General features: G+C 55.5%; 70 protein-coding genes (2 of these 70 only partly in view). 16 read left to right on the top strand and 54 right to left on the bottom strand.

The genetic code is table 11. The annotated features are described in order from the left end of the window. From ACUXV1_RS15890 to ACUXV1_RS15840, 11 genes are all read right to left on the bottom strand, one after another. A protein-coding gene (locus ACUXV1_RS15890) for a hypothetical protein (RefSeq protein ID WP_446015805.1) crosses the window boundary here: on the bottom strand, positions 1-139 show its 5' portion. Its footprint begins 83 nt before the window's first position; only the first 139 of its 222 coding nucleotides appear in the window; its start codon is at positions 137-139; the stop codon falls past the left edge of the window. Next, positions 136-636 carry a DUF6378 domain-containing protein gene (locus tag ACUXV1_RS15885; RefSeq protein WP_446015807.1) on the bottom strand — a complete coding sequence of 167 codons (501 nt, stop codon included), beginning with the start codon at positions 634-636 and terminating at the stop codon, positions 136-138. Before ACUXV1_RS15885 ends, ACUXV1_RS15890 begins: the two co-directional genes overlap by 4 nt. 5 nt (positions 637-641) lie before the next feature. Beyond that, positions 642-887: a hypothetical protein gene (locus tag ACUXV1_RS15880; RefSeq protein WP_446015808.1), complete on the bottom strand. Its 246-nt coding sequence runs from the start codon at positions 885-887 to the stop codon at positions 642-644. Next, a complete protein-coding gene (locus tag ACUXV1_RS15875; protein WP_446015809.1) occupies positions 887-1,771 on the bottom strand; it encodes an ATP-dependent DNA ligase in 885 nt (294 codons plus the stop codon). Before ACUXV1_RS15875 ends, ACUXV1_RS15880 begins: the two co-directional genes overlap by 1 nt. Before the next feature lie 18 nt (positions 1,772-1,789). Next, positions 1,790-2,059, bottom strand: coding sequence for a hypothetical protein (locus tag ACUXV1_RS15870; protein ID WP_446015810.1), 270 nt, complete (start codon positions 2,057-2,059; stop codon positions 1,790-1,792). Then, on the bottom strand, positions 2,049-2,237 hold the full coding sequence (locus ACUXV1_RS15865; RefSeq protein WP_446015811.1) for a hypothetical protein: 189 nt from the start codon (positions 2,235-2,237) through the stop codon (positions 2,049-2,051). Before ACUXV1_RS15865 ends, ACUXV1_RS15870 begins: the two co-directional genes overlap by 11 nt. Before the next feature lie 78 nt (positions 2,238-2,315). Continuing rightward, positions 2,316-4,913: a DNA-directed RNA polymerase gene (locus tag ACUXV1_RS15860; protein ID WP_446015812.1), complete on the bottom strand. Its 2,598-nt coding sequence runs from the start codon at positions 4,911-4,913 to the stop codon at positions 2,316-2,318. Positions 4,914-5,138: 225 nt separating this feature from the next. After that, positions 5,139-5,903, bottom strand: a complete 765-nt coding sequence (locus tag ACUXV1_RS15855; RefSeq protein WP_446015813.1) for a Rha family transcriptional regulator — start codon at positions 5,901-5,903, stop codon at positions 5,139-5,141. A 489-nt stretch (positions 5,904-6,392) separates the two neighbouring features. After that, positions 6,393-6,827 carry an H-NS histone family protein gene (locus ACUXV1_RS15850; RefSeq protein WP_446015814.1) on the bottom strand — a complete coding sequence of 145 codons (435 nt, stop codon included), beginning with the start codon at positions 6,825-6,827 and terminating at the stop codon, positions 6,393-6,395. A gap of 172 nt (positions 6,828-6,999) precedes the next feature. Next, positions 7,000-7,170 carry a hypothetical protein gene (locus ACUXV1_RS15845; RefSeq protein ID WP_446015815.1) on the bottom strand — a complete coding sequence of 57 codons (171 nt, stop codon included), beginning with the start codon at positions 7,168-7,170 and terminating at the stop codon, positions 7,000-7,002. 11 nt (positions 7,171-7,181) lie between these two features. Continuing rightward, positions 7,182-7,679: an antirestriction protein ArdA gene (locus ACUXV1_RS15840; RefSeq protein ID WP_446015816.1), complete on the bottom strand. Its 498-nt coding sequence runs from the start codon at positions 7,677-7,679 to the stop codon at positions 7,182-7,184. A 220-nt stretch (positions 7,680-7,899) separates the two neighbouring features. Between ACUXV1_RS15840 and ACUXV1_RS15835 the strand changes: the two genes are divergently transcribed. Next, complete coding sequence (locus tag ACUXV1_RS15835) at positions 7,900-8,649, top strand: DUF2971 domain-containing protein (protein WP_446015817.1); 750 nt, start codon at positions 7,900-7,902, stop codon at positions 8,647-8,649. A gap of 78 nt (positions 8,650-8,727) precedes the next feature. On the opposite strand, the gene ACUXV1_RS15830 is transcribed toward ACUXV1_RS15835, so the two are convergent. The 6 genes from ACUXV1_RS15830 to ACUXV1_RS15805 all read right to left on the bottom strand — a co-directional run bounded on the left by ACUXV1_RS15830 (position 8,728) and on the right by ACUXV1_RS15805 (position 12,540). Further along, positions 8,728-8,949 (bottom strand): hypothetical protein, encoded by a 222-nt coding sequence (locus ACUXV1_RS15830; RefSeq protein WP_446015818.1) that lies wholly within the window; start codon positions 8,947-8,949, stop codon positions 8,728-8,730. Positions 8,950-8,981: 32 nt separating this feature from the next. Next, complete coding sequence (locus ACUXV1_RS15825; RefSeq protein ID WP_446015819.1) at positions 8,982-9,185, bottom strand: hypothetical protein; 204 nt, start codon at positions 9,183-9,185, stop codon at positions 8,982-8,984. 54 nt (positions 9,186-9,239) lie between these two features. Further along, positions 9,240-10,634 carry a tyrosine-type recombinase/integrase gene (locus ACUXV1_RS15820; protein ID WP_446015820.1) on the bottom strand — a complete coding sequence of 465 codons (1,395 nt, stop codon included), beginning with the start codon at positions 10,632-10,634 and terminating at the stop codon, positions 9,240-9,242. A gap of 202 nt (positions 10,635-10,836) precedes the next feature. Continuing rightward, positions 10,837-11,127 carry a hypothetical protein gene (locus tag ACUXV1_RS15815; RefSeq protein ID WP_446015821.1) on the bottom strand — a complete coding sequence of 97 codons (291 nt, stop codon included), beginning with the start codon at positions 11,125-11,127 and terminating at the stop codon, positions 10,837-10,839. A 209-nt stretch (positions 11,128-11,336) separates the two neighbouring features. Continuing rightward, positions 11,337-11,573 (bottom strand): hypothetical protein, encoded by a 237-nt coding sequence (locus ACUXV1_RS15810; RefSeq protein ID WP_196783775.1) that lies wholly within the window; start codon positions 11,571-11,573, stop codon positions 11,337-11,339. Between the two features lie 649 nt (positions 11,574-12,222). Then, on the bottom strand, positions 12,223-12,540 hold the full coding sequence (locus tag ACUXV1_RS15805; protein ID WP_156038873.1) for a hypothetical protein: 318 nt from the start codon (positions 12,538-12,540) through the stop codon (positions 12,223-12,225). A gap of 1,366 nt (positions 12,541-13,906) precedes the next feature. On the opposite strand from ACUXV1_RS15805, the gene ACUXV1_RS15800 reads away from it, so the two are divergent. The 7 genes from ACUXV1_RS15800 (at position 13,907) to ACUXV1_RS15770 (ending at position 19,551) form a co-directional block, all read left to right on the top strand. Beyond that, on the top strand, positions 13,907-15,211 hold the full coding sequence (locus tag ACUXV1_RS15800) for an alpha/beta hydrolase (RefSeq protein WP_446015823.1): 1,305 nt from the start codon (positions 13,907-13,909) through the stop codon (positions 15,209-15,211). Between the two features lie 138 nt (positions 15,212-15,349). Continuing rightward, complete coding sequence (locus ACUXV1_RS15795) at positions 15,350-15,652, top strand: hypothetical protein (RefSeq protein ID WP_446015824.1); 303 nt, start codon at positions 15,350-15,352, stop codon at positions 15,650-15,652. Then, positions 15,643-16,134: a tyrosine-type recombinase/integrase gene (locus ACUXV1_RS15790; RefSeq protein ID WP_446015826.1), complete on the top strand. Its 492-nt coding sequence runs from the start codon at positions 15,643-15,645 to the stop codon at positions 16,132-16,134. The genes ACUXV1_RS15795 and ACUXV1_RS15790 overlap by 10 nt, the downstream gene beginning before the upstream one ends. A 275-nt stretch (positions 16,135-16,409) precedes the next feature. Next, a complete protein-coding gene (locus ACUXV1_RS15785) occupies positions 16,410-17,027 on the top strand; it encodes an AAA family ATPase (RefSeq protein ID WP_446015827.1) in 618 nt (205 codons plus the stop codon). Beyond that, positions 17,024-17,269 carry a hypothetical protein gene (locus ACUXV1_RS15780; RefSeq protein WP_446015828.1) on the top strand — a complete coding sequence of 82 codons (246 nt, stop codon included), beginning with the start codon at positions 17,024-17,026 and terminating at the stop codon, positions 17,267-17,269. The genes ACUXV1_RS15785 and ACUXV1_RS15780 overlap by 4 nt, the downstream gene beginning before the upstream one ends. 600 nt (positions 17,270-17,869) lie before the next feature. Next, entirely contained in the window at positions 17,870-18,295 is a 426-nt protein-coding gene (locus tag ACUXV1_RS15775) for a LexA family protein (protein WP_446015829.1), read from the top strand. Then, positions 18,295-19,551: a Y-family DNA polymerase gene (locus tag ACUXV1_RS15770; RefSeq protein WP_446015831.1), complete on the top strand. Its 1,257-nt coding sequence runs from the start codon at positions 18,295-18,297 to the stop codon at positions 19,549-19,551. Before ACUXV1_RS15775 ends, ACUXV1_RS15770 begins: the two co-directional genes overlap by 1 nt. Here ACUXV1_RS15770 and ACUXV1_RS15765 read toward each other — a convergent pair. Then, a complete protein-coding gene (locus ACUXV1_RS15765) occupies positions 19,534-20,187 on the bottom strand; it encodes an SOS response-associated peptidase (protein ID WP_446015832.1) in 654 nt (217 codons plus the stop codon). The two genes, ACUXV1_RS15770 and ACUXV1_RS15765, sit on opposite strands and share 18 nt — an antisense overlap. 113 nt (positions 20,188-20,300) lie before the next feature. On the opposite strand from ACUXV1_RS15765, the gene ACUXV1_RS15760 reads away from it, so the two are divergent. Genes ACUXV1_RS15760 through ACUXV1_RS15750 form a run of 3 tightly spaced genes read left to right on the top strand, consistent with a single transcriptional unit; the run spans position 20,301 to position 22,203 of the window. After that, on the top strand, positions 20,301-20,759 hold the full coding sequence (locus ACUXV1_RS15760; RefSeq protein ID WP_446015833.1) for a hypothetical protein: 459 nt from the start codon (positions 20,301-20,303) through the stop codon (positions 20,757-20,759). Positions 20,760-20,788: 29 nt separating this feature from the next. Next, positions 20,789-21,208 carry a hypothetical protein gene (locus ACUXV1_RS15755; RefSeq protein WP_446015835.1) on the top strand — a complete coding sequence of 140 codons (420 nt, stop codon included), beginning with the start codon at positions 20,789-20,791 and terminating at the stop codon, positions 21,206-21,208. Then, positions 21,205-22,203 carry a hypothetical protein gene (locus ACUXV1_RS15750; protein ID WP_446015836.1) on the top strand — a complete coding sequence of 333 codons (999 nt, stop codon included), beginning with the start codon at positions 21,205-21,207 and terminating at the stop codon, positions 22,201-22,203. Before ACUXV1_RS15755 ends, ACUXV1_RS15750 begins: the two co-directional genes overlap by 4 nt. On the opposite strand, the gene ACUXV1_RS15745 is transcribed toward ACUXV1_RS15750, so the two are convergent. Genes ACUXV1_RS15745 through ACUXV1_RS15695 form a run of 11 tightly spaced genes read right to left on the bottom strand, consistent with a single transcriptional unit; the run spans position 22,181 to position 30,556 of the window. Further along, positions 22,181-22,681 (bottom strand): hypothetical protein, encoded by a 501-nt coding sequence (locus ACUXV1_RS15745; RefSeq protein ID WP_446015837.1) that lies wholly within the window; start codon positions 22,679-22,681, stop codon positions 22,181-22,183. The two genes, ACUXV1_RS15750 and ACUXV1_RS15745, sit on opposite strands and share 23 nt — an antisense overlap. 2 nt (positions 22,682-22,683) lie before the next feature. Continuing rightward, positions 22,684-22,926, bottom strand: coding sequence for a hypothetical protein (locus tag ACUXV1_RS15740; RefSeq protein ID WP_446015838.1), 243 nt, complete (start codon positions 22,924-22,926; stop codon positions 22,684-22,686). A gap of 1 nt (position 22,927) precedes the next feature. Continuing rightward, entirely contained in the window at positions 22,928-23,542 is a 615-nt protein-coding gene (locus tag ACUXV1_RS15735; protein WP_446015839.1) for a hypothetical protein, read from the bottom strand. After that, complete coding sequence (locus ACUXV1_RS15730) at positions 23,527-23,817, bottom strand: hypothetical protein (RefSeq protein ID WP_446015840.1); 291 nt, start codon at positions 23,815-23,817, stop codon at positions 23,527-23,529. The genes ACUXV1_RS15735 and ACUXV1_RS15730 overlap by 16 nt, the downstream gene beginning before the upstream one ends. A gap of 17 nt (positions 23,818-23,834) precedes the next feature. Continuing rightward, positions 23,835-24,125, bottom strand: coding sequence for a DUF5658 family protein (locus ACUXV1_RS15725; RefSeq protein WP_446015841.1), 291 nt, complete (start codon positions 24,123-24,125; stop codon positions 23,835-23,837). Next, on the bottom strand, positions 24,122-24,952 hold the full coding sequence (locus tag ACUXV1_RS15720) for a tail fiber domain-containing protein (protein WP_446015842.1): 831 nt from the start codon (positions 24,950-24,952) through the stop codon (positions 24,122-24,124). Before ACUXV1_RS15720 ends, ACUXV1_RS15725 begins: the two co-directional genes overlap by 4 nt. Continuing rightward, on the bottom strand, positions 24,942-25,181 hold the full coding sequence (locus ACUXV1_RS15715; RefSeq protein WP_446015844.1) for a hypothetical protein: 240 nt from the start codon (positions 25,179-25,181) through the stop codon (positions 24,942-24,944). The genes ACUXV1_RS15720 and ACUXV1_RS15715 overlap by 11 nt, the downstream gene beginning before the upstream one ends. After that, positions 25,178-25,540 (bottom strand): hypothetical protein, encoded by a 363-nt coding sequence (locus ACUXV1_RS15710; protein WP_446015845.1) that lies wholly within the window; start codon positions 25,538-25,540, stop codon positions 25,178-25,180. Before ACUXV1_RS15710 ends, ACUXV1_RS15715 begins: the two co-directional genes overlap by 4 nt. Before the next feature lie 13 nt (positions 25,541-25,553). Next, positions 25,554-29,213 carry a host specificity protein J gene (locus tag ACUXV1_RS15705; protein WP_446015846.1) on the bottom strand — a complete coding sequence of 1,220 codons (3,660 nt, stop codon included), beginning with the start codon at positions 29,211-29,213 and terminating at the stop codon, positions 25,554-25,556. A 34-nt stretch (positions 29,214-29,247) separates the two neighbouring features. Further along, positions 29,248-29,880, bottom strand: a complete 633-nt coding sequence (locus ACUXV1_RS15700) for a hypothetical protein (RefSeq protein WP_446015847.1) — start codon at positions 29,878-29,880, stop codon at positions 29,248-29,250. Next, positions 29,873-30,556, bottom strand: a complete 684-nt coding sequence (locus ACUXV1_RS15695) for a C40 family peptidase (protein ID WP_446015848.1) — start codon at positions 30,554-30,556, stop codon at positions 29,873-29,875. Before ACUXV1_RS15695 ends, ACUXV1_RS15700 begins: the two co-directional genes overlap by 8 nt. Before the next feature lie 118 nt (positions 30,557-30,674). Here ACUXV1_RS15695 and ACUXV1_RS15690 point away from each other — a divergent pair, with 118 nt between their 5' ends. Then, positions 30,675-30,929, top strand: coding sequence for a hypothetical protein (locus tag ACUXV1_RS15690; protein ID WP_446015849.1), 255 nt, complete (start codon positions 30,675-30,677; stop codon positions 30,927-30,929). Here the strand turns inward: ACUXV1_RS15690 and ACUXV1_RS15685 are convergent. The 23 genes from ACUXV1_RS15685 to ACUXV1_RS15575 form a co-directional block, all read right to left on the bottom strand. Beyond that, a complete protein-coding gene (locus ACUXV1_RS15685; protein WP_446015850.1) occupies positions 30,908-31,195 on the bottom strand; it encodes a hypothetical protein in 288 nt (95 codons plus the stop codon). The two genes, ACUXV1_RS15690 and ACUXV1_RS15685, sit on opposite strands and share 22 nt — an antisense overlap. Before the next feature lie 56 nt (positions 31,196-31,251). Beyond that, the gene (locus tag ACUXV1_RS15680; protein WP_446015851.1) at positions 31,252-31,950 is read right to left on the bottom strand and encodes a phage minor tail protein L; all 699 of its coding nucleotides are present in this window, start codon (positions 31,948-31,950) and stop codon (positions 31,252-31,254) included. 1 nt (position 31,951) lies between these two features. Beyond that, positions 31,952-32,296 (bottom strand): phage tail protein, encoded by a 345-nt coding sequence (locus ACUXV1_RS15675; RefSeq protein WP_446015852.1) that lies wholly within the window; start codon positions 32,294-32,296, stop codon positions 31,952-31,954. 14 nt (positions 32,297-32,310) lie between these two features. After that, on the bottom strand, positions 32,311-36,036 hold the full coding sequence (locus tag ACUXV1_RS15670) for a tape measure protein (protein ID WP_446015854.1): 3,726 nt from the start codon (positions 36,034-36,036) through the stop codon (positions 32,311-32,313). A 65-nt stretch (positions 36,037-36,101) separates the two neighbouring features. Next, entirely contained in the window at positions 36,102-36,419 is a 318-nt protein-coding gene (locus tag ACUXV1_RS15665; protein ID WP_446015856.1) for a hypothetical protein, read from the bottom strand. Between the two features lie 221 nt (positions 36,420-36,640). Further along, a complete protein-coding gene (locus ACUXV1_RS15660; protein WP_446015858.1) occupies positions 36,641-37,099 on the bottom strand; it encodes a hypothetical protein in 459 nt (152 codons plus the stop codon). Positions 37,100-37,187: 88 nt separating this feature from the next. After that, positions 37,188-37,355: a hypothetical protein gene (locus tag ACUXV1_RS15655; RefSeq protein ID WP_446015860.1), complete on the bottom strand. Its 168-nt coding sequence runs from the start codon at positions 37,353-37,355 to the stop codon at positions 37,188-37,190. 435 nt (positions 37,356-37,790) lie between these two features. Further along, complete coding sequence (locus tag ACUXV1_RS15650) at positions 37,791-38,135, bottom strand: hypothetical protein (protein ID WP_446015862.1); 345 nt, start codon at positions 38,133-38,135, stop codon at positions 37,791-37,793. Next, positions 38,125-38,910: a hypothetical protein gene (locus ACUXV1_RS15645; RefSeq protein ID WP_446015864.1), complete on the bottom strand. Its 786-nt coding sequence runs from the start codon at positions 38,908-38,910 to the stop codon at positions 38,125-38,127. The genes ACUXV1_RS15650 and ACUXV1_RS15645 overlap by 11 nt, the downstream gene beginning before the upstream one ends. A gap of 58 nt (positions 38,911-38,968) precedes the next feature. Continuing rightward, positions 38,969-39,259, bottom strand: a complete 291-nt coding sequence (locus tag ACUXV1_RS15640; RefSeq protein ID WP_446019663.1) for a phage tail assembly chaperone — start codon at positions 39,257-39,259, stop codon at positions 38,969-38,971. A gap of 47 nt (positions 39,260-39,306) precedes the next feature. Continuing rightward, entirely contained in the window at positions 39,307-39,774 is a 468-nt protein-coding gene (locus ACUXV1_RS15635) for a hypothetical protein (RefSeq protein WP_446015866.1), read from the bottom strand. Between the two features lie 9 nt (positions 39,775-39,783). Further along, complete coding sequence (locus ACUXV1_RS15630) at positions 39,784-40,197, bottom strand: phage tail tube protein (protein ID WP_081542540.1); 414 nt, start codon at positions 40,195-40,197, stop codon at positions 39,784-39,786. 38 nt (positions 40,198-40,235) lie between these two features. Next, a complete protein-coding gene (locus ACUXV1_RS15625; RefSeq protein ID WP_446015868.1) occupies positions 40,236-40,625 on the bottom strand; it encodes a phage tail terminator-like protein in 390 nt (129 codons plus the stop codon). 2 nt (positions 40,626-40,627) lie between these two features. Then, positions 40,628-41,008: a hypothetical protein gene (locus tag ACUXV1_RS15620; protein ID WP_446015870.1), complete on the bottom strand. Its 381-nt coding sequence runs from the start codon at positions 41,006-41,008 to the stop codon at positions 40,628-40,630. Continuing rightward, positions 41,008-41,364, bottom strand: a complete 357-nt coding sequence (locus ACUXV1_RS15615) for a hypothetical protein (RefSeq protein ID WP_446015872.1) — start codon at positions 41,362-41,364, stop codon at positions 41,008-41,010. Before ACUXV1_RS15615 ends, ACUXV1_RS15620 begins: the two co-directional genes overlap by 1 nt. Continuing rightward, complete coding sequence (locus ACUXV1_RS15610) at positions 41,364-41,816, bottom strand: DnaT-like ssDNA-binding protein (RefSeq protein WP_446015874.1); 453 nt, start codon at positions 41,814-41,816, stop codon at positions 41,364-41,366. The genes ACUXV1_RS15615 and ACUXV1_RS15610 overlap by 1 nt, the downstream gene beginning before the upstream one ends. A gap of 18 nt (positions 41,817-41,834) precedes the next feature. Continuing rightward, entirely contained in the window at positions 41,835-42,143 is a 309-nt protein-coding gene (locus ACUXV1_RS15605) for a hypothetical protein (protein WP_446015876.1), read from the bottom strand. 32 nt (positions 42,144-42,175) lie between these two features. After that, positions 42,176-43,138 carry a major capsid protein gene (locus ACUXV1_RS15600; RefSeq protein WP_446015878.1) on the bottom strand — a complete coding sequence of 321 codons (963 nt, stop codon included), beginning with the start codon at positions 43,136-43,138 and terminating at the stop codon, positions 42,176-42,178. A 9-nt stretch (positions 43,139-43,147) separates the two neighbouring features. Next, a complete protein-coding gene (locus tag ACUXV1_RS15595) occupies positions 43,148-43,888 on the bottom strand; it encodes a DUF6651 domain-containing protein (protein WP_446015880.1) in 741 nt (246 codons plus the stop codon). Between the two features lie 438 nt (positions 43,889-44,326). Beyond that, positions 44,327-45,400, bottom strand: a complete 1,074-nt coding sequence (locus ACUXV1_RS15590; protein ID WP_446015882.1) for a minor capsid protein — start codon at positions 45,398-45,400, stop codon at positions 44,327-44,329. Further along, the gene (locus tag ACUXV1_RS15585) at positions 45,400-46,776 is read right to left on the bottom strand and encodes a DUF4055 domain-containing protein (protein ID WP_446015883.1); all 1,377 of its coding nucleotides are present in this window, start codon (positions 46,774-46,776) and stop codon (positions 45,400-45,402) included. Before ACUXV1_RS15585 ends, ACUXV1_RS15590 begins: the two co-directional genes overlap by 1 nt. Before the next feature lie 40 nt (positions 46,777-46,816). Next, entirely contained in the window at positions 46,817-48,094 is a 1,278-nt protein-coding gene (locus tag ACUXV1_RS15580) for a terminase large subunit domain-containing protein (protein ID WP_446015884.1), read from the bottom strand. Beyond that, complete coding sequence (locus ACUXV1_RS15575; RefSeq protein ID WP_446015886.1) at positions 48,078-48,860, bottom strand: terminase small subunit; 783 nt, start codon at positions 48,858-48,860, stop codon at positions 48,078-48,080. Before ACUXV1_RS15575 ends, ACUXV1_RS15580 begins: the two co-directional genes overlap by 17 nt. Before the next feature lie 62 nt (positions 48,861-48,922). Between ACUXV1_RS15575 and ACUXV1_RS15570 the strand changes: the two genes are divergently transcribed. Continuing rightward, positions 48,923-49,393: a hypothetical protein gene (locus ACUXV1_RS15570; RefSeq protein WP_446015888.1), complete on the top strand. Its 471-nt coding sequence runs from the start codon at positions 48,923-48,925 to the stop codon at positions 49,391-49,393. Here the strand turns inward: ACUXV1_RS15570 and ACUXV1_RS15565 are convergent. Further along, positions 49,383-49,757, bottom strand: a complete 375-nt coding sequence (locus ACUXV1_RS15565) for a Gp49 family protein (protein ID WP_446015890.1) — start codon at positions 49,755-49,757, stop codon at positions 49,383-49,385. The two genes, ACUXV1_RS15570 and ACUXV1_RS15565, sit on opposite strands and share 11 nt — an antisense overlap. A gap of 354 nt (positions 49,758-50,111) precedes the next feature. Here ACUXV1_RS15565 and ACUXV1_RS15560 point away from each other — a divergent pair, with 354 nt between their 5' ends. Together ACUXV1_RS15560 and ACUXV1_RS15555 are read left to right on the top strand one after the other, a co-directional pair. Next, on the top strand, positions 50,112-50,354 hold the full coding sequence (locus tag ACUXV1_RS15560; protein ID WP_446015892.1) for a hypothetical protein: 243 nt from the start codon (positions 50,112-50,114) through the stop codon (positions 50,352-50,354). 154 nt (positions 50,355-50,508) lie between these two features. Next, complete coding sequence (locus ACUXV1_RS15555) at positions 50,509-51,342, top strand: DUF2971 domain-containing protein (protein ID WP_446015893.1); 834 nt, start codon at positions 50,509-50,511, stop codon at positions 51,340-51,342. Here the strand turns inward: ACUXV1_RS15555 and ACUXV1_RS15550 are convergent. Continuing rightward, entirely contained in the window at positions 51,329-51,583 is a 255-nt protein-coding gene (locus tag ACUXV1_RS15550) for a hypothetical protein (protein WP_446015894.1), read from the bottom strand. The two genes, ACUXV1_RS15555 and ACUXV1_RS15550, sit on opposite strands and share 14 nt — an antisense overlap. A 437-nt stretch (positions 51,584-52,020) precedes the next feature. On the opposite strand from ACUXV1_RS15550, the gene ACUXV1_RS15545 reads away from it, so the two are divergent. Then, positions 52,021-52,520: the 5' portion of a hypothetical protein gene (locus ACUXV1_RS15545; RefSeq protein WP_446015896.1), read on the top strand. It continues 73 nt past the right edge of the window; only the first 500 of its 573 coding nucleotides appear in the window; the start codon lies at positions 52,021-52,023; its stop codon lies off the right edge, out of view.

Here is a 52,520-nt window from a genome sequence, read left to right as displayed (position 1 = left end):
CCATTTCCGAAGGCATGAATTGCTGGACTAGCAGTACTTTGCCACCAATCATTACAGTCATTGAATACGCAACGCTATTACGAATGCCGCGAAATGAATCCGGCTTAGCTTCCGCTTTGAACTCAAGAACTTTCATCATTGCTTAGCCTCCTTTGCAGCCGCTTCACCCGCCAAAGCGAAGTAAGCAGCGCCGTCAATATAATCATCAAGATGAAATTCGCCTTTACGGCTTCGGGAAGCCTTCAGCAGCGCCATAAATAGCCAGCCCTCTTCCTCGTCCATTTCAAGCCCGGTAAGCGCGTTGAAGGCTTCAATAGCCTTTTGCATGGAGCGCTCGCCACCAGCGCTATCACGGAGCTTTGCGCGGTCCTTCATGGCCTTCATGCCTTCTTCAAGCACTTGAATGGCTGTTTGCGGTTTACTTTTGCTAACCTCCGCAACGCAAAGAATACTTTCATCGAAGCAATAAGACTGGCCGTACTTACTCTGAATACCCACGCCACCCCACGCGCCAATATAAGTTACTTCATGGGTTCCGAATGGATCGCACCCAAGTTCAGCAATACACTTGATCGTCTTGTTGCTTATTACCGCATGATTAAAACGGACCATACTTCCAACAACGAATTTGCTCATTGTGTTTACTCCTCGAAGTGAATTGCAGAGTTAATCAGATGCAGCGGGATTGCTACGATCTTTTCGCTTGTGTCTTGATGCTGTTGATGAATTACTAAAGCACCGCCCGCTATTGTTACCCTCAAGCCATCAATAACTTTTCCGCACGGCCCCATTCCCAGCATCCAATGTCGCTTAATGTCTTCTAAGCCTTCATGCGGCTTTTGGTAGAAGCTAACACTAGAAACAGGGATAAATTTAGTCATGTCCATTACAGCTTTTCTCCTTTTGCATAATCAAAATCGCGGAAACACTTGAAGATAGGTTGACGCGGCACACCGCTTTCGTAGCGCTCTTTGCATTCAAGCTCCACACAGCGGCCTAAGTAGTCGTCAGGATTCGCCCAAATGGCGTTGCGCAGGCCATCATCAAATCCACTTCCGGCCTTGCAAACAATGCCGCTTTCAAGCTGGACCACGATTGCGCCTAACGTACCCTTGAGTTTCTTTTCACCCTCTTCAAAGCCGATAATCCGGCCATCGATGGTTTCAAGAGGGACTTTGCGCCACCACCCAACTTTTTTACCGTTCCTATAAGTGCCGCCTGCTTCTTTAATTACAGCGCCTTCAAAACCTGTATCTAGGAATATTGAATAGAACTTATCAATCTCATCCAGGCTAAATGCTGTGAAGCGTGGCGGGTGAAGGAATTTAGTACCCTGAATCAAAAGAGCCAATGAGCGGGAATCTACATTGCTGAACTCCTTATCGCCTGTCATTTCAAGCGTTGCTAACGGGACACACGCAAACGGGTGAAAGTAGGATTTATCCCAATGCGCCAAATCAAGCGGCTCATGCCGTCTTGCGTGTCCGTTCATTTCTTGAAAGCTGATACCGTAAGTCTTGAATTCAGCTTCAACGACAAAGCCATCAGGAATCTCAACATCATTGAAAGCGTGTTCTGCAAAAGATTGAAGGGCGATGAATGGAATCCCCTCACGACTCAAGATGTGGAGCTTTCCGGCTTCTCTGAAGATCAGGCAGCGGACGCCATCAATCTTTGCTTGCACGAATACATAGCCATCGCGATCAATGGCCTTTTGAATTTGCTTGGGATTGAAGGTAAGACAGCGCTGGGGGCTTACAAGGCGGCGCATTGATTTCCTTTGTATAGATTAGTTGCCGGTAAAGATGGCTTTAAAGGCTTTCAGAGCGGACTTGATGCGCTCCTTGATGCTTTCCGGTTTTTGGATCAAGGTGACTTCAACATCGTCTCGGATAAGGTCTTTAAGCGTGTTGACTTCCTTTTCGCTTTCAATGTGCAAAATGACATGATCGTCAATAGCAACATTGACGTTCCATTTGCCGCCTTTGTAGTGCGGACCTTTCTTGTGGAACGGCTTCTTGTAGCGCGGCAGCTTTTGGGATTTGTGTTTAACGGTCATGGTTGTTTACTCCTTTCGCTCGCTTGAGCTTGGTTAATGGGTCGGTTTTGAGGGTGACAATCGCCGGCCAGATTCGGCCATGATTGGGAGATGCAGCCGGAACCTTGCGGGCTTCCTTCAGATAGTCGGGTTCGCTTCCGAAGTCCGAAGACGGGAAGCGGCGCGGATGGTTGGTCATGTGGTTTGTCTTCCTTGCTACTGTGTGTTAATTGAATGGCATGAAGCGAAGAAGGCCCCGAAGGGCCTAAAGAGGGGATTAGGTAAACGCGAATTCACTATCTAGAATGCCGCGTAGGTCCAGACTCCCCGGCTGTGGTAGTGCGGGGATTTCAGCAGCCAGCTTTTCCGGCAGCGTTGCCTTGATGCGCTCCACAAACTCAACAAGCGGGTTGCTGTTCTCGTACATATCAACCATCGCCGCACGCACGCCCTTGAACATCAAGACTGCGTTGTCCGCGGACGTGCCAAAGCTGTCATGGATCATCCCGAAGTTGCGGATACCGGCGTCAAAGCATTGATTGACGGTCATGCGCATGTGGGAAGCGTCCAGGGAGTGAATAAAATTTGGAGCGATTCCGCTTCTTTGCTTTCTCGGGTCGATTTCTTCGGTGCCAGTTGCGATGCTGAATAGACGCCGCTGGCCTGCTATGAGGAACTGGACACGCTTTGAGGCCGTTTTGTAATAGAACTGCTGGACAGGCATTCCGTCTGGCGTATACCAACTAACAGGATGGCCGGACTTTGAAATGATCGCCGCGAGCTTTTGAAGGAAGGCCATAGCTTCAACAGCCTTTACCACAGTTGATTGAACGGATTCCCAAATCAGCTTAGCCATGAAGGCGGCGGCTTGGCGTGGAGCAGAAAAGGTTGCATCTCCTTTAGCGATTGCTGGATAAATGGTGTCTTCTTCAACCTGCTCACGGAATCCGTACTCTTTTGACCCGTAAGCTAGAGTCATCACAGAGCGCTTTACCGTGCTTCGCCCTACTCCAAATAACGTCCATTGCTGTGCGAGGGTTCGCGTTCCTAGCTTTAGATGCTCTCGCGTTTCTCCTTCATCGGTCTTAATTTCGACTATTTCATCCCCCTCCCCTTCTTTAAGGTAATGTTCGATTGCTCCATTTACTTTATCGGCAACGAGTTGATAAATGTCCCTACGTGGAAGACCCGCCACAAGGTTCACAGCTTCGCCGCCAACTTCATCGCGCAGCAATGCGCTAAAGTGTTGAATACCGGAACAAGAGCCGTCAAAGGCCAGAACAATACGAGACTTGAAGGAAAGGCCCTCTTCAATGTAACCAGCGTAGTCAAAGCAGAAAGCTAGAAAGCAGAATGGGGAGTCCACAGAATCGCTGGCCCAAAAGCTAACAGCGGCAAGCGGGTCTTTCGCTACTTCAAGAATTTCGGCGGAGTATTCATCAACCCATTTCACTTTCTCTTCAATTGTCCATTTGTCGTGTCCGTAGCAGTTCGCGCCATGAACCTTGAAGAGTGTTAGATTTTCCTCAGTCCCTATTGGACCCGCATCAGCGAATTGAAGAAGACCTTTAGTGAGGTCGTCACCTTGGGGAGAGAATGAAGGGATTGGGTAGATGCGTCCGCGATAATCAAAGTTGTGTGGAAAGTATATCCTTTCGTGATCTTTGAACTTCTCTGCTATTGCTATTGAGCCGGTAACTCTTAATGCTTGCGATACTCTTCTCTTGTTCGCTAGATGCGCCAGAGTCTTCTTCTTTCTAATCTCCTTTATTTCATCTTCGCTTGCTCCTTCGGGTGCATCGGGCGGGATTGGGATTTCTTCATAGTGTGGAAGCCCTGCCATGCCGCTGTAGGCTGAAGAAAAGACCGACTTCGCAACTTTCAGAACCTTGCCATTAACCTGCCATGCTGTGTTCTGCATTGCCTCAACGGCTTTGATTACTCTAGAAAGCTCAACGTCTTCAAGATGCGCATAAAAGTTCTTCTTTACTGCTGGAGCGGTTTGCGAAGGGATTCGAAAAAGTGAGCAACTGGCGTGTTCAGAGTAATAGCCTCCGTCCCTTAAATCGCCCCATCCTCTTGGCGGGATGATTGTTGGCAGATGCAAATGGGACTGCTGCATCAGCTTGTCAGAGTAAGCCCCAATAGCCTGCCGCATCGCACCGGAGGGAATGACGAATGTTTCCATTGTCACGCTTCCTCCTCTATAGGTTTCCCGCGTTTCCAGCTCCACCACGCCAGACGCTACCAGAACATCTAGAATGACTTCCCCAACTCTAGCGCGGGCTTGCGCATCCCATTCAATCCATTCAATGCCGCGATGGCGCTCGATGGCCTTCAGATATGCGCGCTTATAGGATTCCTCCACACGCTGCGCAACGCCCATTCTGATAGCAGAAGCCATCCCAGCCGGTAAAGCAGCCAGAAGGTTAGTAAACCGGACCTCCTCTTCGATTGTCTTTCCAATCTGGAACATCAGAGAAATGGGCGATGCTGTTGTTCGCGCCATAATTGCGGATAGCGTCCGCTTTAAGCCCGCATACGCCAACTTTTCGTACCGTGTTTCTTTGGTCTTCTCGTTGATTTCTGGAAGCTGCCGGAAATACTTTACAGCAGAGTGGTTCTTTCCTTTGCCTGAAGCCTTCGCCATCCACTCAGCAAGGCGCGTGGCAATACCCGGAATTAGGCGGGACATTAGAACACTCCCCACCATCGTAGAATCAAAGTTGCCTTCTTCGGCGCACTTCACAAGGATTTCTTTTGCTCGTTCTTCAGCTAATCCTTTAGCCTCTACTTCAAGCGCGATTTGAGCATCTACCAGTTCAGAGCCGAACAGTTCTTTAAAGGATTCGAGTTCTTTAGATTCTACGGGCATGACTTTCCCCTGCCGTATTTCAGGCATACAAAAAAATTGGAAGGATTTAGAAGGTGAAGCGGATTAGCTTAGATAGAAGCGCTTGGCGCTTTGGACTCTCTTTGGCTTTTGTTCTTTGCGGAACTCTTTAAAGGATTCTTGTTGCTTTGTGCGGATGGTTTTAACGCGGGATTGATTGCCTTGCATTGTTCTTTGGTCCTTTTTTTAATGATGGAAACTTGCCTATCAGACGATGTTCATTGCCCTTGCGTGGCTAATAACATCCCGAAGGTCCGGTAGGGTTTTGTTTACGTACATCAGTTGGGGGAAGGTGTGGCCTGTCCTTGTGGATTTCCGATACACCACTTTAAAGAAGCCGCTTGCCGCTCCTTTCTTTGTCAGCTTTGCGGGCCCTGAACGGCGGTCAAACAGTCCCAACGTCTTCAGAATCAGATTCAACACGATGGCGCTATCAATCCCGCACCGCTGGGCGGCCTCTGTCGCGGTCGAGTAACCATCTGTAGATAGGAACTCCTCGAATGCCTCCACCTTCGGCGCATCCTCTACAAGCTTTGCCTCAAGCTGTTTGCGCTGCTTCATTTCCTGTCCGGCCAAGATCAAGGCATCTTCGAATGTCTGCGGAAGCTGGAAGGCCGGCGCGGCGTGCTGTCTAACCTGCTCCTCAAGCTCTTGCCAGCGGTCTACAAGCCGTGCTGTGAATTCCGGGCAGAGCTGCGCGACAACAATGTAAGAGTCACGCTTGCCAACGTGGTAAACGGTTTCGTAGTAGGTGCGTCCATTCGCTACCTTTGCGGGCATATCCCCCATTGAGGGACGTGCTATAACGCCACGATCAGCAAGGCGCTCAATAGACTGCTTAACCTTGTCGTGGCGGCTCTCTACAAGCTCTGCAATCTCGCGGCTGCTCATGGTCAGCGTCCCCGCTTCGCTGCTGGTCATGGGCTGGGTTTGGTTAGCGGCGGATACGGTCAGAGCGTTGATATAGGACATGGTGAAATCTCCATATAAAAGGAATAAATAAAGGCTTTACTTATAGAGTCTTAAAATAGTCTTTAAGATTTCTTTAAGGTGTGAGCGTGGATAGCGCGGAGTGTGATTTCCTTGCTACTGTGTGTTAATTGAATGTCATGCCAGTCCGAAAGCTCGAAAAGTGCTGACGGTGGGCAGAGGCGCTGAAAGCGTTCTCTTGCTACTGTGTGTTAATTGGATGTCATCAACTGAAAAATTGAGATTGTCCCCGCGTCTGTTAAACGAATGTTTAAAAACGTAGGAACTTTATTACGCAATCTGTACAAATGCCACACGCAATGCAATGGCGATACTGTATAAAAATTAGGCTTTGCTAATATATTGGAATGGAGAGGGGTTGTGAGGCGATGAAGACAGGGTATCTTCATGCATATAAAATAAAAGGGCGGACCTTTTCAGGCCAGCCCTCAATGCTTCTTAACGTCTACAAACAATTCTGTTACAAGAAACTCAGCCCTTAATCGGCTGCTTCAAGTGCGCGTGCGCGTTGTTGTCGCCCTCTTTAATCCGTATGTCATCCAGCTTCCCGCCATTGTCAAGGTAGGTTTGCACCCATACCGGCTTTCTTCCTAGCCCTGTCCACGTCTCTGCATAGTTTGCTGGATTCCGGTAACGTGCCGGGTGTTTCATGCCCTTTAGCGAGCTTCCGCCAGCGCTGGACGGAGCTTTAGCTCTGATAGGCTGTTGTAGGCCGTCCGCGCCCGTCAACGTGAACTGTAGGCCGTGCTTTGCCGCCAGTTCTTTGATAAGTGCCATGTCCTTTTTCTCTTCTTCCTTGCGCAGTGCCTTAAGCTGCTCTCCTGTCTCTTGGTTTAGGCCGTCAAGCTGTGTAAGCGACAGGCTAGCCAAATCTAGGCCCAGAGCTTCAGCAGTCGGAAATTTCATTCTCGTTGTCCTTTGGTTAATTACAGCTACGCTGCGAAATGAGTCTAACTCTACTGTGTTCTGTATAGCAAACAGGCGAACACTCAAGGCTTGAATGTACGGCTGTTTGCTATCTTACATCGTGTTTGAAGCATACTAATTGTTAAAGAGCGGGTAGACAACAGCCATTGCTTTACAGTTGCGCGCCTCTTTTGGCTGCGCTGTTAAGCTCTTGAAGGTATTGAAGGATTGGGATTGCTTCGTACTTCTCTTTGTTTATCTTGTCTGCCAGCTCTTTGTTAAAGGTTTCGTAAAGACCGGAGGTGCTGCCCTTCTTTCGGATAACCCAGCTTGCTGTTCGCATGTCCTGCTCCTTTAGCGGCTTGGGGTCGCATAAACTTCATACTCAACTTCGGTCAGCTCGCCGTTTAACTCTATGTCTTTGGCGTAGGCTTCAAAGTCAAAGTAACGCGCAACCTCTTCAGAGATACCATCTAACAGGCAGCTCTCTTCAACCATCTGAATGCCTACTTGCTGAAGGTTTCCGCGATAGATTCGGACATCTTCATAGTGTTCCATCGCGTATTCGAAAGAGTTGTTTTCGTGGCCGATGATGTGCTGGACAGCAACCTTTTCATCTTCAGTCAGGTAGGAGTATTCTTCAGCGGCTTCAAAATACTCTTCAATGTTTGCCTGATTGACATTCATTAGGTTAAAGACTGTTACATCGTCATCATTGCCATCAATTAGCTGAATTTCGTATTCTTCAACAGGCTGGCGAGCGTCGAATTGTGCTTGATACTCTTCAAGGCTGGTGAAGTAAAAGCCGCGAGCGTTAAAGTCGTAAGGCTGAGCAAAGAGGCGGATAGTCATGGCGCGTTCCCTTTCGTGTTGCTGTTACGTGTTTCGATGTCGCACATTGTGCATATGTATTTTGTGCACGTCAACACGTTTCCGCAAAAAAACCTCATGGCATGAAGGCGCAGCGCCCAGCAAGACAGGGTCACAACTGGCAAATATGTTATTATCATGTGAGGCTAGTTCAAAGAGATACTCATGCAGCCTAATCAACATCAACCCGAGGGAATGACAAATGCATCCAGATTTTGATCCTGATGATACTCTATTCAAGTACTACCCATTCAACGAATACTCTGAAAAAGTGCTAACTGACAAAGAAATATTTTTCGCTAACAGAGAGAGATTCAATGATGTATATGAGAACCATTTCGGCATAGAAACAGCGGGGGTTGAGCTGCCCCCTGCAACCATTAACCAATTAGCCCGCCAACTGTTTGACTCCCCTGACCTTGTTGCAACTTTTTGCCTATCGCGTAAATGCAATGAATCGCTAATGTGGGCACACTACGCGGAAAATCACACCGGTTTCTGCCTCGCCCTTTCAAAAAAAGCGATTAAAAATGCCACTTATTTCAGACGCAAAGACAGCGAGGATAAACAGGACATAACCGGCAGGCTAATTAGTGGCGATGTTGAATATCAGGAGACACCGCCCCTAATACAATTAGAAGATGTTAGAAAACGGGCACTGAAATCTAAAAAGGGCGAGTGGGGAGAAGAGCTGATAAGTAAGATTTTATATACAAAATCTACTCACTGGACATACGAGGATGAATTTAGATTTGTTTTAACCACCGGAGAAAAACACAATGGCGTATTAGTCGGCATTCCAGAAGAGGCGATTAAAGGCGTTATATTTGGAGCGAGAACAGAAGAGTATCACCAGAGGAAAATTTCCTACAGCCATCGAAGTCTAAAACTCTACAAAGCAGTGCAGTCCCAAGAACAATATAATTTAATCATCCATAACATTCGTGATTAGATACATTTAAACCAAAATAACAACTAAGCCACTTTAGGTTAATAAAGTGGCTTAGCGTCGTACAAACATAAAGTACGGTTAAGAAGACATAAAGCGTTTATTCAAGAAAAGCTCCCACGCCATCGCGGGCATTTGCCTATACCGCGTACTTTCCGGCTGTGACTCCCAAGTCGTCCAGGCGCTTAGTGTGGTGTAGAGAAGTTCCGCCGCCTGCTGTTGTGTCAGCCCTGCCTCAGCCCTAGCGGCCTTGATCTCTTCGACGGTCGGCAGATGTCCACCAGTCACAATAAATTCATCCATCATGCTATCTTACGCTATTTAGTTGTGTCATGTTACCACATGGTGCCCAGGGCCGCGCCTACCAGCCCAACGCCCATCAGAACGCCAACAACCACCAGCGCGGCCTTAAATGCGTATGCTACCTTTTCGCCATTCTCCCTAGCCACCACAACAAAGATTAGGAGCCAGACTAGAAAGACACCGGACCACGCGATAACAAAGCTTTTCATGCAAATCCCCTCAATCAAAAGGGGCATGGTACCAATCCATGGAGCTGGCAGCGGTCGGACTTAACAAATCCTCAAACTTTCTTACAATAAGTTACTCCATACGCCAACGTCCCGCAGTGTTGTGAACACTTCATCGTCCGGATAGTCTTCGGCGTATGTCCCCGCTGTCATATCATTTGCTAATGAGTGGCCCATTACTCTTTTTTCCATTCTTAGGGGCATTCTAGCTTTCAAACAGCGATCATTAAAAGCGTGCCTAAATGCGTGATTCGGCCTTTCTTTCTTCGATATCTCACCCTCTAGCACCTCAAATATCTTTTTAGTTCTCCATCCCGCGCTAGCTGAATATCCCCGCGTTTCGTCCCGTTTTAGGCCGCTGAACACTAATTCAGAGTCTTGAGAGTCCATCCAGGCGATGAAGGCATCAATCACCCTTTCCGGCCATCCGAGATAAACAGTGCGCTTCGCCGCCTCAGACTTCAATTTCTTAGTGCCTTCATCGTCTTCCGTGATATCACAAGTAACAGCAAAATATCTAGCACCATCCGCGCAATGCTTCAGTACACAATCCTTTTTATGGAGCTGGGCAGCTTCATCAATTCTTAAGCCAGTGTAGGCCATAATTCGGATTAACCATGAACCGGCGTCATCATCCGTGGTGACAGACAGAATTTTTTTAAGCTCTTCATCTGTCCACCGCTTTGAATATGCGCCAGTGCTGGCTTTGGCTGCCTGTCCCCTACGTGGGGTTAGTCCAACAGCGGGATTCACATAGCCTTTAATGCCTTGCGTAGTCTCAACCCATCCAAAGAAACTCCCGATATAAGTCATATATAGTTTGCGGGTAGATGCAGCTATATCCGGCCACAACTTATTGACCCATCCTAGAATTTGATGGCGCTCGATGGAGAGTATAGACGTGTCCGGCCTTGCTAATCCTTCCGGAGTCTTTTTCGTCCCTCTGAGCAAATAACCATCTTTCCCGAAGAATACAGTTGTTGCCTCCTTGGTTTTATTCGAGTATTGCCCCTTCAATCTCTCCTGCACATATCTAGCGCATAGCTCCCCTAAAGTTGGCGCTTTGATAGCTGTAGCCGTCTCTAATGCACTGGCTGCTGTCGCTGGTGCGTTGATAGCCTGCTGATGGACAGCCGCTAGTGCGTCTATTACGGCCTGCTGCTGGACGTGCATGAACTGCATAGACCTAGAAGCATCCATCCTGTAATGAACTTGCAGAACCCGCACAAACTCGCCATCTAGATAATCAGAAACCTGTTTCCAGTGGTCCAAGCCTTCCGCAGCCGTTCCGCGTGTCTGGATGCGTAAAACCTTCATGTAACCATTCACGGAATCGCGGACAGCTTCCCAAGCGTGCTGAGGCAGTTGCGCAAGCCCCCTAGTCGTCTTTTTGCCTCCTAAAGACTTAGGAAGCTCAATGACTAGTGTTTTGCGTTTGTTATCAATGCTGGCGGACATATTCGTTTCTTGTTGCCTGTGCGCGTGCGTGCATGTGTTGGCGCGTGTTAAGGGTTTGGAGAGGGCTAGACAGGTCTAGGCAGTCCCCCACAGATCGACACCCACTTAATGACAAATAGATATAGACACCCTGAAAACCCCTGTAAAATCACTCTAGATACACTCTAGCGCCCTGAGAATTCGCCGTCAAGTGTCAATAAATTCAATAACTTATCAAGAAGTCTTGCGCTACTCTTGCAAGTTGAAGGCTGCTAGTACGTGTGTTCACGATGGCAATGCCATTGACCGCGCCACTCAAACCGACAAATAGCCAATGAGAATCAGTGCTGGCTGTAATCCCAAAAGGTGAGCCAGGCAGTGTCAGCAACTGTGCTTGTGGCAGCGTTGGCCCAGCTTGCACAACGGCTTGGCAAGCAGCCATGCCAAGCGTAGTTGCGATGATTGAAAACGTGCTCGTCAGGCGAACTTTGCGCCAGGCATGTTTGAGTTTCATAGCATCACTCCTCTTGTTGCGGCATCCCGACGCCCGAATAGCGTCAGCAATGAACTAAGCACCTGCGATCTTGGCAAAACGGTTTAGAACCTGTTTGGATACGCTGCGCGTTGACGGGATAGTCAGACAAATGCGTTGCAACCGTCTTCGAAATGCTCATGCACTGAGGCGTACATCCCGCTTCCTCAACCGTTTTCGCCTTGCCCCACTTAGCGGATCAAACACACCGCAGCCGGGGAAGCATTCACGCCGGAGGCGCTGCTCGCGTTGGCAAAGGTCGGCCTCGCTCTAGACGCGTCGGTGTCGAGCACCGGCACGTGCTTGTGCAGCTCATCAAAGTAGGCGCAAGCCTTGGCCTTGTTGCCGCCGGGCTGTTTCAGCACATCCCCCGGCCGCCAGATAGTTCCAGCATGCGCCGCCGAGGTTTTGGGGTTGGGCGTTATCACCTAGACGCCGGGCTTGATCAGGTTGTCCCAATCGCGAACGCTCTTGAGGTTGCCCTTACGCACTAGGAGCACGATGGTGGAGGTATATGGGGGTGCGTCATGGCATGGCGACATCCTGAAGCTGCAAGTGATGTTTGCATCTAATCAGAAATGTCATATCGCCAAAAGTGATTATTTATTATCTTTAAATTCCAATTGGATCTATGTGGATATGATTTTTAAATAGATGTGTGAAATAGCATTTTCGTTAGAAATCATTTCTGGAAATATAAAAGTCGGCATTACAGTGCGAGCCCCCCCTTGAGGAGCTCAACGCACAGACCGCACCAGCCTTGCCGTTTCCGGTAAGGATGGCCACAAGCAACATTCCGCGCCAAAAACGTCGGGTGGCTGCATCTAATGTTGATGCCGCCAGTCTTTTGGTCAGTTCTAACGGGCATATCCCATGCCTATAACAGGCAGTAGCTGGCACCCTCAATGTCAGCCTCCTGTTATGACCATGCCCCAGCCAGCTTTGGCTGGGGTCTTTTTATGTCTTTGAACCTGTTTACGATCTACTACACGTCGTGGGCGCATTACACGGCGAGCACGTCAAAGCTTCGCGAGCCGAGGCTCGCGAAGCTCTAGTTTCAGATTAAGATCTGAGCAATTACAAATTACTGCATTGTCCTGTCACACCGCTCCGCCAAGATTTGCCGCCGGCATTCTTGCAGTTGTGGGCATGCTGGTGATTTCCAATAACCTTACCTGTGCAGTTCTTTGCGGAGAAGCATTGCCCTGGTTTCCTTGGTTGGATTTGATCCATTAGAGCATTTGGGGATAGATTGCTATCATTCTTGCTGGCTTGTTGGGTAGCAGAAGTGACTTGGTTGGCTTGAGTGGAGCCGATAGATGATGCGCTGGCAATAGAGGAAGCCAGCAGAAGAAAAGCGGCAAAAGGAATGGTTAGAGCGTTGATGGTCTTCATGACTCAAATCCTTTAATGTGCGAGAAAAATGCAGCAAAACCGCAAATTTCTATAGTGACGATAAAATTCAGGCAACAGGAATAGTTAAAGGCTCTCGCCTCAACACCCACATTAAGCCTTGATTAAGAAAGTCAAAATAAAAACAATATTAACAATGGAGTTAATATCAATGCGGCCGCACACTGTAGGGACTTTATGAGGCAACGACAGTTCACAGACTTTTTAGGTATTATTCACGTTCTTTGTGAGAGCTTAGGGACGGTCAAGTATTACTAATTAGCAAGTAATGAAAAATATTCAGACGATTTGACTATGTGTCGGCGCTCATTTTCCCTGTGACCTAATCTAGAGATTTCCGGCCTCAAGGTGAGAAATTCGGAACTCGATCGGGGTTTGGTAGCCCAGCGAACTTCCTTTCCTCTGCCTCGTATCTTTGCGCGAAGGCAAAATTTGCGCACACACTGAACTACTGTCCATCACTTCAATGGAGTAGATTTGCTGGGCCTCCGAATCGATGCCCTAATGTACCCTTACGCAATTGCCTGCGATATTCCGCTCAGTGCTTCCTGGTTTTTCACTCACCTTCGCCCAACATATTGATGCCGGTAACTCAGCGCGCCTGAATTTTTCCGGTAGCGAATTTGGACCTGCAGCATCTGCTATCCCTTGGACAGCGTGCAGTAGCCCGGGACGGCCCTGCCAGCTTGAACAGGCTTTGCATGATACCGATGGCCTGTCGTAACCCCAGCCGGAGCGGGTTCGTGACGGTTAAAACGAAGTGACCGACAACCTGTGTTCATCCGTGGCGCAGTTTCAGATTTAGCCCACGGGAGACAGCGCGTAGCGCGCAAGATCGGGCGCGCGGGCGCCGGCGGCCGAGCAGAAGGTCGCCTAATCCACGTGCCCAGATTATTTGCCTAGGCACGTTCTCGTGCGAGGACGTCGCCTAGCTCTTGTACCTGGGCATCGAGTCGGTGCAGTAGATCTACACCGAAGCTGTCAACACCGAACTGCTGCGTTTTGTATGTACAAATTGACTGCAGAAGATACACAAGAAAGTGGGGAAGTAGCATAAATCAAACTGATACAGTCTCGACGGCAACTATCAATTGCCCGGCAGCCAGAGGCAAGCATATATAACACGCAATAAGCGTATGGCTACTTCTGGCACTTGTACATGTCAGACAACTACACTGGGGATAGCCAAATGAATTCTTTCATGTCCATACTAATATTGATGAGCGTCATATCATTTAGCACCGAGGCTTCAACAGTCCAATGGCAAAATTGCTCAGGCTTAAAGTTCCGTCACTGGTTTAAAGACCCTCCTAATACCGAACTGCAGTGTGGGTACCTAGACGTCCCATTGAAATACATCAGTGGAACAAGTCTTAATGAACAGGGTACCGGAAATGTAGTCAGGCTTGCTCTGACCCGGCTTCCTGCCAAAGGGGTGAGTAAGGGTTCTCTTTTGGTTATTAGCGGAGGGCCTGGTTATTTTGGCATTAACCCATGGGTAGATATAGAAGGATCCGCCAAGAAAATACATGAATCTTGGGACATCGTGGGATACGACCCTAGAGGGATTGGGCAGTCTAAGCCCATAATTGACTGCACAATGATAGAAGAGCCGTCTACCCCCGAAAATTATAACAAAGATCTGATCAATGCCTGCGTTAAATATACAGGCATTGATGTTCTAAAACATATGGGTACTGACGAAGCTGCAAGTGATGTGGATCGTATTCGGCAAGCTGTAGGCGATAAAAAAATAACAGCACTAGCATACTCATATGGAACTCAAGTCGGCTTGATTTATGCAGAGCGTTTTCCCAATAATGTCCGGGCCATGGTGCTTGACGGGGTTGTAGACATTGATGAAGCAAAAGATAGTTATCTCATGCGAGAGAATCAGGAAAGAGGATATCAGGCGACTTTTGAACGATTTGCTGCATGGTGCGCAAAAACCAAAAAATGCCCACTTTCTGCCGATAAAGCTGTAGCAACTCAACAGTACATTGATCTGCTAAACAAGTTGCATTCTTCGCCACTATCCAGGTCAGATGGTCAGCAGGTATCAGCCAATGAGCTGAGATCGCTAACCACATCACTCCTAATATGGCATTCATCTTGGCCCGATTTGGCCACAGTAGTAAGACAGCTAAGTAAAGGCGTTGTCGGAAAAAAGGTAGAAAAAATCTTGAGCCAGCAGGAGTCTGATTCAATTTCAAACCTATCGGAGGATGCTCTTAATGTCATATCTTGTGTCGATTTCTCTCCCGCCGGACTCAGTCAGGATGATATCCTTTATCGGAGACGAAAAATAAAAGAAGCGTTCCCTGCAATCAATTTCCAGCCCCAAGAACAAGATCCTGTTGAACTGTGCGATATGTGGCCTTGGAAGAGCAACTTTCATTCGAGACGTCCTGCCAGCATACCCGTCTTGCCTCAGTTGCTTTTTGTAGCCCAGCGATATGACCCTACGACTCCATGGCAGAATGCAAAAAATATGGCGACTCAATTTAAAGGTAGATTGATTACTCTGGAAGGAGATGGGCACACTCTAGCATTATCGGGAAAGGAAAAATGTGTGGACAAGGCGATTATCGACTATCTGAATGCGCCTGATAAAAAACAAGATGATATGACATGTCATAGGCAGCGTCATTGATCGCAAAGGTTGTCTGTAGCGCCCCTTTAATGTGCCAATCTTAAATTTTTCTTTCTCGTTACTTACCATTTAACCCCCGTTCATGAAAAATGACAGGGGTTTTCTTTTTGGAGAAACGAATGGGCCCGCAACGCCTGCATGACTAGGTGTGAGCTTCCTCTTGGGCCAGGTTATGTTTTAGCAGTGCAGCGCTGGGCAGAGCTTGAGAAAGCAAAGATACCGGCCATGGCGCTTCCTACTTTCAAGGATCTGGCAGATAAGTACATGCAAGATGCCATTCCATTAAAATCTCCGAGGACGCAAATTGAAAACCTACGGCAGATGAAAAATTTGCTGGAGTTCTTCTGCAATTCTGAACCTGCTCAGCTTGAGGACATAGAACCCGTACATGTGCGTCATGTATATGGACAAACGCAGCAAGTCTGGCAAAGTTGCGGCTAATCGAGAGAAGGCCCTCCTCTCCCACATGTGGAAAAAGGCCCGCTGATACACTAGTCATCAGCGAGCGTGATATTAAGGACGGCTCAATCGAAATTAAGCAATCCAAAACCTCAAAGAAATTGCGAATCGCGGTGGCAGGAGAACTGGAGGCGCTCCTCTGCAGGATTGCCAAGCGCAAGGTCAGGCTCCGACTGAGGTCACTTAAGCTGATCGTGAAAGAGGATGGACAGGCCCTAACGAAAGGTGGGCTACGTGGCCGGTTCGAAGATGCAAGGGAGCGAGCGGCGGAAAGTAGCCCCCACATTGCAGCGGAGATACGTAGATTCCAATTCCGCGACCTACGAGCTAAAGCTGGCACAGATAAAGCGGATGACTCTGTAGATGTTAGGCAGGCACAACGGCAATTAGGCCATAGTTCCATCGTAATGACAGAAGCGTATATTCGGAATAAAAAAGGAGATAAGGTCAAACCGACCAGGTAATTGCAGAGCAAAGCAAACGGGCCTTGTATCGCTACAAGGCCCGTGGAATATGGTGCCGGCGGCAGGAATCGAACTCGCGACCCCCTGATTACAAGTCCGAAGTACAGTGTAAAATACTTTTGAATTCAATCACTTAAGCATGTGCACTTCCGCAAGTTTGCAAGTTTAAGTCGTTGTATACCGGGAACACTCCATTCGAACCCGGTTCACTTACGGTACAAATCCACCCACACCCCCAACCCGCTTCGGCGGGTTTTCTCATGCATGGAGAAAATATGAAAACCATCGCCACATTCTCGCAAAAAGGCGGCTCGGGTAAATCTACCACGGCCGTTCACCTGGCCGTCGCCGCAGAAGAGGACGGCTGCAAAGTCATCATCCTCGACCGAGACGATGCGCAAGCTTCAAGCTCGCGCTGGGCGGCCTGCCGCGCAGCCTCGACGCCCATCGTCCTAAAGACGCCACCGTCCCAGCTTCAAACCGCTCTCACAGCCGCCAGAGCCAAAGCGTTTGACCTAGCAGTCATCGATGGCCCTCCTCATTCTTCACCGGACTCTGCCGCCATTGCGCGCGTCGCTGACATCATCCTGATTCCCGTCCGGCCAACGGCGTTTGATCTAGCCGCAGTCGGCAACGCCGTGAAGATCGTCACGGCCGCCGGAAAGCAGCCTCTGTTCGTGCTGTCTGCCTGCCCTCCTCGCGTGCCTGAAGTGGCCGACGCACGCCAAGCGCTGGGTGACTTCGGTGACGTGGCACCTGTTGAGATCGGCGAGCGTATAGCATTCTCGCGCGCCATCTACACGGGCCGGACTGTGACGGAGTTCGACCCCCGCGGCAAGGCTGCGACCGAGATCCGCGCGCTGTGGCAGTGGATCAAGGAGAGGCTGCAATGAGCAAGACCAGCTTGAAGGCTTTCTTGGGCACCGGCGAGGCTGAGCTGCCAGCCAAGGAAGATAAGCCGCTGCCGGACTACGTGTCGGTCAAGGTGAAGGTCCACCCTGACGACCACCGCCGGCTCTCGGACCTCGCCAAAGCGGAACGCCCATCTAGCCTACAAGACCTTGGCGTGGAGGGATTCAACCGCGTGCTTGCCGAGCGCGGTCTTCCGCCGCTGCGCCCTTACAAAGATGGGTAAATGCCTGTTTGCGCATTTGCGCATTTGCGCATTTGCGCATTTGCCCTTTTGCTCACCTGCTCATTTACCCATTTGCGCACATGCACAGTTGCATTAAAGCGCGCGATGTACGGCGAGAGTCGCCCAATTGACACACAGTCCACGCATCATTTGATATAAATTTGCGTAATCCACGCATAATTGCCATGCTGATTGCAAATCAAGGAGCAATCCGCCATGCGCCTCTACCTCTCCCCCGACCGCTACTACGCTATCGCCATCCAACTGGACCTGTTCGACAGGCCCGTGATCGTGCGCGCCTGGGGTGGCCGCGGGAGTCGGCGCGGTGGCTTGGCGACAGAACCATTCAGCACAGCGCGGCTCAAGGACATTGACCGCCGCCGGCGACGGCATGGATACCAACTACACAGTCCCAACTGATGAGACTCTCTGCCTACTCCTTGCCGGCGCTCTTGTAGCGCCGTTTTCTTTTGCTACTCCTCTACCGGCTGGTAGCCGACTACGAAGTCGGATTCTTGCCAAAAGCATACTAAAAACCCATTTTGATATTCTCTTGACCGTGGTCTAATTTGAATTTGTACGCATTCAAATTTCACGAATATGACTTCACACCCACCCAGCCGGCCAGCCGTCGGCGGCCTACTGCTGCCCGTGGCCGGCGCCCCGGTGCGTGCCGGCTTCCCGTCTCCGGCTGACGACTATCTCGACGACGCTATCAGTCTGGACGGCTATTTGATCTCCGACCCGGCGGCCACCTTCCTTGTGCGCGTGCGCGGCGACTCCATGCGCGGCGCCGGCATCGACGAGGGCGACCTGCTGGTCGTGGACAAAGGGCTGACCGCGAACCACGGCGACATCATCATTGCCGTCGTCGACGGCGAGTTCACCGTCAAACGACTGCACCGCGCGCGTGGCCGCTGCGCGCTGATCGCCGAGAACCCTGCCTACCAGCCCATCCGCCTGGCCGATGGCCAGGAACTGGAGGTCTGGGGGGTGGTGCGCGGTTGTGTGAAGAGGTTCCGCTGATGTTCGCCCTGGTGGATGGCAATTCCTTCTATGCCTCATGCGAGCGGGTGTTTCGTCCCGACCTTGCCGGCCGGCCCATTGTGGTGCTGAGCAACAACGACGGCTGCGTCGTCGCGGCCAGCGCCGAGGCCAAGGCCTTGGGCCTGAAAATGTTCGGCCCCTTCTTCGAGATTGCCGGGCTCTGCCGGCGGCACAAGGTGGCGGTGTTCAGTTCGAACTACGCGCTCTACGGCGATATGAGCCACCGCATGATGCGCGTGCTGTCCGAGTTCGCGGCGGACCAGGAGGTCTATTCAATTGACGAATGCTTCCTGGGCATGGCCGGCATGCCGGATCTGGACAGCCACGGCCACCGCATCCGGCAGGCGGTGCTGCAGCGCGTTGGCATCCCGACCTGTGTCGGCTTCGGCACGTCGAAGACGCTTGCCAAGCTGGCGAACCGAGTCGCAAAGAAGCGCAGCGAATGGGGTGGCGTGTTCGCCTGGGACTGGCTGAACGCGGCCGAGGCCGACACGCTGATGGGGCAAATGCCTGTCGGCGACATCTGGGGCATCGGCGGCCGGCTGACCGAAAAGCTGGGCGCGATGGGCATCACTACCGCGCTGCAACTCAAGCGCGCCGACCAGCGCCACATCAAACGGCAGTTCAGTGTCGTGGTGGAACGGACAGTGCAGGAACTGAACGGCGTCAGCTGTCTGGCCCTGGAAGACGTGGCGCCAGCCAAGCAGCAGATCATCGCCTCGCGCTCTTTCAGCGAGAAAGTCACCGACCTGCCCACCCTCGCCGCCTCCGTTGCTCACCATGCCGCCCGCGGCGCCGAGAAGCTGCGCCAGCAGCGCAGCGTGGCCAAGCTGGTGGCGGTGCAGATCATGACCAGCCCGTTTTCAGAGGAGCCGCAATATCGGCCCTATATCGTGGTGCCTCTGGTGCAACCCAGCAACGACACGCTGCTGATCACGCGCGCAGCGCTGGCCGGCTTGCGCCACGTTTACCGGCCCGGCTTCCGCTATCACAAGGCCGGCATCATGCTGCTGGAGATCGGCGATCAAGCCATACAGCAGTCGGACCTGTTCGCCGCGCCGCCGGACCCGCGCCGCGCGCGGCTGATGGAGGCAATGGACAAGATCAACCGGGATTGGGGGCGCGGCACACTGCGCACCGCTGCGGAGCAGCTGACGGCGGACTGGCACATGCGCCAGGATCTACGCTCGCCGTGCTACTCGACTCGGATCGATCAGCTATTGAGCGTTGACTGATTTGACCGGGGCCGGGGCCGCTTGCATCAGCTCGGCCGGAAACGGCGCCAGCATCGCCCGCGCCAGTTCCGACTCTCGGCACGCCAGCCAATCCCCGTACCGCTCGCGCGGCAGGATCACCAGCGAGCGTTTCTCGTCGCCTGGCTTGTGCATACGCCGCATCAGCGGATGCTCGTCAGCGTTGATCGTGATCTGTGTGAATGCATGCGAGATGCCGCCGTCCGGCTCCTCCCACACCCGCCACATCCCCGCCACCACAAACGGCTCGCCGTTGGCCAAGCTGATGCGGGTGCGCACGGCTTTGCCGGTCTCATAGCACGGTTCGAAAAAAGCCTGCATCGGTACGAGGCAAAGCTGGCACCGGCGCCACGCGCCCTTATACGTTGGCTTCTCCCCTACCGTCTCGGCACGGGCGTTCATCGTCGTCAGCCGCACGCCCGGCGGCAGATGGCGCTTAGGCACGAAGCCATAGGATGCCAGCAACAGGCCGCCGGCGGTGATGATGGGCGCCGCATAGTCCTGCCAGGTTTCGGCGCGCCACTCCATACCGGCGGCGTCCAGGCCGAAGCCATCGAGCAACTGGCGGTGAGTGGGTGGGGTGAAATTGACGCACATGATGTCACTATAGCAAGCCATGTCATTGTATTTTTGCAACACATGCCACGAAGCAAGCAGGCTTATTGATTATGGCCTTGCTATCTTGAATTACGTAATACATAATTCAAGTAACAAAACACACGGAGCAGGACATGGAACTGTTTCACACCTCGCCGGAAGCCATCAGCCAGATCAATGCCCACGGTCGCTATGGCTCGTTCCTGTTCTTCTCCAGCCATGTTTATGCAATGACCGCCGGCAGCTTCAAGGCTTACTCCATCGAACTGGACGAATCGGAATGCATCGGCGCCGGCGAACTGTTCTATCACGACGACGCCGCCAAGCTGGAAGACCTGGTAGCAGAGCTGGCCACCCGCTACGGGATTGACGAAGACGCCGCTGAGGCGCTGATCGATGAATCGAAATCCATCTACGACATCGAATCCAACGTAGAACCGGAAAACCTGGGCGACGCCGCTTGGGACATCCAGCACGCCACTGCCCGTGCCGCCGCTCTACTTGGCTTCCGCGCGGTACTTGTGTCCGACGAACAAGGCGCCAGCTATATGGTGGATATGCTGGGCCGTGAGCAAGATTTGAAGGCGATCTAGGCATTCAGTCAAAACGACAGGGGAAGATCATGAACTATCAGAACTTGAAGGAAGCCATCCTGGCCGTGGAGGAAAACAATAAACTGAATGACGCAAAGTGGAGCGACTGGCCCTTTGCGACAGATATCGGCGAAGTGTATGGAATTGAACTGGACAAAGAAGACATAGCGATATTGGAACGTGCGATAGAAAGCGAGGGCGCCAGCATACAAGCCGATATGGAAGCCGCTGAGCGCGAAGCGTACGGGCAGAATTTTGCGCCGGCGTGGTATGCCAAGAATCACGGCGGCGCTCGCCCTGGAGCCGGCCGCAAGTCATCGGATAACCCAGCAAAGTCTGGCAGCATCCGCTTGACTCCGGAGCGCTGGGATAAGCTGCGGGCGCTGGGCATGGAATGGCTCAGCAACCAGATCGACGCGGCCACCTTGCCGGAAAGCGGCCGAAAATGAAAGCCACATGGACGCCGGATGAAATAGCCCTCCTCCGCCAGCACTACCGGAGCATGCCGGCTGAAAAGCTACAAACGCTCTTGCAGCGCTCGGCGCCGGCCATCCGAGCAAAGGCCAATAGCCTGGGCCTCTCAGGGGACAGGCACCGTCCAGTCAGTCAGATCGAGTGGACGGATGATGAGCTTGCCTTGCTGGGGAAGGTGCCCGATGCTGAGCTTGGCAAATTAAAGGGGGTAAGCCTGGACGTGGTGAGGCGAAAGAGACTTCGCCTCAACATCCCGGCAACGGTCCCAGTCGTGTGGTATCAATGGACTGACGAGGAGGTTGCGCAGTTGGGGACCATGCCAGATGCGAGTCTGGGCAAGAAACTAGGCCGATCTTTGGGGGCGGTTAGAGCCCAGCGTCTGCGGCTTGGCATCCCTGCGTTTGCTCCGCATACAAAGTGGACGCCAGAAATGGATGCCTTGCTCGGCAAAAGCAGCGACAAAACCGTGGCGCAGAAGTTGAGTGTGAGTCTTGACCTCGTCAGACAGCGGCGATCCCGTCTCGGGATTCCCGCACACCCCGAATCGCAGACAGCCATCCACTGGCCTGCATCCATTTTGGAGAGGCTCGGGGCTGTCAAAGATAGCGTGCTGGCAAGAGAGGCAGGCATTCCCGCTCGCACCATCACCCGCAAGCGCAAACAGTTGGGCATTCCACGCTACCGCACATCGAAGAAACCGCGGCCGCTCCCGGCAAGTGCCAGACCAGAATGGCGCACCGTCATGGATTTGAGCCAGCCGGAGTTCTACCACGTCATGTCCGATCTCCACCGGTCGATGACCGGCCGGCCGCTGACCCACGCAGTTCTGTCCGAGCTATGCCTGTGGTCCATCAGCCGGCTGCAAAAATGGTTCACCCCCGGCAGCGCCCAGCAGCCGCTGGCACTGCCGGTCAGGCACCACATCTGGCTGGCGGTCTGCCACGGCATTACTGCGTGCGATCCGAGTTGAGGATCACCTGGCAGGCGTTGAGCCGCCCTGCAGCTTTGTCGGAGTCGCTGGCGATTGAGTACTGCTCAACCCCAAATCGCTCAAGAGCTGCTGCAAGTTTTTCTCGCTGCGCTCCAGAAAATTCGGCGCTTGCTTCTCCATCACGGCCGCCGGCGCCGGCGGAAGCTTCGGACAGACTCCCGCCACCGGCGGCAAGCTGGTCGCGCATCCGGAGCTGAGCGCGCAGACGAGAAACAGCCACTTGAAGTTCCACTTTCCCATTTTCCAATCCCTCCTGATATGCTGCGGCGGCTGCCGCATCGCTGACTGCGACTTTGTGTTCGACGGCGCGCGCCCGCTGTACTGCCGCCTCAGCGTTGCGAGCCTGCTCCGCCTGGGCTGCAGCTGCATCCCGCTCAGCGCCAAGGTTTCGAAACTCCCAGCCCAAAAAAGCCAAGGCCGCCAGAGCGGCGGCCAACACAATTTCCTTCCACGGCATAATCATCCCCCTCCTTTGGCCTTGGCTAGGACAGAAACACCCGCCCAAATAGCCGCCAGCAGCCCGACCACAATGCCGCCGGCCAACGACTTCAGGATGGCGTCGCTGATCCCATCCACTCGTTTGGCCAGCCGGACTGCGTCAGCTACGCCTGCCTCGTCCAGCGCCTGGCGCGCGCCCTGCTTTGCCGCTGCCTCCAGCAGCTCTCGAAACTCCTCGCGCGGAAGTACAACTTCATCACCCATTTCATTCTCCAAAATAGGCCCGGTACTTCGGGCGCCGAACGATCATCACGTTGCGAACGTGCGTGTTTGTGATTTCTGCAAATGACTGGCCATAGCCGGCCTGCCGGCGCGTGGACTGCCCACTTGTTCGCTCCAGCCCGCCGAACCAGCGGCCAGGGTCGCAGCCAACAGTGTTGGCGCACAGCCGTCGCCGCTTAAGCACCGAACCAAGTCCGGAATTGTAGGCGGCATCCATCATCGCCAGCCTGCCCTCGCCCTCGGCCCAGCGTATCAGCCGATAGTTATCGCGGTTCTTCAGGACCATTGCCGTCAGCTGATAGCGCGGGTCGAAAGCGTTGCCCCAATTCCAGCCCCGCAGCTGCGGATGGCGTGCAACCATTTCCTTGATCGCGTCGAAACGTACGCTGCCATCAGCCCGATACGCCTTGGTGAACTGGCCGAGCCCGGCGCCGTACTCGCGAGAGGTCTTCAATGTCGCATGCGTCCGCCATCCGCTCTCCTGCTCAACTTGAGCAGCCAGCACCGACTGCGAAGGCATGTCGGGCCAATGCTGAGAAACTGCCGAGCTCAGCAGCGGCAGCAGTGCCAGCGCGCCGACGCTCAGCCCCGCAGCCATAGCACACCGCCGATCACCACCGCGGCCATGAACAGACGGTCTGCCAGCACCACCAGGGCGGCGCCAGTTGGCGCATGCATTGCGATGTCGGCGGCCACCGACACGTCGACATGGAAAAGCGCTTTACGGAGCAGAAGTGCCACGCCCACCAGCACCGGCAGGGCCAGGCCAAGCTGCAGCCAAGTCTGCGCGATGATGGAGTCGATCCAATACAGCGCCAGCATTGCCGGCAGGATGAGGACGTAGATACGGTAGTCGTGCAGTTTTTTCAGCATGATTGCTCCAGAATGAATCAGGGCCGGTTTTGCCGGCCCTGTTGGATTGCTCGAAAGTTGTTGATCAGCACCGCGGCGTATATCGCCGCGAGGGTCGCGTAGGCCGGCCATGGCGGCCGTAGCCACCAGCACGCCGCCAGCAGCGCCAGCTTGGTCAGCAGCAGCGCGGGCAGTACGCCGACGCGGCCCATCGCTCTAGCGAGCCAACTGTTTGCCTCGCGGCCAATGCCGGTGCGCAGGGCATACCATGTGCTAGCTATGTCCAGTAGCTGCTGGATTGCGACCAGTAAGATCAGGTAATCGATCATGAGCCGCCCTCTAGTTCGTTGACGCGATGCGAGAGAAAATCGACCTGCAGGCTCAGTTCACGGATCGCTTCAACAAGCAACGCGGCGACGTTGCCGTATGCGACTGATAGTGTTTTTTCGTCGTCTACTCCCTCAATGACAGCTTCGGGAAGTACGACCCGTACTTCTTGAGCGATCAGCCCCGCTTGGCGTATTTTGTTGTCAAGTCGGTCGTAGGTGTAGCCACCCAACTGCTTGACCTTATCCAGTGCATTCGGAATACGGCGAACATTGGTTTTCAGCCGAATATCAGATAAGCCGGTGACGCTGCCAGCCGCGGTCATGTTTCCATTCCGGACGTCTACATGCCAGCGCCATGGCGCGGCGCTCCAGCCTCCAAGACCGAAAATCCCGTCATGGCGCAAACCAAGCTTAACGCCGTAATAGCCCTGGCAATGAAATGCCATTAATGCCATTCCAGCATCGCCAACACTTCCGGGAATGTTTCGCGTTTCCAAACCAGTTTTATCGCTGTCTTGACTCATAGCCCCGTTGAGCTGGCCAGTTTTTATGAAATCGCCTGCCGTTATGCTTCCATCCGACTTAATCGGCTGAGAAAATGTTTTTTCTCCCGTTATCGTTTGGGCAGTATTTAATGTCACACCATTTGCTACAGACTGCGAGAGCGCGCGCCAACTTGGAACCACTCGTGCACTGCCATCTTCGGAGGTAATTGTGGCCGTATCCGAGTTGGGATCAAACACGCTCCAGTAACTGCGCTGGGTGACATACCAGATCTGCTGCATTTTCCCGAGCTGAGCCGAGAGTCCCGCCCAATCATCCGCCATTCTCTGTGACCTCCAATGAATCAGCCCCGCCGGATGATATCGGGCGGGGCTTCGGGAAATTTATTTTTACGGCCCGGATTTGATCCAGCATTTGCCGCATCTCGTCGTTGAGCAGTTCCGGCGGAAGCGTCGCGACCCAGCGCCACAGCACGTCAAGCTGATCGCCAGCCGGCGGATACTCCTCGGCCCGGACTGGGCGGTGATCGCCGCAGTGATGGATCTGCATCATGTCGCCACCTCGAAAGTCGAAGATTGCATCGGCCAGGCATCAACCTGGACGTGATGCAGCCCGGGCAGCGAAAACGACAGCTCGCATTCTGCTTCGTCGCAGTCGTATGCGGATCCATCCAGCACCAGCACGCACGGCACCGGTAGATCGCGCAGCACCATACCGTCCAGCCGGGCGGGATTCGGTGGCCGCGCATCAATCTCCCCATCGCTGCGGATGTATTGAGTCAGCGGGTCAGCTTCGCCCTGCACGATGCGCTTGCCGAGTGATACTTCAAGCTCAACGTTCTCAAGCGAGGCAAGACCGGTCTGCAAGATGCGGCCGGTCTCGTCGTACTCGATGATGTTGATTTTCTCCACAGTTCCTCCTTATCTATCTCCGAAACAGCACAGCGCCATATCGAATTTGCCCGTATGCACTGTATCCACCGGAGCCGGAGATTGTGATCGTCACGGTTTCACCGGCCGATACGTCAAGAACAAGCACGCCGCTTGCGCTACCAATTGGCGTCGACCGGTTACGCGCCTGCAGGGTGACGTTGGCGAATGGTGAGTCACCAAACACAAGCATCGTGCCGCGATCCGAACAGTAAAACGCAAACGAGTATCCAAACGGCGCAACCCACCCGTTAGCTGTGACTGTGCGCGTATCGTTCTTGCTGACCGCTTCCCCTTTGATCTGCAGCGTGTCGACCATCAGATTACGGATGAAAGTCGCGTCCATCCCATTGGCGTCCACGACAACGACGCCGTCTGGCCGCTTCACCGTCAGGCCACGAGTGTCGATCTGGCCAGCCTGGAGCTGCCCTTTGATGAAGGCGGCGCCCATGCCATCCATATCGGCGACGATATGGCCCTCCAGGTTCCTGATTGTCAGTCCATTCGTATTAATCTGTGCTGCATCGATCGAGCCTTCGGCAATAACTCTCCGGCCGATGATTGAGCCGTCGGCGATCATGTCGCCTGCTATCGCCAGCGCCGGCCGCCCGTTGATGCTGGCGACGATGAACACCTGGCGCGAGCCATTGCCGTCGGGTTGAGACATCACGAACCGGTCACAGAGAAAATCGATTGCGCTGCCATTCGGGTCCGTCCGCAGCCCGATGCCGGCTACTTTCCCCGATGAGTTCAGCTTGATGATTTTTTCGGCCGTAATGCCGTCTACCGTCCGGCTGATTTCCTGCAGGCTGGCGGTATGGCTCCCGACCGTGGTTTGCATCGTCCCGACCCGCTCCGTCAGCGCAGAGTCCGCCGCGGCACGCGCACGAGACTCCTCCGCGATGCCCGCTGCGGCCTCATCCACTCGTGCCGCCAGCAGCAGACGCTCACTCGCCTCTTGCCGCAAGCTGTCGCCCAGCGTGCTGAGCTGCCGTTTCGCAAACGCATAGTGGTTGCCCTGGGTGCTGCGGATCTCGTCCGCAGTCAGCATCTGCTGCATCTGAGCCTGAATCAGCGAGTTAACGCTGCCCTGAACAGCTGAGGCTTGCTCGATTGGCGTGCGCAGCGATTCCTGCAGCTGGGCCGAGGTGATGCTGTCCTTGAGTTGTTCAAGCAGAGCCCCAGGGTCTTTGACTGTTTGCGCCTGAGCCTGAGCAAAGCCGCTGGGATTTCCCCATGTGTCGTACACGCGCAGCCAGAAGTAATATGTCACCCCAAGCTGCGCACCCTGGAACGAAAAAGCCGATGTGGGATAACTCACATCGGCCATTTTGCTCGGGTTCGGGTCGTTTTGTTTTGTGCTGTAGAACAGCTCGGCCCGTTTGATATCGGGGCGGCCTGGCGGATAGATCCAAGCCAGATCGACACGCATCGCCAAGCCCACCGCCATCAACGTCGGCGCCGGCGGCGGCGTCACCTGCCCTTGCGTCTGCTGGTTGCCAGTAACGGGGATGCTGACGACGCCAGTCACCGATACCGTCGATACCCGCACATCGTAACTGCCTGGCACCACGTCCATGATTTCGGCGTGGTTGCTAACCTGATCCGGCAGCACAACCCAGTTCCCGCCGTTCTGTCGATAGGTCACCCGATAACCACGAAGGTACGGATGCACGACAGCGGGCCAGTCCACCAGCAGCTTGACCTTCCGGCCACCATCAGGTGCTAGGTGAGGCTGCTCCTGCATTTGAACCGCCAGGACAGGCGGCATTGCGCCGGGATCGGGCAAATTGCTGTTTGGCGCAGGATCGAAGCGGAGGCCGGTTTCGATGGCCGCCCACTTGTTCGCGTCATACTGCAAGCCCGTTATTTCGAACTCGCCATTGTCAACCGACTTGATGGAAACGCAGGTCCACAAGTCCGGCTGGAGGTTGGTCGCGACCATCACCCAGGTGGCGCCGGCTACCGGCTGAGCCGGATATGGCGAAACGATGTTGAGGCTGTCGCTCGTGCCCGGCGACGCGACAACGCCGCGGCGAACCGGCACGCCGTCAGGCCCTGTAACCTCCAGCGTGTAGCTCACCCCAGACTGCAACGTGACCGGCGCATCCAGCTTGACCGTAGTGCCGGCCACCGACACAACTCGGCCGCCCATCCGCGCGCCGGCCACATGGAAGTCGGACGTCGCGAACAGGTCGCCGGGCTGGAGATCCGCGCCATAGGCGGCAGCCTTGAACACCACCATCTCGGTACTGCGCTGGGCAGTCTCCAAGATGTACCGGCCGCAGCGGCGAGCTTGGCCGCGCGTAACCGCACCCATTGCCACCGCGGAAGTCTGCTGCAACCCATAGGTCAGCAGCCCCTGGCCGTGTTCGGCATACTCCACCGCGCGCCGGTAGCGGTCGCTTGGATCAGTCCAGGCCACGGCCGCCGCAGTGAAGCGCCCATTCTTCGGCGTAGACGAATAGGTGAATTTGCCATCGATGACGTTGGTAGCATTGAAGTGCTTTACCGGCTGCTTGCCGGGCATGTCCGCGACGATCCGAATGCCTCCAGCCGACCAGTATGCCTGGCCGCAGAAGCTGCTCACGATGTCGGACACGACCTTCCAAGCATCCTGCGTGTCCTGCTGGAAATTGTGGAACTGGAACCGCGGCTCGAATCCACCGTACCCGTCCGGGACGGGCTGATCGCACCATTGCGCAATGGCGTACATTCCCCAACGGTCCATGTTGGCCGCGGGTATGTTGATGCCGAATCGGTTGTCCGTGCAGTACGTCCACAGAAACCAGACAGGATTGCTGGTCACCGCCGGCTTGAAGTTCCCATCCCATGGTCCGGTATATGTGCGTGCGACCGGGTCGTAATTACTGGGCACTTGGCATTTCAGCTGCTGCCACAGCACCGACACCGCCGGCATCCGGCTGAACTGGCGTGCGTCAAACTTCAGCGCGAGCACTGACAGGTTCGGATAGCGCAGCTGCGCATCGATGATGCTGGTGAAGGATGTAAAGACGGTTTGATTGGCCAGGTACTGCGAATTGCTGTCGGGCGTGACCCGGCGAACGCGGACCAGCCACGGGCCGGCGCCGGTCAGCGGCAGCCGCGTGCTACGCTGGTAATTCGCAGACACTTTTGCCGAGATTGTGACCTCGGCCGCCTGGGTGAACTTGCCATTTGCCGGAGCCAGATCGATCGCGTACTGCACCGTTGCGCCACCGGTGTCGCCGGTCTTAGGATCGGTGGAGCGCAGGCCGGCGGGCAGCGAAACCGTCACCCGAATGGCGGTGGCGTTCGCATCAGCAACGGTCTGGGTGATAGGGTTCGAGGCTTTCACCTCCAGGCCCACGCCGATCTCCGTCTCAACCGCCGGGAAGCCCTGGATCGCCGTCTGGGTTTGCGTTCCCGTACGGAACGCCACCTGCATGTTCTGGAAATTGAACGAGCCGTCAGGGTTCTGGATCGGCGTATCGTCCAAGTAGATGCTCTTCAGCGGGTTTGCTTGGTCAGCCGGGCCGCCGGTCTCGCCATGGCCCAGCAAGACCATCATCCGGCCATAACTGATCGATTGAGCAGAATCAGGAGACTCAACCGGGGTGCGCTGCTCCCCGCCTCCACCCCCCTTTGCGCCGAAGATGCTTTCTCGTGCGGACATGGAAACTCCAAAACAGAAAGCCCGCTTTCGCGGGCTAGATGAGGATAGGTGGGCTACTTGGCAATGGGCCGGTGCCGATGTCTTCGACGCTGACGCCGGCGGAAATCACTGTGCCGCCAATCAGCACCGTGCCAGTGCCGATTGGAATGGGCAGACCCTGCGCGCTGGTCTGCTGCGCGCCGTTGAACCAGTAGTTCGGCTTGCCGTCCTTGGCCTGCCAGTCGGGCTGCTTGGGGATGGGGGTGAGCATTTCGATGGCACCACCAATCATCAACCCCGCGCCGACATTCATCATCAAGCTGGCGACGCCCTCGCTTAGGAAGGGTGAGGCCCAGGGCATGGATATGGAGCCCACGACAGCAAGGGCCACCAGTGCTGCGCCTGCAAGGATGCGGGCGCCGGCTTTGGCACCCACGATCACCGGCATAATGAGAATGTCACCCTGGCTCACCAGTACAATTTCTTCCTCTGCAACATCCCGGTCAGCCACCATCACCCGATATCCGACTTTCTCCGGATCGCTCTCACGCAAGTACTGTGCAAATCCAGGCCAGTTGGCCTCCAGCATCCTGATGGCCTCCGCTACGCTGTCCACATAGGCAGCGAGCTCCTTCACAAACTTCTCGCCCAGCTCTCCGCCCAGGCGGACGGTACGTTTCTCACTCATGGCGCGGCCTCACAACGGTTACGGTGCAGCGCTGCCACCATCCGCCGTAGATGCTGACTTGGCTGGGCTGGTTGTAGAGCTGATGGAGAATTCGGGAGTCGCCGACATAGACGGCAACGTGGTTGATCACGTCGGCTTCACACATCATGAAGATCAGGTCGCCCCGCTGAATTTCGTCGGTCACAACCTCGACCGGCGAGGACGCCAGCCAAGCCGAAAACGGATTATCGCCGCGGTGCCAGAAGTCCTCTCGGGCCTCTGCGCGCGGCAGCTTGATACCAGTCTCGCGCTGGTGCCAGTCCTGCGCCAGGCTGAAGCAGTCGAACACCCCCCAGCAGAAGGGACGGCCTTCGTAGGGCGCCCGCCAGCCATTGGGCTCGGTCAGCGTGTGCTCACCGTTTGGCCAGCTGACAATGTGCCATGGGACCGCTGTGCGCTCGCACATCAGCCGATCCATCATCGATGGCTCGGCAGTATCGTCGGGATGGCTGTGCCAGATGCCAACGACCCGGCCCAGCCGCTCAGCAGCGGCGTAGTCCACCGGGTCGAGCTCGAACTGGGCATTCGGGTTGCCGGCGATGTTCCGGCACGGGTAGACGCGCCCGGAGTCAAGCAGCACGCCGCAGGCCTCCTGCGGGTGGGCCAGCTCCGCTAGGTGAAGCATTTCGTTGATCATGGTGCAGTCCAGAAATGAGAAAACCCGCCGAAGCGGGTGTAGTGTCAAATAGGTCAATTGCGAGTCGCAAAGTAGTCCATATAGCATTTAAAGCCACAACCAAGCCCAAGAGACCGTTATGACTCCCATTTCCGCAGCAGGTGCGTCTATCGACATTATCGCTGTCGCTCTTCAAGAGCTAGCCACTGATGAACAGCGCAAGTCAATTGCAAATTCTCTACTTAACCTTGCCTCGGAGCGCGCAGAACCTGTAGCCAATCAACTCATTGTAGCTGCAACGCTCATCGATATTGGGAACAAGCCTGCCAACGATGCTTTACGGGAACGCCTTGAAAAGGCAAAAGAACAGCCTCACCCTCTGCCAGCCAATTGAAGCAATAGCGCGTAAGGGTCTTTCATGATCGAGGCGATCCGTAGACTTTCTTCTACCGCCTCCATATCAACCACGAGCCCTATCTCGCCCTCCTCTCCCACAGCCAGACTGAGTGCATTAGGTGGTAAAATGCTCGGCAAAATTGTGCGCATTTTGCTCGGACTAATTTCGTTTCGATATTTCTCGACCATCTCCATCAATCTAATGATCACGCGATCCGAACTGGCCTGGTCCAACTTAATATTGAGTCCCTTAGGATTCATCATTTAGACACTCCTATTGAATATCTCGTCATGGCGGGTCGATTGAAAAGTTTGTCGGCTCAGCCGTAGCGGCGCAGCCCCAGCAGCCCTGGGAAATTGGTCTGATTGCCTCGGCACTGGCAGTCGCTGTAATGCTTGCCGCACCCGTCCTTGTTGGGATCGGTCGTCGGTTTCCCGTCAACGTCGAACATGGCGGCGCCGGCATAGCCACAGGCCGCGCTCCGATATTGTGTCTGGGCCGGGCAGTAGACGCTGGCCATCGTGTTCGGCACGGTCTTCCCTTCCAGATCCAGCGCGCTGACCAGCTCAAACTGCAGAACCGTACCGTCATCCCGGGTGCGCCGGTTCACATACCAGATTTCCTGTTGGTGGAACTCCGGCGAGCCCGCCAGCGCGCCGCCATCCAAGAACTTGGCGTAGGTGACCATGCGCGTCACCTTCCAACCGACCAGTCCTTTGAATTGACGCACCAACTGGGTGAAGATGCCGTAGATTGGGCCATTTGCACCCATCACCGCGTTCGCTATGGTCAGTGTCGGCCGCGGTGCGCTGCCTTGCACAGTCTTCTCAAAACCTTCCGCCTGGATTGCCCAAGGCTGATACTGCTGCCCCATGAAGCTGATCGGATTGGTGTTGGCGTCCGTGCCGGCCGGCGTGAAATACTGCACCGGGTATTGGGTGCCGGGCGGCGGGGCCAATTGAAAAAGCTCCACCCTCGCATCGAGGGTGAAGCCTTGGACGTCTTGCTGAATTTGCATTTCACATCCCAGGATCGAATACCTGCTCAAAGCTGCAAGTGATGGTGTCCGCGCCCTTGTCTTGGTTGATGCGCTGCCATTCATTGCAGATGAACTTAGCTGCTAGCCGGCCTGCATGCGCATACCAGAACCAGCGCACGCCGCCATGTCGGGCCAAAAACGACTCAAGGGCATCCGCAGATGCCCTTGAGAGGTTGTTGAAAGAGAGCGAGAGCCTCACAGGCATAGAGTTGATCCCGCTCGGAACGCGCTGGGCGTAGCCATCGCCGAAGCGCGAAGTCGTCACGGCCGGATGGACGCTCGCGCTTGCGCCAAACGCTGGCCGCCAGGTGAATGTTTCTGTCATTTGATCTCCTACTATCAACCTCGCCCCATCCCTCTATAGATATCTCCCCCGGGGCGCATCTCGGCCTGAATCACCTGCTTCGCAACGGCGCGCATGGGCTGAACCAGGCCGGCCATCATCCTCTCAAACGATGCTGCGCCATTTCCTTGGCTTTCCTGCTTGTCGCCATGGAAGATGTTGGTTTGCTCGATCGACACGCCGCCCTCAGCCGGCCTGCCGCCTCCGCCCGTCGCCGGCATTAGCGGTGTCACATGCCCGCCCTGCCCCGGCATCATCAGGAACTGGCTACCGCCGTACATTAGCAACTCAGGCATGCCGCGTTCGTTCACTGGATGCAGAGTGTTGGGATAAACCGGGCCACCGAATGCGCGACCGGGGCCAAGGCTGCCATTCTCAATAATGGAGCCAGGCTGCGTTGACCCGCCACCAAGCATCCCAGCGGCGAAGTCCATCAAGCCGCCGGCCCCCGAGGAGAGCCAGCCTCCCGCAGAGCTCAACAACCCCGCAGCAGCCTTCGCCGCCATGATCTTGTTAATCTCGCGCAGCACGCTGACCGAGAACTCCTTCCAGCCCAGCTTGCCGGTTTCGAAGAACTGAACCATACCGGCTTCCATGCTCGAGGTCATCGCGTTGAAAACTGCGCCCGCAGCTTTGGCGTTATTGGTCGTTGAGTCAAGATAGTCGGCCATGGCCGAATCCCAGCCGGTCACGAAGTCACGGCTCTTGGCGACGTGCTCGTCGTATAGGGACATCAACTGCTGATATTCTTCAGAGGTTGCCGTGATCTGATTCTCCTCCAGCTGCAAAGAGAACAAGTAACGCTCACGAGCAGTCGTGCCTAGCCCCATCACCGCGATCTGTCGCATTAGTTCGTCGGAGTACTTCCGCACAGCTAGGCCGCGGCGGCCGTCTGCCTCCAGACTGACCAGCTTTTGCTTCTGGTCAATCTGGGCATCCAGCGCCGTAAGCCGTTGCTGCCTCGCCTTCGACTCGTCCTTGTCCGCTGGCATCGGCGCGGCCCGCAGGGTCTCTCGCTCGGCGCGCAGATCCAGCAATTCTTTTTCGGCCTCGGTCAGCCTCTCTACCTTCACGCCGATCTTATCGAGCCGAGAAAGGTAGGCTTCGGCCGCCCGAATCCCAGACTGCGACTTCTCGACATCGGAGTAGTAGTTCTCCAGACCCTTGACCGTCTTCTCCATGCTGACCTTCTTCTGGGACAGCAGGATTTGCTTGTCGAGATCGGCCAACTCCTTGCCACGGTCGGCGAGGCCGCGCTCCGTCAGTCCAGCCCTGGTCTTGGTGGCGAGTTCGTAGCGCTCGGCCTTGAGTTTGTTCAGTTGCTTCTCGCCCTCGGTCAGCTTCTGCGCGGCGCTTCCCAACTGGCTGTACTGGTCGATCATTTGGGTCAGGCTACGGATGTCTGCCTCAAGTCCAGCAATCCCGCTCTCGCCGCGCGACAAGCCGGCCCGAGCCTTCCCGCCGCCCTCACGCTCCTTGAACATCAGTTCGATCTGGGCGATGTTGGCTTGGTACTTGGCTAGAGCCTTTGCCTTGTCCTCATTGGTCTTTGCCTGCGCAAGCGCCCGGTCGTAGGCGTCTTGGTTTTTCTTGAGGGCCGCAGCCTTCTTCTCGGCCTTGGACGCGTAGGTCTCATCGCCGAGGAACTTGGTCAGAGCAGTCTTTCCTCCGACTCCCTTTTGCCATGCAAGGTTTCCATCGCCGTCCTCCGAATACCATGGATCTAGCGCCCCTTTGAGCTGTTGCTTTTTGGCCTCGTCATATGCCTTTACTGCAGCATTCTTCCGAGCCAAAGCAGCCATGTATTCCTTGTTCGCTTTGACGGGGTCGACAGTCACTTCCAAGTCGTCGCCCGCTCCAGCAATCCCCCGTATAGTTTTCTTCCCAGACTTGCGGGCCTGATCCATCTCAACTAGGAATTGCTCTGCCTTCCTAACTTCTTCCCTTAGGGCGTTAGTGTCCCCCTTCCCCTGAGCCTTTGCGATTCGCTGACTGGCAAGCTCGTTTTGCGCCGCCGCGTTGCCAGCTGCAGCGGCCACCTCGTCCCAGTAATAGACAAGCGCCCCGAGAGCAAGAAAAGCCGCACCCCATCCGCCACCAACCAGTGCAATAGCGCCATTAGCAAAATTGGTTGCAGCTCCCAAAGCTCGTGCAGAAATACTGGCTCGGTCTTTGGCAGCGGCCAGCGTATTCGTTGCCACCGTCTCAGCTGCGGCAGCTTCAGCGGCACGGCCGGCGGCGGCAGTCTGGACCGTGGCAGCTTCGGCAGCCGTCAACTCTGCCTTGGCAAGGCGCTCATCGGCCATTGTCAACGCATTTGCCATCGCAATTGCCCGCCCATTGGCTTCTGCAACACGCTGCTGCTCCAGAGCTACCGCCCTGCTGGCTGCCACGACTTCTGCGGATGTAGATGCAACAGCCGCTTCCGCTCTTGCCAGCCGCTCAAACGAAGCCGTTGTCTTGATCAGCTCTCCCTGGCGCGCCGCCTCAGCGGCGGCATGCTCTCTGGTCGCCAAGTTAGCGGCGTCTTCCGCTGCGGCCAGCCTGGCCCTGGCTGATGCCAGCGCGCCAGACTGCTCAACCTGGCGCGCCTCGCCCGCGGCGAGCGATGCCATGAGCGCAACCCGCTCTCGGTCTGCCACCGCCGATGCCATGCTTGATGTTGCTCGCTCCTGCCCGGTTCGTGCAGCGTCCAATTGCATCATTGCAGCTGATTTCTCGGACTGTGCCCTCCTCAGGGCAGCTTGACTGGCCAGTTCATCCCCCTTCGCAACCTGCACGGAAGAAAAATACCGCTCCATGTTGGCCTGAACCGCCGCCGCTGCGCCGGCTGCATATCGTACGCCAACAGCAGCTATCGCCAACTCGCCGGCCGTGGCCACCGAATCAAGGTTATCAGCAAGCAGCTTTGTGGCACTGCCAAGGTTGGCAGACGCACCCGTTGCACGGTTTTGCTCGTCGATGAACTGCCCGAACGAATTGGTCAGGTACTGCATGCCGCGGGATGCGGTTTGCGGGATCTTTTCGGCATCCTTGGCGATCTGGTCAGACGCCTTCAGCAGCGCGCTCGCGATCACCTCCGACGTCAGCTTGCTCTCGCTCGAAAGCTTCTTCAGCTCGCCTTTTGGCACACCAATTGCATCCGCCAGCTTTTGCATCAGATAGGGTGCGTTTTCCATCAGGGAGCGGAACTCATCACCCTGGAGCACGCCAGATCCCAGCGCCTGGGACAGCTGAAGCATCGTAGCCGAGGATTCTTGCGTTCCCGCTCCGCCAATTGCCAACCCTTGCCCAACGGTCTGCGTAAGCTTGACCGTGTCTTTGTAGGTCTTGCCCATATCCGCCATCGCCTGATTGGTCCGGGCGAAAAGCGCAGCATTGGATTGGAAGTCGGTCTGGGTCCGCTGCGACATTTCGTAGAGTTCACGCTGCGCGGCGACAGCGCGATAGGTCGATCCCGTTACCACCTCCATCCTGGCGGCAATCATCGACCAGCTATCTGCAACGCGGATAAGCTCCGTCGCAGTATTGATTCCGGCGTAAGCGGTCACCATCGAAAGCGCAGCAGTCTGTACGCGGGCGAATTGGCGCGTAGCCGAGTCCGCGAAGCCGACAAGAGAACGCTCAGCCTGGGCCCCCTTGTGTTGCAAGCTGTCTAGCGCGCGCTCTCCTTCACGCAATCTGGTTGCGTCTACATGAAGAACGAGGGTTGCTACGTCCATTTTGCAGCTCCAATAAAAAAACCCGCCTAGGGCGGGTGTGTGGCTTCAACATGTATTCAATAGTTTTATTGGCAGTGGTACTTCCACTGCACCTCTATTGCATTACCATTTTTTTCTTCGGTATCTACTGAGCAATTCTCATTTAAGCAGGATGCGATGAACCGCTTCCAGCCTACTTTCCCGCCATACGTATTATTTGCGTTGAACTCACCACAAACTGTGACCGTTGCGACACCATCCTTCTTGAAAATCTTTGCATCTCGGACTTGTACACTATCGCCATCAATGACGATCTTTGAAATTGCTGTTTTCGCATCTGCCACAGGATCGGCGCAAGAGACGAGCAAGGGTATAGATAAAAGTACCACTATTGCACGGAACATAAAACCCCCCATCTTATTGAAGATGGGAGGTTAGCATGGATGGGAGTAAGCCACCATGACATACAACTGAGCACCCTTGCTTGCCACGTCTGGACGTCTGCGCCGAGGTACGCCGGTAGGTTCAGACTCCAAGAAACTACGTATACATGACGCTATGAAATGACAAAGCCCCGCAGTGGCGGGGCTGGAAGACATCAGTCACATTGCAGCGTGAGGCATTTCTACTGCACGGAGAGTGATAGAAACTTTCGTGGTTTAAGGAAGTCAGTCAACGACCTTTGTGTAATCTCATCCATCCGATATCCAACACGGCCTGCGGGATTTATCGTCAGCTTATATTTTTTGCCATTTTTCTCAAAAAGAAACGAATTATCGACGAGCCGTGCATTTTCCATAAAGGAAAACTCTTCATCATCATCGTAGTGGAGGTGCATGCAATCGACCACCTCCTGACTCTTTCCAAGCAAGTAGAATTTATAGCTAACGCCTTCATAGGGAGCATTTTCCAAGACGACAAGGTAAAGGCCGACATCGCTTAGAAAATATTGACATGCTATCTTCTCGTACAAATCCTCTATACCAAGGCTTTTTCTTTGGAAATGCAGTGCGTAGTGTGAGCCGCCGGTTTCAGTCTTTCTATCAACCTCAACCAAGCTAAAATAATCTACTGAATTTTCCACTTCGAAAACTCCTCAAGCTCATCATCAAAGGCATCTGCAACGCTCTCCGCCCCGCGACCGCGGGGCCTTTCATGTCCACCAGATCGCCTCAATGCCGCTTGCGATAGTGGTCGTTCGTCGACTTGTTCTTGTAATGGCCACCCTTGTGCGAGGAGCCTTTGCCGCCAGAGTAGTGCCCGCCGCCATGCTTACCAGCGAAGGAGACAGCGGGAACGGCAAGAGCCATGGCAGCGATCAGCAAGAGAGCTTTTTTCATCTTTGTTGTCCTGTTGGGTCAATGAGCATTAATTATGACATTGACAACAAACTGACTCCAGCATGAAGCTTGGGCATCACGCCCAACAGGACAACAATATGCTTAGGCTAATCGCTCTCGCCCTCTCCACCCTTCTGCTTGCCGCCGGACCCGCCAGCGCCAAACCGGTGTCAGATCAGCAGATCAAGCGCGCCATCATCAAAGAATCCATCGAGTCGTACTACGGAAACTGCCCGTGTCCGTACAACACTGCGCGCAATGGCAGCTCATGCGGGCGTCGCAGTGCGTACAGCCGACCAGGTGGGGAGTCTCCGATCTGTTACGAGAAGGATGTGACGAAGGAGATGGTGAGGGAGTATAGGGAGAGGATTAATAATAAATCGTAAGAATACAACTAATAGCCCCAATATTTAAGGGCTATTATTGACTCTCGAATTATTTTTTTTCTATAAACTTTTTTACCGATTGACACTGAACCATTGCTTCATTCTCGGTGATGGTATCGTTCAATTTATAATCTGCTTTACATCTCAGGCCATGCATGAACCGGAGCATAATTGCTTCAGGCTTAAGCCCGGCTCGCTCGAATCTCAATGACAATTGCTCGTGACTACCAGTCATAACATTGACAACTGGTAACTTCTTATTCTCCGCAAGAAATAAGGCATGATGATACGCGCAATAATAGGCACGACCTACACTATTCCTCAGCTCAGCCTCGACACCAGAACCTTTCATGGAATCCGCCAGCAGAAACAAATCCCGATAGTCAATTGACATTTGCCATTACCGAAATTATAGGAAGATTATGAACCGTCGGGACATCAAGCGCTCCCAAAGCATCAGCGACAATGAAGTTAATGTCTACTAAATTTTCAACATTGGTCGGGACTAAAAACTGCATTACTGGGCCAGCCTCAGGAATCCTCTCAAATTCAATCCTAACCTGCCACGGAGGGATGTTAAGCAATATCAATTGCTCTCTTATAGCCTTCACTGCACAATCAACCCACAATGAAAGCTGTTCTTCAACTAAATTTGCTTTCTTTAAATTTTCAATTACTTCATCTATCCAACCTACTGTCAATCCACCTTTTTCGGAATTTTTAAGCATTTCATCATCATCAGCATTGCATAATAGGTTCCGAGCAGCCTGGACATGGCCACTTAAAGTTAGCTTGTGTGCAAATTCAGTGTCGGAAATTCCTGCGGTGCCTAAAACACGTTCCTTATGCAGTTTCATCATTAGTTCATATGATTTACTAACCAATAACATATTGCAGAATGCCGTATATAAATTCTCTGCAATGACAGAGGAGTTTGGCTTAATTTCCAGAGCTTTTTTGAAATATTCTTCAACCTCATCAGGCACACACTTTACTGTGGCGATCATGCCCAACAGATGATATCCATCTGCGGCTTCATCACGCCCCTTTTTAATAAGCGCGCGAGCATCTCTCTCCCATTTACGAATAGTAAATTCGGATGGAATTTGATAAGAGTGAACAACTACATTGATCTCATCGATCAACGAGTGCGTGATGGGCTGGGGCATTGGCATGCACGCACAATAGCATGCTTTTGCAATATAAATCTAACCAATCTACGCCACTTCACCCGCTAGCGCCCCCCACCAACAACGCCATAATCGCCCGCGACCGCGCCTCATCATCCTGCATCTGCTCAGCCAGCAGGGCGCCATCATCCATGGCCTGGACCTCTAGATAGTCGAGGTCCAGCTGCTTGAGCAGCATCACCTCCCAACCATGAGGCTGGCGCGAGAGAAGCCTCTCCCACGCGGCAATGTCACCATAGCTCAGCGGCTGCGGGCCATACCCGGACGACTGCCGCCCGGCCGACAGCTCGCAGAACCAGCCCCACAGGTAGGACACCTCCGGGGCCAGCTGCAGCGGGTTGCCGTGGCCGCGGCGCCGGAGGCTTTCTCCTTCTTTCAGCCGCTTGTCGAGCCGGAACTCTCGCCCGGCGTAGACTCGGACGGCATCGGCAGCGGCTTGATGAAATTTGTTAGCTCGCCGCTTTCTCGCAGCACGGCGTCACGAATCCAACTGGCCTTCGTAAACAGCGTTCGGGCCTCGGCAGGGCTGAATGGCAGTGCCTCCTTGCCACGGCTCAGCCCCTCCCAACCGGCTACCCGCGCCACGGCCAGGTCCAGCAGCAGCGCCTCGCGCTCGTCGTAAAGCAGCGGTTCCGGTGCTTCCTTGCCTGCTGCCTTGGCCTCGGCGAAGCGCTTCACGTCGTTGTCGTGCATCTTGCGCCGCAGCGCCTTCACGATTTCTGCTTCGTCCGACAAGACGCCCAGCCGCGCACCAGTCGGGACGCCGGTGACGTAGTGCTTCAGATCGAACCAGTGGATCTTGTCGCCGACGACCAGTTCGTCGTCCAGTACATCGAGAGCCATGCTTTCCCCTTATGCCCAGGTCACTGCGCCGGAAATGCTCAACGTGGCCGAGCCCTTCAGAACCGCATCCACACCGCCCTTCAGGTCGAAGGACATGACCAGCGCAGAGAAGGTGGCCGATTTGCCGTTGGGCAGCTCCAGCTTGAAGCGCCGCGGTTGATCTTCGTTCTGGGCCGCGTCGAGCAGCAGTTGGCCCGGGTCATCCAGAACCCGGTTCAGTTCGAACTGGAAGCCGCCATTGTCCTTCAGGCCCTTGCGCTTCTCTTTCGCAGTGGAGTCCAGCGTGGTGACGTCCAATTCAGACGCCTTGCCATCGAAACCGCTGTAGGACTGGATTTCTTTGATCTGGACGAAGCTAGGTTTGTCGCCGGCGCTCTCAATGCTCAGCTTGGAGCCTTGGGCGGAAATTGCATTGGATGGCATGTCGCCTCCTCAAAATGAAGAAGCCCGCTCGAGGCAGGCTAAATGGTGGAATATCGAATGGTGACAGGGACAATGCGGCTCACTCCGTCCGGTATCGGAGGGCCAATGGCTGGCTGACGAACCAAGCGCGCGCCGCCCAGCACATCGCCAGCGGGATATAGCGCCTGCAAGGCCTCGGCCAGCTTCTCAGCTTGCCTCGGTCCCTTCCCCAGCGGCACGCAGACGTTGATCTGGTAGAGCCCGATTTCGCTCACGCCGTACTCCAGGTTCACCGTCTCACCGTCGGCAGGCAGCAAGAAGGCACGCAAATACAGCCCGTCCGGAGGAGGCGAAAACTCGACGTTCTCCCAAGCCACAGGCAGCGCCTGACCTTTCGCCCATTCGGCAAGCCGCTTCTCAAGCGCCGCACGGATCGCGATCAAAGACACAACTACCTCCCATAGTGCGATGAGATTTCAGCCAGCGTCAGACGCACCATGCCGGCCGGCGCCTGCTTGGACCAGCCATACTCTAGCTTGACTCCGTATGGCATCGGGTTTACCAGCCAGGCATTCACGCCAACGATCTCGGTTGTCAGCACCCGCGCTACGTCGGCATGAGCATCTATGCCCGATTGCGTCGGCACACGGGCCATCGCCACCGGAAGTGCGCCGAAGCCAACCGTCCAGCTATTGCGGAATGCGCCGGTATCGACTGGCGATTTCAGCACCACCTTGTTGAAGGCTTCGAAGACGATCTTGCGCGCAACCACGTCCATGTTGCCCTTGGCCTTGGCTACAATACGCGTCAGGTCTACGGAGAACTGCCCCATCAGCGCCTCACTTGCAGGTCGTAGAGGATCGGAACGCCATTAGGGCCGACTTCTTTCACGCCCTCGATGCGGTAGCGCCGCCCGCGCACAAGAGTGACGAACTGCCCAGGTTCAGGCGGAAACCTGGGCACCGCCAACAAAACGCGCTTGTCACCAACCTTCACCAGTCCTGCCGCGAAAAGCTGGCCAGCGGACTGAAGATCAAAGTCCAACTCGATGCCCGGCACGGTATCGGTCTCAACCGTCTCGGTTTCGCCGCCCTGCTCCGGGTCGTAGCCGCCAGCGACGCGGCGTTCGATCTTTACATCTTGACCGTCCTCTCGCAGGTCCGCGGCGATTTCCTCGACTTCAGTCATCACCCCCTCCTCAACCGAACCTGCCCGCCACCAGCCAGCAAGGGGCGAATCAGCGCGTCAACAATCGGGAAACGACCACCCCCGCCCTGGGCGTAGTCTTTTCTGATCGGCCCGATGGTTTTGGAAACCAGCATGCGGCCATCCGAGTCAACAAACAGCTCGCCTTTCAGTGCCCGCAACGCCAGCTCTGCCTGAGCATCCTTGAGCGCCTTCGGCACACCAAGAAGCTGCCGAGGCCATTCCAGCGCCTGAGTGGCAGACACCCGGCTGCCAGAGAACTGGTAACGTCCGCCCAAGTACTGCGCAGCACGTCGAAGCGCTGCTTCCTTAGCTATTTCGTCACCGGACCAGCCCGTATGCCCCATTGCGGCATGGTATTCGTCGGCCTCGGTCACAGAAATATAGCTCTGTGCGTCCGGCAGACCCGCGCCGTTCTCTACGATCAGCGCCATGCCCGTCTCCCGGCTCGGTTACACGGCAACGCCCAAGGCATCAGCGGGCTCAACCGCGGCAACGTCGCCAGCATTTTGATCAGCAACTTCATTCGCGCGACCTTTCTTCTTGGGCTTGGCGGGCTTGGCGTCTACCGCCACATCCAGCACCTCGAAACGCTCAGCGTAAGCCGGCGGAACGTCGCCGGCCACCGCATCGCACAGCTCGATGGCATCGCCCGGCCAGTAGGCCAAGGAGTCGCGGATGATCAGCCGTTCTTTCGCAGCTATCTCGCGCTGTTCCTTCGTCGCCGGACCCGCGATAAACCAGAGGATTTTCTTGCTCATGCAAACTCCATAAGGGGCCGAAGCCCCCACGTTTACTTGGTGGTCAGGATGACGCCAGCGGTGTCTTTGTGACTGGTGGCGGTCTGGTCCCAGTTCGAACCGGTGCCGATGGCGGTATTGGTCGGCGATTTACCACCGTTTGCCATGTCCCAGGTGTAGCCGGCGATACCCAGGTTGTAGGACCACTCGGCCTGATAGGTCGCACCGATGTTTTCCTTGCCAACGTTGGGGATGATGACGCTATTGAAGTCGTCATTGCCGCTGACGACTACACCGTTGCCAACCAGGCCCAACGTACGGAACTTCGGTTCGGCATTGCCGGCGCCCGGCAAGACCAGTGCCTCGGAGTCGGTCACTACGAATAGCCGGCCGAACGGGTCACGCAGAACGTTTACACCGTCGTAGGAGAACAGGCGCTCGGTGTTGGCCAGCGCGTTGTCGTACAACTTGCTCAACGTGGACGAATGCAGCACCCAGGCCAGGATGGCGCTGGAGCGGTCACCGAACTTGAACGACGCCTTGTTGAGCAGACGGAACGAAGGGTCTTCGGTGCCATCGCCGGTCGAGACGGCAGCATTGCCCGACAGTGCCGCCACGGCCCCGCGAATGCCAGTGTCCAGCATGTCGGCCACGCGTGCCTTGGCAAGCTGCTCACCGATCTTCAGCGCTGCCAGCTCGGGGTTTTGCAGCACCCACTGGTATTGTGCCGGCTCGTAGTCGATCGGCGGCGTGCCGGCGGCGACCTTCACAGAGGCGTTCAGCAGCTGTTGCAGTCGCTTGGATTGCACAGCGTCGTTGCTGTACACGTTCCGGCGGCGAACCAAGCCGGAAATCGCCTTGAAGCTGGCGGTGATGTCGAAATCACCGGACGCCGGCGAGTTCTGCAACGCGATAGTGCCCTGGGATGCTTCATTGAACTTGTTGACCTCATTGGCCACCGTTTCGGTGATGGTCAGATAGGTCTGCTTGTTGAAAACCTGCAGGTCAAATGCCATGTTGGTTCCTTATTTTGCGTTTGCTTGGAGATACGCGACGCGTTCAACATCGGTCTTGCAGTCGGCAAGGCTCTTGGCACTGCTGTGGCTGCCGCCACCGGCGCCGCCACCTGAACCGCTACCGGATGAGCCTGAGCTTTTCAGGATGCTGTCCTTGTGAGGGTAGCTGTCGATCAGCGTTTCCAGCGCCTCGTCGAAACCAGCCAACTCGCCCGGCTTAACTCGGCTGTAAAGCTTGCTTCCATTCGAGTCGTAAGCGACGACCTTGCCGTCCTCGACCTTGAAGCGCTGCCCGAAGAACGACTGGGCGATGTCGGCCGGTATGGCCAACTTTTCGGCGATGGTTTTGGAGCGGGAGAAAGAGCCACCGATCAGCTCTGTGTGAAGCTGGCCTTGCAGCTTGGTCAGCTCCTCTTCCTTGCCCTTCAGACGCCCTTCATAGGCCGCGGCCAGCTCAGCTTTGACCTTCTCCGCCTCGCCGGCATCGATCAGCTTCTTGTCGTCCAGGTTCTTCAGGGTCTGGAGCGCCTTCAGTGCTACCGCCGGGTCTTCGATTCCCTCGAACTTCTTGGCCAGAGCCTCGGCAGCCTCGCGGGCCTCGCGGTGCGATTTAGCCTCGCCGTTCAGCTGGGCGATCTTTTGCATCGCGGCGCCCGCATCGAACGGGATTTCCTTCCCGTCGTCGTGGATGTAGACCGGTTTGCCATCGGCCAGCACAACGTTGCCGTTCTCGTCGAGTTTCAGTTTCATACGTGGATTTCCATCCTATGAGTTGCGGCTTTCCAGCCAAGAGCACCGCATCACATCCGTTCCGCGGCAGAAATGAAAAAGCCCCAGCGATTGCCGGGGCCAGAAAGCAAAAACCCGCTCAGGAGCGGGATATCGTGGTGATTCGTTGTTTGTCAGAAGGTGGTCATCTTGCCATTGGCCAAGCAGGCAACGCAGACTTTCACCCGCGACGTGCCTTTGACGCCTCGGCTGGCCGGCCCTTGCTGGGCATAGAACCACGTCGAGCCTGAGCACGTCGGGCAATAGTCGGCACAGAGCGGCCGGCGGCACGGGTCGGTTGGCGAATTCTCTGGGATTTGACGCGCGGCATCAGCCTCGAAAAGCGCTTCGGGCATTTCCGGGGGCTGAGGCGGGCCGGGCGGGATGCCCAGCTGTTTGAGGAGCTCGTTCACCCCACGATTATACCAGTCCAGCCACCTCAAATGCCGCCTTGTTGCGCTCTCTGAGCTCGTCAATTGTGTACTCGTGGCCACTGGCGTCAGTGAATCGATCCAGGCTCAGGCCTCCATCACGGTATAGCTGCCCCTTGGCCTTCCCCAGCACTTCGTCTTGCGTCGCTGCTGGCTGCTGCCGAAGCCAATCGCTGTAAGTCAGCCCTTCCGGCACTTGCCCGTTTAGGCTGGCCCGCGTGGACTCCGGCAACTCGCCCATGTCGACACCCAGCTCACGCCACGACTTCAGCACAAACACGACCGCAGACCGGCAGTTGATGTGCGCCGGCGGGCGCGGGCCCGAGTTGACCGGGTAGACCTTGCCATCTCGACTGCGGCAGATGCTCGACGTTCGCATGTCCAGCGTCGCCACCCACTTCACCCCGGCGATCAAGTCGGCGTTGGCATTGGCCACGCTTTGCCGGCTGAAGTTGGCGTAATGGTTGACCGCAGTCCGTGCTATGGCCTCCGCCGCGCGTCGGTCGGTCTCGATAAGTCCATCCGCGTAGCCCAAGGCTCGGGTGCCACGGATGCGCTGGATGATTTTGGCGACCGGCTCGCCCTCCAGGAAGCCCATCCGCAGCGCGTCGCGCAGCCTGCCCGCTTTGCCCTCTTCTAGTCCGTCGAACCACTCGCGCAGCAGCCTGCCCTGCATCGGCCTCGCCATCGCTGCAGCGTAGGCAGCCTCCGGCGTTACGCTGGCGACGCTGATTTGCACCGGTAGTAGGCCGCGGAACAGGTCGTATTGCCACTCCACCTCGGACGCCACCAGGCCGGACAGCTCGCCCTCCAGCGTGATCCGCGCTTGATCGTACGCGGCGCGATTGAGCTGGCGGACGGATCGCAGAATCGCGTCCAGCCGCTGCACCGTGAACGTGTCCGCATCCAGATCGACCAACGCCAGTTGCAGCCGGGCGAACAAATCGGCGTCCGCTCGGTTGAGCAGCGCCATGATCTTGCGGACGACGTGCGAGCTGTATCGGCTCAGGTCGATCTGGTGAGCGATCAGCTGCAACAGCTGCAGCTCGTTGGCCGTGGCCATTACATCGCCCCCAACGGCGGAGCACTGGCCCGGCGCTCTTGCTCATCCGCCCAGGTCAGCGACTCGGAGATCAGCCCGCGGCGCTTGGCCTCGGCGAACATCGTTTCCGGTGACAGGCCCATCTTGACCAGCACGTCCATGGACGCGGATGGGTCAAAATCAGCGTCGATGTTGCCACTGATCTCCACCTCTCCGCCGTTGTCACCCAGGCCCATCCACATGGCCGTATAGTCGAGCGCCTTGGCGATCGAGTCTTCCAGCGCGTTGGCCATAGCTCGTAGCTGGCTGATCTCCTTCAGCGACTCGCCACGCGCCTGGCTGTCGGTCATCGCCAGCACCGAGCGGGTGAGCAGCTTCGCGCCGGCCACCTTCATCTGCTCTTCCAGATCAGCTAGAGACTCTTTGCCAGCAGAGATGGCCGCGCCCGTATGTTCGACATACTTCATGTCGCCGTTCAGCGGTAGATCAATCAGGCTCTTTCCGATTTGCATGTCGCTGCGCGGGCGGCCTTCCTGATCGAACTGAGGCTCGTGGCCAATTCGCGCCAGAAGCGGCACCCGCGCGGTATGCAAGATCGTGTCCTGATCGCTTTGGCTCTGCCAGTGCTTGACGTTCAGGTGCGCCAGCTCCAGTAGCGGCGGCTTGCCAGTTAGGAAGCCAGTGCGCTTGGTGTACAACGGGATCAGCGGAATTTCCTTGAGCGGCCCGCTGCCGGCGGTCATCTCGAACTCGTCGTGTTGCGTCCACCCAGCATCCGTTTCTCGATACAGCCGGCAACGGCCCGGTTCCAGAACCACGATCTGCTTGATCGACTTTACCCCGAATTCTCCTTCCGCCTCCTCGATCTGCTCGATGTAGCGGAACTGGACAAGGCGTTCGCTGCCACCGCTTTTGTCGGTTTTCCAGCCCAGGACAGATTTGGGCGAAATGTGACACCAGTACGGGCGCGCGCCGGCAGCCTTCTCGTCCGCCATGGTGCGGGCGCCCTCGACGCGCGGGTAGTTGACCAGCAAGTACGAGACGCCGCGCTGCAGCGCCTCGCCGAACCACGTTGCCGCGAAAACATCCAGGCTACGGCCCTCGCGATCCACGTTCAGCAGCACCTCCTTCTCAATCCTCGGCGGGACGTCCTTGCGGCTGATCTGGTCGCCGAAAACGCGGCCTATCATCTGCTCCACCGTCTCCGAAAGCGCCGGGTAGAGCGTGGCGGTTTTCAGGCGCGCGTCGTACTCCTGCCGATCCTCCAGCGGCCAGCGCGGCATGAACTTTTCCCCAGCAGCGCGCATGGCTTTCGTGCCGCCCATCAGCGCGTCGATGATCGGCCAGTCCTCGGCCATTGCCTTGATGGCTGCCGATTGGGTGCTGACGTCGGACATGCTACCTCCTGCGGGTAGTAAAAAGCCCGCTCGAAGCGGGCTACATGTTGAGTTTGGATTGGGTGGAAGTGCGCTTTGCAATCGGCCACAGCCTGACGATGGGGTATGTCCCGGCGTCATTCACGTGGTCGACACCGCTCTTCTTGTCCGGCTCGCCGTTGGCGTCATACGCCTGCTGCTCCAGCCCCTCTGTGAATTTGGGGCAGCGCCGCGTGTTGACCTTCAGGCGCCGCTCGCCGTTCGCATTCAGCAGCATGGCGTTGGTCGACAGCACGCGGTCCTTTACGGCCGGGTTGGCCGAGCCGACGCTGATCGTAAAGCCGGCCTGGCGCAGAATGGTCAGGTCGGACTGACTGGCGCTCTTGCTGCTTGTGTTCTGGCCGCTCGCGTCCGGGTAGACCGTGATCGCATGGTTTTTCGACTTCCAGCGCTCAACGATCATTCGCGCCATCTCCGGCGTGTCACGCACATCCACCAGCTCATCGACGGCAATCGGGTTTCCGTCGCGGATCACATAGACCACCGCGGCCATCTTCAGCACGTTGAAGTCCATGCCGACATGCAGCGGCTCATAAGGCTGCATCTCGGCGTCGGAATGGTTCAGCTTGCGGTCGAAGCACGGGTAGACGCTGCCGCTGGCCAAGTTGCAGAACTGCCCTTTCAGGTAGGCGTCAATCAGCTGCGGCGGGTATGTCAGGAACAGCGAGTCGATGTAGTCGTCCGGAAGATTCGCCTCGTTGTCGTAGGTCGATGCCTGGATCAAGCCATACAGCGCGGACAACTCCGGCTTGGCGGCGACCTGCTTCACGAACTGCTCGTAGACGAACTTGAAGCCCTCAGGCGTCGTGGTGACGTCTACGCCGTTCTTGAGGTTGTCCACCTTGTAGCGCATCCGGGCGATGATCTTCCGCCAGGCCGCGCGCGCCTTCTCCGCCTTCATGACATCCAGCTCGTCGCAGAGCGCTTTGCCGATCTTGAAGCCGACGATAGTCTCGGGCTTCTCCATCGACCTGCAGATAGTCGTGCCGCGGTACTTGCGACCCTCGTAGACGTGCACTTCCTTGTTCGACTCGTTGATTTTGACCTTCAAACCCCAATCAAACGCCACCTCCTCCACGGTCGGGTAGAAGATGTCGCGGATCTGGGCGTAGGTCGGGGCGAAGTACCCTGCGTTGATCAGCGGGTACTGCCAGAAGTGCTGCATCAGGCCGCCGCAGCCTACCCAGGTCTTGCCGGAGCCAAAGCCGGCGACGTAGGCGCGGAACTTGTGGTCCATCGCCAGGAAGCGCGACTGCGGGACATTAAGGCTTGGCATCATCGCCCCGCTTTCTGGCGTCCTTCACCTCGACCACGATCTGGACCGGTGCCGGCTTATCGTCGTCGCCTTCGTCAAGATCGCGGCGAATCTTGTCGGTCGCGGCCTGCTTGGCTGCCAACTCAGCTCGGTGCATCTCCTCGGCCCGACGCATCGCTGCGGAATCACGGAAAAGGCCAATGTGCTCAGCCACCTTGTTCAGCGCCGCGAGCTGGTCATGCATCTTCAGCTCCAGGCCTTCCTTGCCCTGCTTCACGCCAGCATAGAGCAGCCTGGCGGCGCCCTTCACGCGGCGAGTGTCGCTGACGAATATCTTGCCACGTCCTTCGCCGGAGCATTCGGGGCATTCCGGATTTGGTTCTCGCGTGGAGATGAAGCCGAAGCCGCCATCAGCAGCGGGCGGGTCATTGCCCTTCTCTTCGGCCTCTCGCTGGGCTCGCTCGAACTCGGCTTCGGTCCATTGGTACTGGTGGCCGGCGCCCCAGCAGTGCCGGCAGTTGTCGCGACGGTACTGCACCAGGTCGTTCGGGTCAGCGGTGGCGATCTGCCACAACCGATCAAGCACTTTGTCGGCGGTGATCTCGGTGCGCTTGGTGCGGGCTTGCTGCGCCTCTTGGACGGCTGCCTTGACGTCAACATTTGACAACAGCCGGTCGCCTATCTGGCGAGCCGTCTTCTGGCTATACCCAGATCGAATAGCCGCTTGCGTGGCGTTTAGGTCTATCAGATACTCGACCACGAAGCGGCGCTGTCTGTCTGTCAGTGCCATATCGTGGCTGCCTTATGCTGGCGCTGGCTGTGCGGCCAGCTGATTGAGTACTAGGAGACGGAGTGGACGACAATCTGGAGAAATTCAACTACTGCGCTGGCGTTGTTCTAGCCAAGCTTTTCGAGTCGTTCCCGATACGGCTTACCTTGCGCGATTACCAACTTTGTGGACTTGTAGAACATGAACCGCATCGCGAGTCGGGCCGGTTCAATGGTTCCTATGTGGCGCCAGATGGCTCTCTATCCACCCCAGATCAGTCCGAGATGAAGCTTTATCAGGATACGATTAAGTGGCTTGCCGAATTCGGGTTCATCACGGGCAATGTTCAGCCCTGGGGTATTGAACGTGCGACGCTTACTCCCCAGGGGTTGCACATGCTTACAACAGAGCATAAAGATGGCAATGTGGGTGACAAGCCAGAGAACTATGGGCGGTCCTTCCTCCGCGCCTTTTTGAGCGAAACCAAAACTCAGCTTGCCGATTTTGCCGGCCAGGCCTTGGCCTCATATACGAAAGAAATGATTAGGCAGTAGCGGAGAGGGAGCCATCCACTAGCCTTTCCTTAAGCGCATAGCCCAGTAGCGGCCACACCTTGCTGACCGCATTCTGGCGGGCGATCTTGCGGCCCAGCTCGGCGTCGAAGTTCTCCGGGCTGGCGCAAGCGCTTTCACCAGTGACGGTGAAGCCGTTGCGCAGGACTAGAACGCAGAACGTTAGAAGCGGGAGCGCCCCACACGGGTTCGCAACGAATCCCTCCTCGCGCCTCACATGCATCACGCCATCAGCTGCCGTGAAGTAATGCTCGCCTCTTATCGCCGCCTCTACATCCGCCGGCGTCACGCGCGGCGCGGTCAAGCCTTTGGCCTGGATCTCGTATTCAATAGCCGAATCAGTCATTGAGCTTCTTCCTTTTGCGTGTCCGTTAATACCACTTGGCCGTTTTGATGCGTTTTTGCCGGGGAAATACCCTGCCCTGTTAATACCAGTTGCGATTTCAGCCCTCGCATGGGGTTAAATCCACATCGCGGCGATGGCGCCCTGCTACAATCCACCCAATTGACATGAATGGAGGCAGACATGCCACTCCGTATGATTTACATCGTTGCTCTACTGGTGGGGTTGCCGATTGTGGCCGGCATACTGTTGACCAATGCTGTGGCAGACGTTTCCAGCTGGAAATGCGCTGAGCAGGGCTACCAGATGCAGGATGGGAAGTGCCCCTCACCTGAAGCACGCGGCAGGTAGCCGGTCATGCCGATCATCCAGATTGATTTCCTGACGCCGATCAAGCACGCACTTGCTCCGCTGTATGGACTTATTGCAGTACTCATACTTGCCTGCGGCGTAACGGTGCTGGCCGCTGTTGCCACCAATATCTATCTGACGTTCTACACCGATATGCCCCAACGCAAGCGCAAGCAGTATTGTCGAATGACCGGGCAGATCGCAGGGACTCTTGCCATCCTGTTCGGAGCACTAACCCTAATGCTCTGACGTCGACTCAGGAATGCTTGTAGCTCAGAGCTGATCCATTGCGTGTTTTGACTCCGCGTTGGGGCATGCTTTCTGTTCATCTAGCCGTAGTCAGGCAACTAGCTACTGACCAAGCTGCGGCACAATCCCTTCGTCAATTAACTAATACGAACATATGCCACTTCTCTACCACTACACAAGCATTGACTCGGTAATACCTATTTTGCAAAGCCGGTCCATCTTTGCAACAGATATACATTTTTTGAATGACAAAAAAGAACTCCAAGCAGGCCTACACTCTATTTTTGAGTACGTGAACAACGTGGAAATGCCTAAAAAATTCACGCAAGAAGTATGTGAAGCAATAAGGGGCCAACTACGCACTATTGCCGAAACCATTAAGAAAAATCTTGAACTCCGTGACTTGTTCATTACTTCATTCACAGACAAGTCTGATAGCTTAAGGCAATGGATGTCATACACAAAACCAAACTGCGGCTATGCCATTGGCTTTGATGGTGCGGCTTTAATAGATATGAAAGCCTCTGGATTAAATTTAAAAGAACATTATGTTTCGCGGCTTGAAGAAGTTGCTTACACCGCTACCCACACAGACATACTCCATCATCTTAACCCGGAAAAAGTAAGAAGCATCGCGCTTCTTTCAGAAAGCGATAGAAATGTCAAAGCTCTTGAGCTTATCAGTGACTTGATGTTCGCTGCTTGCTCTACAAAACCTCCGGAGTTCTCCGACGAAAGTGAAACCCGCTTAATACTCCAGCTTGGTAAACATAGTTGCCACTCCAATGATACCGAGTTCCGTAATTGGGGTGGCGTCGCCGCCCCCTATATTAAATATTGCTTCCCCAAAGAGGCAATCAAGTCAATAACCATTGGCCCAACCTCCAACATGGATCTTGCCAAAATTGGACTTCGGCGCCTTCTAGATAGGCACGAAATGAGAGACTGCGAAATCGTAGAGTCCGCCTGCTCTCTTAGGCTGTTGTAGCCACCTGGACATCCATACACTCCACAGCAATGGTCGTCGCCCTCCCTAGAAGCGCGGCCATGTCTTCCTCGCTGACCGGCTGCGGGTACTCTTCGACCAGGGCGTTGATCCGCGCCTCAGCGGTCGCGCTGTCGAACTGAACGCGGGCGGTGATGGCGCCGGCGTGGATGGGCTCGAAGCTGGGCGACTCGAATACCACATTGCCATCTTCGTCGCTGATGGTGAGTGTCTTGGCTTGCATCCTTATCTCCGTACCAGTTTGATGAGTGCGCGGCGGGTGAACGTGGCGTGCTGCCGGTTGCGGTGGAACCGTACCGTGATTTCGTCAGCGTCTCGGTAGATGACTCGGCAGCGCGTGCCGGTGATCAGCTCCAGCTCGGCGCCGCGGCCCCAGGGCGCAGACTCGTAAACGATAGTTGTGTGGTGTAGCCGCATGCGGGCCTCGGAAATGAAAAAGCCCCGCATGGCGCGGGGCGTGGTTGATTGTGCCGGTTTTGCGGGTAACTCACGGCGGGAGGGCCGGCGTCCGAGTTGCCAGGTTTAGCCGCTACTGGGGGTTAAGGTGTCGGCGGCGATGGCCTGGCATGTCCATGCCAGAAGGATGCATTGGCATTGTGATAAAATACTTAAGTAAAGCGCATTAGTGCGCCAGCGTTAGGTTGGTAACTCAGATAAAATATGAAGAAACTAATCGTAGCAGGCCTTTTATCATTATCACCATGCTGTGCTACCGCAGCTTTGCTGGAGCAAGCCGACATTCTGGCGACGCCAATTCTGTACACAGACAATGGCACCCCAACTGGCTGCGGGGTCAGTTTCATAGCCCTACAGAAAGCCCAGGGCCGGAAGGATCTGGTTGGCCTATCCCTTAGTTGGTATGGCGGACCGTCCGTATCGGGCAAGTTTATCTACTCGGAGTCACTCCCCTCGACACCAAAAGTAAATTTTCTTCCGCTAAGATCAGCATGGTTTCGTGTCACAGGAAGTAGCACTCCCACCCAGTTGGCAAAGCTGGCCCAAGACGACGGATCGTTACTCGTTGGGTACGACTTTGCTCACGCATCGCGCATCACTCTTGAAGCCGTCCAGGGCGCCACGATTCAAATCGGCTATACACTGCTGGGCGATGAAACCGAAAAAATCATGTACGGGAAAGCCACAATGCAAGCTAGCGACTT

The organism is Chromobacterium sp. W521, assembly GCF_052805975.1.
Note: the sequence above shows the minus strand (reverse complement) of the source record. Positions and strands in the feature narration are given on the sequence as shown.

What these genes read in the sequence shown, in the direction of transcription:
- ACUXV1_RS15885 (WP_446015807.1), bottom strand. Translation starts at nt 636, where the DNA reads ATGAGCAAATTCGTTGTTGGAAGTATGGTCCGTTTTAATCATGCGGTA.
- ACUXV1_RS15880 (WP_446015808.1), bottom strand. Translation starts at nt 887, where the DNA reads ATGGACATGACTAAATTTATCCCTGTTTCTAGTGTTAGCTTCTACCAA.
- ACUXV1_RS15875 (WP_446015809.1), bottom strand. Translation starts at nt 1,771, where the DNA reads ATGCGCCGCCTTGTAAGCCCCCAGCGCTGTCTTACCTTCAATCCCAAG.
- ACUXV1_RS15870 (WP_446015810.1), bottom strand. Translation starts at nt 2,059, where the DNA reads ATGACCGTTAAACACAAATCCCAAAAGCTGCCGCGCTACAAGAAGCCG.
- ACUXV1_RS15865 (WP_446015811.1), bottom strand. Translation starts at nt 2,237, where the DNA reads ATGACCAACCATCCGCGCCGCTTCCCGTCTTCGGACTTCGGAAGCGAA.
- ACUXV1_RS15860 (WP_446015812.1), bottom strand. Translation starts at nt 4,913, where the DNA reads ATGCCCGTAGAATCTAAAGAACTCGAATCCTTTAAAGAACTGTTCGGC.
- ACUXV1_RS15855 (WP_446015813.1), bottom strand. Translation starts at nt 5,903, where the DNA reads ATGTCCTATATCAACGCTCTGACCGTATCCGCCGCTAACCAAACCCAG.
- ACUXV1_RS15850 (WP_446015814.1), bottom strand. Translation starts at nt 6,827, where the DNA reads ATGAAATTTCCGACTGCTGAAGCTCTGGGCCTAGATTTGGCTAGCCTG.
- ACUXV1_RS15845 (WP_446015815.1), bottom strand. Translation starts at nt 7,170, where the DNA reads ATGCGAACAGCAAGCTGGGTTATCCGAAAGAAGGGCAGCACCTCCGGT.
- ACUXV1_RS15840 (WP_446015816.1), bottom strand. Translation starts at nt 7,679, where the DNA reads ATGACTATCCGCCTCTTTGCTCAGCCTTACGACTTTAACGCTCGCGGC.
- ACUXV1_RS15835 (WP_446015817.1), top strand. Translation starts at nt 7,900, where the DNA reads ATGCATCCAGATTTTGATCCTGATGATACTCTATTCAAGTACTACCCA.
- ACUXV1_RS15830 (WP_446015818.1), bottom strand. Translation starts at nt 8,949, where the DNA reads ATGGATGAATTTATTGTGACTGGTGGACATCTGCCGACCGTCGAAGAG.
- ACUXV1_RS15825 (WP_446015819.1), bottom strand. Translation starts at nt 9,185, where the DNA reads ATGCCCCTTTTGATTGAGGGGATTTGCATGAAAAGCTTTGTTATCGCG.
- ACUXV1_RS15820 (WP_446015820.1), bottom strand. Translation starts at nt 10,634, where the DNA reads ATGTCCGCCAGCATTGATAACAAACGCAAAACACTAGTCATTGAGCTT.
- ACUXV1_RS15815 (WP_446015821.1), bottom strand. Translation starts at nt 11,127, where the DNA reads ATGAAACTCAAACATGCCTGGCGCAAAGTTCGCCTGACGAGCACGTTT.
- ACUXV1_RS15805 (WP_156038873.1), bottom strand. Translation starts at nt 12,540, where the DNA reads ATGAAGACCATCAACGCTCTAACCATTCCTTTTGCCGCTTTTCTTCTG.
- ACUXV1_RS15795 (WP_446015824.1), top strand. Translation starts at nt 15,350, where the DNA reads ATGACTAGGTGTGAGCTTCCTCTTGGGCCAGGTTATGTTTTAGCAGTG.
- ACUXV1_RS15785 (WP_446015827.1), top strand. Translation starts at nt 16,410, where the DNA reads ATGAAAACCATCGCCACATTCTCGCAAAAAGGCGGCTCGGGTAAATCT.
- ACUXV1_RS15780 (WP_446015828.1), top strand. Translation starts at nt 17,024, where the DNA reads ATGAGCAAGACCAGCTTGAAGGCTTTCTTGGGCACCGGCGAGGCTGAG.
- ACUXV1_RS15775 (WP_446015829.1), top strand. Translation starts at nt 17,870, where the DNA reads ATGACTTCACACCCACCCAGCCGGCCAGCCGTCGGCGGCCTACTGCTG.
- ACUXV1_RS15770 (WP_446015831.1), top strand. Translation starts at nt 18,295, where the DNA reads ATGTTCGCCCTGGTGGATGGCAATTCCTTCTATGCCTCATGCGAGCGG.
- ACUXV1_RS15765 (WP_446015832.1), bottom strand. Translation starts at nt 20,187, where the DNA reads ATGGCTTGCTATAGTGACATCATGTGCGTCAATTTCACCCCACCCACT.
- ACUXV1_RS15760 (WP_446015833.1), top strand. Translation starts at nt 20,301, where the DNA reads ATGGAACTGTTTCACACCTCGCCGGAAGCCATCAGCCAGATCAATGCC.
- ACUXV1_RS15755 (WP_446015835.1), top strand. Translation starts at nt 20,789, where the DNA reads ATGAACTATCAGAACTTGAAGGAAGCCATCCTGGCCGTGGAGGAAAAC.
- ACUXV1_RS15750 (WP_446015836.1), top strand. Translation starts at nt 21,205, where the DNA reads ATGAAAGCCACATGGACGCCGGATGAAATAGCCCTCCTCCGCCAGCAC.
- ACUXV1_RS15745 (WP_446015837.1), bottom strand. Translation starts at nt 22,681, where the DNA reads ATGCCGTGGAAGGAAATTGTGTTGGCCGCCGCTCTGGCGGCCTTGGCT.
- ACUXV1_RS15740 (WP_446015838.1), bottom strand. Translation starts at nt 22,926, where the DNA reads ATGGGTGATGAAGTTGTACTTCCGCGCGAGGAGTTTCGAGAGCTGCTG.
- ACUXV1_RS15735 (WP_446015839.1), bottom strand. Translation starts at nt 23,542, where the DNA reads ATGGCTGCGGGGCTGAGCGTCGGCGCGCTGGCACTGCTGCCGCTGCTG.
- ACUXV1_RS15730 (WP_446015840.1), bottom strand. Translation starts at nt 23,817, where the DNA reads ATGCTGAAAAAACTGCACGACTACCGTATCTACGTCCTCATCCTGCCG.
- ACUXV1_RS15725 (WP_446015841.1), bottom strand. Translation starts at nt 24,125, where the DNA reads ATGATCGATTACCTGATCTTACTGGTCGCAATCCAGCAGCTACTGGAC.
- ACUXV1_RS15720 (WP_446015842.1), bottom strand. Translation starts at nt 24,952, where the DNA reads ATGGCGGATGATTGGGCGGGACTCTCGGCTCAGCTCGGGAAAATGCAG.
- ACUXV1_RS15715 (WP_446015844.1), bottom strand. Translation starts at nt 25,181, where the DNA reads ATGATGCAGATCCATCACTGCGGCGATCACCGCCCAGTCCGGGCCGAG.
- ACUXV1_RS15705 (WP_446015846.1), bottom strand. Translation starts at nt 29,213, where the DNA reads ATGTCCGCACGAGAAAGCATCTTCGGCGCAAAGGGGGGTGGAGGCGGG.
- ACUXV1_RS15700 (WP_446015847.1), bottom strand. Translation starts at nt 29,880, where the DNA reads ATGAGTGAGAAACGTACCGTCCGCCTGGGCGGAGAGCTGGGCGAGAAG.
- ACUXV1_RS15695 (WP_446015848.1), bottom strand. Translation starts at nt 30,556, where the DNA reads ATGATCAACGAAATGCTTCACCTAGCGGAGCTGGCCCACCCGCAGGAG.
- ACUXV1_RS15690 (WP_446015849.1), top strand. Translation starts at nt 30,675, where the DNA reads ATGACTCCCATTTCCGCAGCAGGTGCGTCTATCGACATTATCGCTGTC.
- ACUXV1_RS15685 (WP_446015850.1), bottom strand. Translation starts at nt 31,195, where the DNA reads ATGATGAATCCTAAGGGACTCAATATTAAGTTGGACCAGGCCAGTTCG.
- ACUXV1_RS15680 (WP_446015851.1), bottom strand. Translation starts at nt 31,950, where the DNA reads ATGCAAATTCAGCAAGACGTCCAAGGCTTCACCCTCGATGCGAGGGTG.
- ACUXV1_RS15675 (WP_446015852.1), bottom strand. Translation starts at nt 32,296, where the DNA reads ATGACAGAAACATTCACCTGGCGGCCAGCGTTTGGCGCAAGCGCGAGC.
- ACUXV1_RS15670 (WP_446015854.1), bottom strand. Translation starts at nt 36,036, where the DNA reads ATGGACGTAGCAACCCTCGTTCTTCATGTAGACGCAACCAGATTGCGT.
- ACUXV1_RS15665 (WP_446015856.1), bottom strand. Translation starts at nt 36,419, where the DNA reads ATGTTCCGTGCAATAGTGGTACTTTTATCTATACCCTTGCTCGTCTCT.
- ACUXV1_RS15655 (WP_446015860.1), bottom strand. Translation starts at nt 37,355, where the DNA reads ATGAAAAAAGCTCTCTTGCTGATCGCTGCCATGGCTCTTGCCGTTCCC.
- ACUXV1_RS15650 (WP_446015862.1), bottom strand. Translation starts at nt 38,135, where the DNA reads ATGTCAATTGACTATCGGGATTTGTTTCTGCTGGCGGATTCCATGAAA.
- ACUXV1_RS15645 (WP_446015864.1), bottom strand. Translation starts at nt 38,910, where the DNA reads ATGCCCCAGCCCATCACGCACTCGTTGATCGATGAGATCAATGTAGTT.
- ACUXV1_RS15635 (WP_446015866.1), bottom strand. Translation starts at nt 39,774, where the DNA reads ATGGCTCTCGATGTACTGGACGACGAACTGGTCGTCGGCGACAAGATC.
- ACUXV1_RS15630 (WP_081542540.1), bottom strand. Translation starts at nt 40,197, where the DNA reads ATGCCATCCAATGCAATTTCCGCCCAAGGCTCCAAGCTGAGCATTGAG.
- ACUXV1_RS15620 (WP_446015870.1), bottom strand. Translation starts at nt 41,008, where the DNA reads ATGGGGCAGTTCTCCGTAGACCTGACGCGTATTGTAGCCAAGGCCAAG.
- ACUXV1_RS15615 (WP_446015872.1), bottom strand. Translation starts at nt 41,364, where the DNA reads ATGACTGAAGTCGAGGAAATCGCCGCGGACCTGCGAGAGGACGGTCAA.
- ACUXV1_RS15610 (WP_446015874.1), bottom strand. Translation starts at nt 41,816, where the DNA reads ATGGCGCTGATCGTAGAGAACGGCGCGGGTCTGCCGGACGCACAGAGC.
- ACUXV1_RS15605 (WP_446015876.1), bottom strand. Translation starts at nt 42,143, where the DNA reads ATGAGCAAGAAAATCCTCTGGTTTATCGCGGGTCCGGCGACGAAGGAA.
- ACUXV1_RS15600 (WP_446015878.1), bottom strand. Translation starts at nt 43,138, where the DNA reads ATGGCATTTGACCTGCAGGTTTTCAACAAGCAGACCTATCTGACCATC.
- ACUXV1_RS15595 (WP_446015880.1), bottom strand. Translation starts at nt 43,888, where the DNA reads ATGAAACTGAAACTCGACGAGAACGGCAACGTTGTGCTGGCCGATGGC.
- ACUXV1_RS15590 (WP_446015882.1), bottom strand. Translation starts at nt 45,400, where the DNA reads ATGGCCACGGCCAACGAGCTGCAGCTGTTGCAGCTGATCGCTCACCAG.
- ACUXV1_RS15585 (WP_446015883.1), bottom strand. Translation starts at nt 46,776, where the DNA reads ATGTCCGACGTCAGCACCCAATCGGCAGCCATCAAGGCAATGGCCGAG.
- ACUXV1_RS15580 (WP_446015884.1), bottom strand. Translation starts at nt 48,094, where the DNA reads ATGATGCCAAGCCTTAATGTCCCGCAGTCGCGCTTCCTGGCGATGGAC.
- ACUXV1_RS15575 (WP_446015886.1), bottom strand. Translation starts at nt 48,860, where the DNA reads ATGGCACTGACAGACAGACAGCGCCGCTTCGTGGTCGAGTATCTGATA.
- ACUXV1_RS15565 (WP_446015890.1), bottom strand. Translation starts at nt 49,757, where the DNA reads ATGACTGATTCGGCTATTGAATACGAGATCCAGGCCAAAGGCTTGACC.
- ACUXV1_RS15560 (WP_446015892.1), top strand. Translation starts at nt 50,112, where the DNA reads ATGCCGATCATCCAGATTGATTTCCTGACGCCGATCAAGCACGCACTT.
- ACUXV1_RS15555 (WP_446015893.1), top strand. Translation starts at nt 50,509, where the DNA reads ATGCCACTTCTCTACCACTACACAAGCATTGACTCGGTAATACCTATT.
- ACUXV1_RS15550 (WP_446015894.1), bottom strand. Translation starts at nt 51,583, where the DNA reads ATGCAAGCCAAGACACTCACCATCAGCGACGAAGATGGCAATGTGGTA.